This is a genomic window from Actinosynnema sp. NPDC091369 (assembly GCF_044757065.1).
GTDB lineage: Bacteria > Actinomycetota > Actinomycetes > Mycobacteriales > Pseudonocardiaceae > Actinosynnema.
Genome location: NZ_JBIVUG010000005.1, coordinates 170,565 through 228,235, shown reverse-complemented (window position 1 = coordinate 228,235; position 57,671 = coordinate 170,565). Strand labels below are relative to the sequence as shown.

Here is a 57,671-nt window from a genome sequence, read left to right as displayed (position 1 = left end):
TGGTCGCACGGCGACCCGACCCCGTTCCACGTGGTGATCACTCGATCAGCGCCGCCAATACTGCCATTTCGCAACCCGGCGAACACCGCGTTCCGTTGCCCGGTTCTCCGGGCACCGGCCGATTTCCGACGGGCCGCGCGGTTGATTCCGCAATGTCCTCCTTTCCGCGGTTTTCGCGGAATTCGATCACCGTGCCGGTTTCCCCGGTGCGGGGGCGGGGTGGCCGGTTAGGGTCCGGACCCGTGTCGGATGACCGGGCGGACGCGGGCGTCGACCTGCACCTGGACCTCGATCCCGCGCTGACCCGGCGCGGCGGGGTGGAACGCGCGCTGCGGGAGGCGATCCGCGCCGGGCGCCTGGCCCCCGGCGCGCGGCTGCCCGCGACCCGCCGGTTGGCCGTCGAGCTGGGGTTGGCCCGCAACACCGTGGCCGCCGCCTACGACCAGCTGGTGGCCGAGGGCTACCTGACCGCACGCCGGGGCGCGGGCACCCGGGTCGCGCCGCTCCCCCGGCCCGCCGCCCCCGCCGGGCCCGCCGGGCCGGTCGCGCCGACGCCGCGGCACGACCTGACGCCGGGCAGCCCGGACGTGTCGACGTTCCCGACCACGGCCTGGCTGCGGGCCACCCGCCGGGCGCTGAGCGCCGCGCCGGCCACCGTGCACGGGTACGGCGACCCGCGCGGCCGGATCGAGCTGCGGACCGCGCTGACCGAGTACCTCGGGCGCACCCGCGGCGTGCAGGCCGCACCCGAGCGGGTCGTGATCACCTCCGGGTACGTGCAGGCGCTGGCGCTGCTGGCGTCGGTGCTGGACGGGCCGGTGGCGATGGAGGACCCGGGCCTGCCGTTCCACCGCGACGTGGTGGAACGCGCCGGGCGGCGGGTCGTGCCGCTGCCGGTGGACGAGCGCGGCGCGGCGGTCCCGGCGGACGTGGCCGCCGCGGTGGTGACCCCGGCGCACCAGTACCCGACCGGCGTGCCGCTGCACCCCGACCGCCGACGTGCGCTGACGGCGTGGGCGCGGCAGTCGGGCGCGCTGGTCGTGGAGGACGACTACGACGGCGAGTTCCGCTACGACCGGCAGCCGCTGGGCGCCGTGCAGGGCACCGCACCCGACCACGTCGCCTACGCGGGCAGCGCGTCGAAGACGTTGGGCCCGGGGGTGCGGCTGGGGTGGCTGGTGCTGCCGCCGCGCTGGGTGGACCCCGTCGTCGACGCCAAGCTGCACGCCGACCACCACACCGAGGTCGTGGGCCAGCTCGCGTTGGCCGACCTGATCGGCACGCACGCCTACGACCGGCACATCCGGGCCTGCCGGCTGCGCTACCGGCGCCGCCGCGACCTGCTGGTGCGGCGGCTCACCGGCCTCGGCGTGGCCGCGCACGGCGTCTCGGCCGGGCTGCACGTGCTGGTCGAGCACCCCGACGAGGCGGCGGTGGTGGCGCGAGCCGCCGCGCACGGCCTGGCCGTGTCCGGGCTGCGGGAGCACTGGCACGACCCGCGTGACGCGGCGCGGCAGGGCGTGGTGGTGGGGTACGCGACCCCGGCCGAGCACGCCTACCGCGCCGCGCTGAACGCGTTGACCCTGGCCCTTACGGCGTGAGGTCCAGGGCGGCGGAGAAGCTGCCGTCCATGTGGAACGGAGTGGAGGTGTGCTCGTGCGCGATGCGCCACGCCCCGTCCACCCGCCGCAGGCACACCGTGGCGCGGAACCACAGGTCGAACGCCTCCGCGCGACCGCGCGGCACGGCGGACATGCGGTTGAGGCTGTGGCAGAACGCCAGGTCGCCCTCGGCGGTGACGTGCAGGTCGCGGATCTCGTAGTCCACGGCCGAGTCGAACGTCGCGAACCACGCCCGCATCGCCTCGGGATCGCCCACCTCGGGCGCGGTGTGCCGCAGCGGCGGGGCCAGGGTGAAGGTGACCGCGTCGGGCAGGTAGTCGGCGACGAGGCCGTCCGCGTCGCCGGCGCGCATCGCGGCGGCCCGCCGGTGCAGCAGGTCGGTGATGTCGGTGTGCTCGCTCATGGCGGTGATCCTCTCCGGTGGGGCACCCCGGTCGGGCGCCCGTCACGGAGGACGTAGAAGCTGGGCGCCCGTCCTCGACATCCCCGGACCGGTTTTCCCGGAATTCTTCTTCTCGGAGGCTCGTGGTGAAGTACCTGGTCCTGATCTACAGCAACCCGGAGTCCCGCGCGATCTGGGACCGCCTGGCCACCGAGGACCGGGCGGCCGGCCTGGACGCCTACGCGGCGCTGGACGAGGAACTGGCCGCCTCCGGCGAGCTCGTGGTGTCCGAGGCGCTGACCGACCCGGCGCAGACCACCCGCGTCGCCGTGCGCGACGGGCAGGTGCTCACCACCGACGGGCCCTTCGCCGAGGCCAAGGAACTGCTGGCCGGGTTCTACCTGGTCGAGGTCGACACCGCCGACCGGGCGCTGGAGATCGCGGCCCGCGTCCCCGAGGCCGCGCTCGGCCTGGTGGAGGTGCGGCCGGTGCTGTCCTCGCTGGCCGACTTCCCGCTGTGACCGCGATCGGCCCGCTGCTGCGGGAACTCGCGCCGCGCGTGCTGGGCGCGCTGGTGCGCCACCACGGCGGCTTCGACGCCTGCGAGGACGCCGTGCAGGAAGCGCTGCTGGCCGCCGCGACCCGCTGGCCCGCCGACGGCGTCCCCGACAACCCGGCCGGCTGGCTGATCACCGTCGCCTCACGCCGCCGCATCGAGATCCACCGGGCCGACACCGCGCGCCGCCGCCGCGAGGAGGCGGTGGTCGCGCTGACACCCCCCGACACCGAACCCCCGCCCGGCGTGGACGACACCCTCACGCTGCTCACGCTGTGCTGCCACCCCGCGCTGACACCGCCGTCCCAGGTCGCGCTGACCCTGCGCGCCGTCGGCGGCCTGACCACCGCCGAGATCGCGCGGGCGTTCCTCGTCCCCGAAACCACCGTCGCGCAACGCATCAGCCGCGCCAAGCAGCGCGTCAAAGCCACCGGCGCCCGCTTCGCCCTGCCACCCGACACCGAACGCGACGCCCGCTTCGACGCCGTGCGCCACGTGCTGTACCTGGTGTTCACCGAAGGCCACACCGCCAGCTCCGGCGCCGACCTGCACCGCGTCGACCTCTCCGGCGAAGCCGTCCGCCTGACCCGCGAGCTGCTCACCCGCCTGCCCCACGACGGCGAATCCGCCGGGCTGCTGGCCCTGATGCTGCTCACCGACGCCCGCCGCCCCGCCCGCACCCGCGCCGACGGCTCCCTCGTCCCCCTCGCCGAGCAGGACCGCGCCCTGTGGAACACCGACCAGATCACCGAAGGCACCCGGCTGGTCCACGCCGCCCTCACCACCACCGCCATCGGCCCCTACCAGCTCCAAGCCGCCATCGCCGCCCTGCACGCCGAAGCACCCACCGCCGCCGACACCGACTGGAAGCAGGTCCTGGGCCTGTACGACCTGCTGCACACCCTCACCCCCGGCCCGATGGTCGCCCTCAACCGGATCGTCGCCGCCGCCATGGTCCACGGACCCGCCACCGGCCTGGCCCGCCTGGACGACGCCGCCCGCGACCCCGCACTCGCCGGACACCACCGCGTCGACGCCGTGCGCGCCCACCTGCTCGACCTCGCCGGCGACCACGACGCGGCCCGCGCGCACTACGCCCGCGCCGCCCGTGCCACCCTGAGCCTGCCGGAACGCCGCTACCTCGAACACCGCGCCCGACAGGAGTAGCGGCCGCGCCGCCGCGCAACGACAAGCCGCCGTTCGGCGGCTGGCGCACGGGCACCCCGGCCGCTGAGCTGGATCACGCGATGAGTCGGGGGACGACCCATCGAGGGGGAGTTGGCTTGTTCCGACCCGTGCCGGTGCCCGTGCTGCCGCCCAGCACCGCACTGGCCGACCTGGCGACCGCCGGCGAGCACCACGCGTGGCTGGCGGGCACCACCGGCGTGTTCACCAGCCGCCCGACCGCGCCGCTGGTGCTGCGCTGGACCGGCACCACCTGGCAGGTCGAGCCGCTGCCCGAGCTGCCCGCCCCGGCCAGCCTCTCCGGCGTGTCCGCCGCCGCGCCCGACGACGTCTGGGCCGTCGGCAACAGCGACGGCCGCCCCCTCGTCCTGCACTACGACGGCACCACCTGGGACGTCGTGCCCACACCCCGCATCGCCTGGGCCAAAGCCGTCGCCGCGGTCGCCGGCGGCCACGTCCACGTGGTCGGCACCGGCCCCGACACCCTCCACTACGACGGCACCACCTGGCGCCTGCGCACCGCCCTGTCCTCGACCCGCGAAAGCCTCCAGACCATCACCACCGCCGGACCCCACGTCCTGTGGGCCGGCGGCGGAGGACTCGCCGGCGCCGGACCCGCCACCTACGAATACCCCGTCCTCACCCGCTGGGACGGCCACACCTGGACCGAGATCACCGGACCCCGCACCGAACGCGGCCACGTCGCCCGCCTCGCCGCCACCACACCCGACGACATCTGGCTCGGCCACGTCCGCGACACCGACGGCCTGCGCGTGCACCGGTGGGACGGCGAGCAGTGGACCCCCGTCCCCCCACCCGAGGACACCGGCCGCCTCAGCGTCCACGGCGTCGCCGCCGGCTGGACCTGGGGCGTGCGCGCCACCCACCGCTCCTTCGAGACCAGACCCGCCTTCCACCGCTGGACCGGCGAGCACTGGACCCCCGTCGCCCTGCCCGACGACCTCGCCCGCGCCTCCGCCTCCCACGTCGGCCTCGCCACCACCGGCGCCACCACCTGGGCCTACCTCAAAACAGCGGCGGGCGTCCACGTCCTGCGCCACACTGCCCCGTGACCTTCCGCCTCACCGTCCTGGGCACCGCCACGCCCTACCCGCGCCCCGGCAACCCCTGCTCCGGCTACCTGCTGCGCACCGAGCACACCGCCATCTGGGTCGACGCCGGCCCCGGCACCCTCGCCGAACTGCAACGCCACCACCGACCCGACCTCCTCGACGCCGTCTGGATCTCCCACACCCACGCCGACCACGCCGCCGACCTGCTGCCCTACTACTACGCGCTGCTGTTCGCCGACCACCAACCCCGCGCCCCCATCCCCCTCTACGGCCCACCCGGACTCGCCGACCGGCTCGAGACCTTCCTCGCCGGCGCCTCCCCCAACCCCGCCTCCGCCGCCTTCGACGTCCACGAACTGCACGACGGCCACCACACCGACATCGGCGACCTCACCCTCACCAGCCGCGCCGTCGACCACGGCCTGCCCGCCTTCGGCCTGCGCGCCACCCACCACGACACCACCTTCGCCTACTCCGGCGACACCGGACCCTGCCCCGCCCTCGACGACCTCGCCACCGACGCCGACCTGCTCCTGTGCGAAGCCGACGGCGCCGGACCCCACCACTGCACCCCCGAAGACGCCGCCGACGCCGCCCGCCGCGCCCGCCGCCTCCTGCTCACCCACATCGGCCACACCCTCAGCACCGCCGAAGCCGCCGAACGCGCCCAAGCCCCCGTCGCCCGCCCCGGCGAAACCTTCACGATCAGGTGAACTCCACGCGACCGCCGAACGCCCCGCGGCGGCATCACGCCGACCGGGCCGCACCCACCGCCGCCAACCGCCGCCCCAACGCCACCGCCATCCCCGCCGCCACCAACAACGGCCCCACCAACTGCGCCACCGTCGCCACCACCACCGGCGACCCCGGCAACACCAACACCACCAACAACGCCACCGTCCCCGCCACCCACGACCCCGTGATCGCCGACCGCGCACCCAACGCGATCAACGCCGGCTGCAACACCTGCGCCACCATCAACAACAACGTCCCCACCCCCAACGCACCCATCAACACCCACGACAACCCCGCCTCCGCCCCGAAGAACACCCGCACCGCCCACGGACCCAACACCGCCGACCCCACCGCACCCACCACACCGACCACCAACACCCACACCGAGATCCGCCGCAACACCGACCGCACCGCACCCAGATCACCCCGCGTCGCCGCCTCCGTCAACCCCGGCAACAACAACGCCTGCACCGGCGAGAACACGAACAACGGCACCCTCACCAGGATGAACGCCGACGAGAACGCCAACGCCAACCCCGCGTCGTGCGGCAACCGCGCCGTCACCACGATCGGCGCCACGTTCGCCACCGCCTGCACCAACAACCCCGCCATCACCAACAACGCCAAGCTCTCCACCCGCTCCGGCCCCGCCGAACCCCCCGCACCACCGGCCACCGGCGCCGGCCGCGACCGCAACCACACCAACCCCGCCACCACACCCACGACCGTCCCCGACGCGAACGTCATCCCGAACAGCCCCGCACCCGCCACACCCGCCACCGCCAACGCGATCGCACCGAACAAACGAGCGAATCCCTCACCCGCCAAAGTCGCCGCATAACCCGTGAACCGCCGCATTCCACCCAACACACCACGCGCCAGGTAAATAGCCGCCGAAGTCACCACCGCCACCACCACCGCGCCGAACAACGGCCACGACCCTTTCAACGACCGATCCACCAACACCGGCGACACCAACGCCAGCACACCCAACACCACCACCATCAGCACCACACCCTCACGCCCCACCCGACGCACCGCCCCACCAGCGCGTTCACCCCGCGCCAACGCCCGCGACGTCGCATGACTCGCCTGCTGCTCCAACGCCGAGAAGATCCCCGGACCCACGATGTTCACCAACAGGTAGAACGCCGCCACCGCCGCCGCGTCCACCGCCGACAGCGAATGACCCGCGATCGCCACGAACGCGTAACCCGACGCACCGAGAACCAACGTGCCCAACCCCACGACGACAGCAGGGCTCAACCGACGCGGGGGCATGATGTCTGCGCTCACCGCCAACACAGTAGGCTGCCTCGTCGCCACCTCCTGAAAGCCGGTATCCCCGGCGCTCGGGTGGAACCACGAGGGACAGGGCGCAAGGGGAAGGGTCGTGGCAAGGGGATGGGTGTTCCACACCGCAGCCTGATCGTCGGTCGTACGAGGTGACCATGAACGGCATCGACATCATGCTCCCCCACTACGGGGACATCTCGTACCTCAAAACCGCCGTGCGCAGCGTCATCGCACAGGACGACGCCAACTGGCACCTCACCGTCATCGACGACAGCGTCACCGACAACGGCCTGCCCGACTGGTTCGCCTCACTGCGCGACGACCGCATCCACTACCAGCGCAACGAGCGCAACCTCGGCATCAACGCCAACTTCCAGAAGTGCCTCGACCTCGCCGAACGCGACTTCCTCGTCGTCATGGGCTCCGACGACGCCATGCTGCCCAACTACGTCAGCACCATCCGCCGCACCACCCAGCGCTACCCCGACGCCGACGTCGTCCAAGCAGGCGTCGACGTCATCGACAGCACCGGCCAGGTCGTCCGACCCCTCACCGACCGCGTCAAGCGCAGCCTCTACGCCCCCGACACCACCACCCCCAAGGTCATGGCCGGCGAAGACCTCGCCATCAGCCTCCTGCGCGGCAACTGGACCTACTTCCCCTCCCTGTGCTGGCGCCGCGAAGCCCTCAAAGACCTCGGCTTCCGCCAAGGTCTCAGCGTCGTCCTCGACCTCGCCCTCATGCTCGACCTCCTCGAACGCGGCGGACAACTCGTCGTCGTCCCCGACGTCTGCTTCCAGTACCGCCGCCACGACGCCAGCGTGTCCTCCTCCCTGGCCTCCCTCGGCCGGCGCTTCACCGAAGAGCACGACTTCTTCCTCGAAGTCGCCGACCACATGGACGAGATCGGCTGGCACCGCGCCGCCAAAGCCGCCCGCCGCCACCTCTCCTCCCGCCTGCACGCCCTGCTCCTGCTGCCCGGCGCCGTCACCTCACGGCAAACCGCCAGCGCCAAGCTCCTCGCCCGCCACGCATTCGGAACCACCAAACCCGTGAGGAAGTGATCGACGGTGCTGTCGACCGCGCCAGAACAACCGCCGCGGACCAGCCCCGAGCACACCCCGCCGCCGCCCCCCACCGCACAACCCCGCCGAGGTCTGCTCTTCGCCGCCGAAGCCGTCGTGTCCGTGGCCGCCGCAGCGCTGGTGGTGCTCCTCGCCCGCGGCGTCGACGTCAACCCGCTCGACCGGATCGGCCAGATCAGCGGCCTCGCCGCACTCCAACTCCGCTACGCCCTCATCGCCGCGGTCCTGCTCCTGCTCACCGTCGTCGCCGCCCGCGCGCGCTGGGCCACCCACGCACCCCTGACCCGCCGCATCGCCGCCGCCGCGGCCGCCGGCCTGTTCAGCGGACTCGTCGCCGGCGCCGTCCTCATCGCCCTGCGCGGCACCTCCTGGGGCCTCAACGCCAACGGCGGCGACTCAGGCGCCCTCGTCCGCTGGGCCCACACGCTCATCGACACCGGCACCATGCAAGCCGACTACCCACCCGGCTGGGTCCACGCCATCGCCTGGTTCTCCCAGCTCACCGACACCACCCCCGAACACTCCCTCAAAGCGCTGCAGATCCTCGGCACCGCCCTGTTCGGCCCCGTCGCCTACCTCTCCTGGCGACTGCTGCTGTCCCCGGTCTGGGCACTCGGCCTCGGCGTCGTCCCCGGCATGATCCTCATCGACCCCTACAAGCCCTACACCAACCTCATGCTCGTCGTCATGGCCGCCGTCCTGCTCGCCCTGCTGCGCCGCCTGCGCCGCGCCGGCGACACCCCCTGGCGCGGCATCGTCCTGCACGGCATCGGCGCCGGCGCCGCCCTCGGCCTGGTCTTCCTCACCTACTCCGGCTGGTTCGTCTGGTCCGCACCCGGCGTGCTCATCTCCGCCCTCGTGCTGTTCCCCTGGCGCACCGGCCCCCTCAAGGGCCTCGCCCTGATCGCCACCACCGCCGCCGTCTTCGTCGCCGTCTCGTTCCGCCACCTCTTCGGCCTGCTCACCGCCTCCGGCTCGGTCAAGGACCGCTACTTCTACTGGGACACCTGGACCGAACCCACCTACATCGCCATGTGGCGCAGCGACCTGCCCGGCAACACCGGCCCCTGGCCACCACCCGGTGAACTCGGCGGCGTCGGCCTGTTCACCCTCCTCACCCTCGTCGGCCTCGCCGCCGCCATCGCCGTGGCCCGCCGCCGCACCGCCGTCATCCTCCTCACCACCGTCTTCGCCGGCGCCTGGCTGCTGCGCTTCCACTTCGGCGCCCAGATGTACGCCGCCGACGCCGTGCAGCTGTGGCCGCGCAGCACCGCCGAACTGCTCTACTGCCTGCTCCTGCTCACCGGCTTCGCCGCCTACTACGGCGTGCGCCGCTTCGACGGCGTCGACCGCGTCCGCCTCGCGCTCGCCTCACCGTCGACCGGCATCGGCGTCCTCGCCGCCCTGTTCCTGCTCATCGCCTCCGCGGGCTCGTCCCTCGGCGACCGGTACATGCCCCGCACGGACAACTCCCTCGGCTACCTCGCCAGCGCCGCCCAGCTGACCCGGCAGCTCGACGGCACCTGCTCCGCCTACGCCCACACCCTGGGCAAGGGCTGCTTCGAGCAGAACGACTACCGCCTCGGCGAAGCGCTGGCCGAACTGGCCGAAGGCGCACCCAAGCCCGGCGACCTGCCGCACCCGACCCAGGGCGGCTGACCCGCGGCACGGCACGGCGAGGTGGGGGCGGTCGGAGCGATCCGGCCGCCCCCACCGCTGTCCCCACCACCGTGCGAAGATCACCCCGCCGGGTGAAAATCGACTCCGTGCTGAAGCTGACCGCCACGGTGCTCGACGCACCCGACGCCCAAGCCCTCGCCCGCTTCTACCGCGACCTGCTCGGCTGGCCGCTGCGCGACGACGAACCCGGCTGGGCCACCCTCCGCCCCGCCGACGGCAGCGCCGGGCTGTCGTTCCAGACCGAACCGGACTACCAGCGCCCCACCTGGCCCGCCGCGGCCGGCGAGCAGCGGATGATGGCGCACCTGGACATCCTGGTCGACGACCTGGAGACCGCCGGGGCGCACGCCGTCGCGCTGGGCGCGACGCTCGCCGACTTCCAGCCGCAGGAGGGCGTGCGGGTCTACCTCGACCCCGCCGGCCACCCGTTCTGCCTGTTCCTGGAAGGCTGGTGACCGGGCCTCAGGGTGCTTCGATCGCGCTGGTGATGGAGTCCAGCACGCCGGGGAACCGGCGTTCCATCTCGTCGCGCCGCAGCTCGTGCTTGCGGTAGCTGCCCTGCGGCGTCACGCGCAGCACCCCGGCTTCACGGAGCACCTTCAGGTGGTGCGACAGCGTCGACATGCTGACCGGCACGTCGAACTGCCCGCACACGATCCCACCCGATCGTGCGAGCTCGGCGACGATCCGCAGTCGGACCGGGTCGGCGAGCGCGCTCAGGACTGTGGAGAGACGGAGATCTTCCACGTCCGGGTGTTGTAGAGCGCGCACGGTTCCGCATAGTAGCGACCCTGGTCAAGTGGTCTATTAGTCCACACTGAAGATTTCAAGTACGTCGAAGCTGTTAGGGTGGCGCGGTGACCTTGCCGGAGCCGGTGCGCGCGGAGCTCGACCGCGTGCGGCACGCGGCGCTGGTGGACTACGCCGCGCTGGAGCAGGTCCGCCGCCGGTTCGACGTGGAGCAGGCCGACGCCCTGGCGGGCTACCTGCGCGCCGCCCAGTCCCCCAACACCCTGCGCGCCTACCGCTCCGACTGGGTCGCGTGGGCCGCGTGGTGCGAGGCCGAGGGCCGCACGGCGCTGCCCGCGGACCCGGTGGACGTCGCGGTGTACCTGGCGGTGGCGGCCGACACGACGAAACCCGACGGCTCCCCCGCGTTCGGGCCGTCCACGCTGGAGCGCAAGGCGGCGGCGATCGCGGCGGTGCACGCGGCCGGCGGGCTGCCCTCCCCCACGCGGTCGGACGTCGTGCGCCTGACGCTGCGCGGTGTGCGCCGCACCCGGCAGGCCCAGCCGCGGCGCAAGCGGCCGGTGCTGCTGGGCACGCTGGAGGCGTTGCTGGCGGAACTGCCGCCGCCCGGCTGGCCCACCGGGGTGGCGCGGCGACGTGACGCGTTGCTGCTGCTGGTGGGGTTCGCGGGCGCGTTGCGGCGCAGCGAGCTGGCGGCGGTGGCGCTGGAGGACGTCACGGTGGACGTGGACCCGCGCACGCACGAGCCGCTGCTGCTGGTCGAGCTGGGCGTGACGAAGACCGACCAGACCGGCGCGCACCGGCAGCGCGTCGTGCTGCCCCGCGGGGCGCGGCGGCCGACGTGCCCGGTGTGCGCGTTCGCGGACTGGGTGGACGTGCTGACCGCGCCGGACGCGCGGGCGTTGCTGGCCGACGAGGGCGAGCCGGCGGCGACGCACCGCTGCCACTCCTATCGGCCCGACCCCGCGCGCGGGCCGCTGTTCCCGTCGGTGACCAAGCACGGCCGGGTGGCCGGCCGGTCGATGTCGGACCGGGCGGTGTCGGACGTGGTGAAGCGGTACGCGGCGCGGGCGGGGCTGGACCCGGCGCTGTTCGGCGGGCACTCGCTGCGGGCGGGGTTCGCCACGCAGGCGGCGCTGGGCGGCGCGAGCGACCGGGAGATCATGCGGCAGGGCCGCTGGACCAACCCGCGGACCGTGCACCGCTACATCCGCACGGCGAACCCGTTGGAGGACAACGCCGTCACCCGCCTCGGACTGTGATCAAGAGCGCACGGTCGGTTGTTAACTTCTAACACGCCCGGTCCTTCCGGGCGGAACCGAACGGGCTAGCCGGTTGGCGCGCCAGGCCGCTTGCGCGGTTTGTTTCGGCGCTGTTTCCACCGGCCTTGAGCTGGGCTTTTGTCCCTGGGCTCGCCTGGGGCGGGCGGGCTGACCTGCGCCGGTGCCGCGACACCGCCGAACGCCGCGCGCGTCACGGGGCGTTCACCGGCGTGTCGACGCCAATACGATCGTCGGCACGAGGCCGCCCGCCCCGGCCAAGCGCACCGTGGCCCCCGGACTACCCTGCACTGTCCGGGGGCCACGCGCTGCTCACGCGCCGGTGCCGCCGCCCACGACCGCGTCGGAGGACGGCGGTTCCTCGGCCTTCTCCGGCGGCGGCACGAGGGCCGACAGGTCGCCGCCGTTGTCGTTGACGCGCAGCACGAACGGCCGGTGCTCGGTGTACTGGACGACCGACACCGACGCCGGGTCGACCACGATCCGCTGGAAGCCGTCGAGGTGGACGCCGAGCGCGTCGGCCAGCACCGCCTTGATGACGTCACCGTGGCTGCACGCGACCCACACCGCGCGGGGGCCGTGCTCGGCGGTGACGCGGGCGTCGTGGGCCCTGATCGCGGCCACGGCCCGCGACTGGACGGTGGCCAGGCCCTCGCCGCCGGGGAACACCGCGGCGGACGGGTGCTGCTGCACGACCGACCACAGGGGCTCTTTGAGCAGGTCCTTGATCTCGCGCCCGGTCCACTGGCCGTAGTCGACCTCGGCGAGGTCGGGTTCGACGGTCGCGTCCAGGCCGAGCCGGTCGAGCAGCGGCGCGAGGGTCTGCCGGCAGCGTTGCAGCGGCGAGGTGACGACGGCGGCGACCGGAATGCCGGCGAGCCGGTCGACCAGTGCCGCGGCCTGCTCCTCGCCGCGTTCGGACAGTGCCACGCCGGGTTGGCGGCCCGCGAGCACGCCCGCTCCGTTGGCGGTGGAGCGGGCGTGTCGCAGCAAGATCACGGTAGCCACGGGGCCAACCCTATGTCGGGTTGATGAGCCCCATCGACAGCAGCCCCATCAGGACGATGCCGAGCAGCAGCCGGTACCACACGAACGCCGAGTAGCTGTGCTTGGAGACGTAGCGCAGCAGCCACGCGATCGTGGCGTAGCCGACCCCGAACGACACGATCGTGGCGACGATCATCTGCGGCACGGAGGCGGCGTTGGGCTCGGCGCGTTCGAGCACGTCGGGGATGCTGAACAGGCCCGCGCCGAACACGGCGGGCAGGGCCAGCAGGAACGAGTAGCGGGCCGCGGAGGCGCGGTCCAGGCCGAGGAACAGGCCCGCGGTGAGGGTGCCGCCGGAGCGGGACACGCCGGGGATCAGCGCCAGCGCCTGGGCCAGGCCCATGCCGATGGCGTCCTTGAGCTGGAGCTTGTTGCGGATGTGCTGGGCGAACTGGTCGGCCAGGCCGAGCAGCAGGCCGAACACCACCAGCACGGTGGCGGTGATCCACAGGTTGCGCAGCGACGACCGGATCTCGTCCTTGAACAGGTAGCCGAGCACGCTGATCGGGATGGACCCGATGATCACGTACCAGGCCATCCGGTAGTCCTCGGTCTTGCGCGCGGCCTTGCTGAACAGGCCGCGGAACCAGGCACCGATGAAGTTGCCGATGTCCTTGGCGAAGTAGATCAGCACCGCGACCTCGGTGCCGAGCTGGATGACCGCCGTGAACGAGGCGCCCGCGTCGTTGCCGAAGAACAGTGTCGAGACGATCCTGATGTGACCGGACGAGGAAATGGGCAGGAATTCCGTGAGTCCTTGGACGAGTCCGAGGACGATGGCCTGCAACCAGCTCAACTACCCACTCCTGCCAGATCCAGAGCTTCGATCGCCGTGCGGAGCGCGGCGATCCCCTGATCGAGATCTTGCAGCATGGGCGAAAGGGTGAGTGTGGTGACCCCCGCTTCGGCGAACGCGCGCATCCGGTCGGCGACGCGCTCCTTCGGGCCGAGCAGGGCGGTGGCGTCGAGGAAGTCGACCGGCAGGGCCGCCATGGCGCCCTGGTAGTCCTTGGCGAGGTAGCGCTCCTGGACCTCGGCCGCCTCGGCGGCGAAGCCCATGCGGGCGGCGTTGTCGTTGTAGAAGTTCTTCTTCCGGCTGCCCATGCCGCCGACGTACAGCGCGGTGTAGGGGCGGATGACGTCGGCGCACGCGCGCCAGTCGTCGCCGACGACCAGGGGGACGGTGGCGGCGATGTCGAACCCGTCGAGGGTCTTGCCCGCCTTCTCGCGGCCCGCGCGCAGCGACGCCAGCACGTCGCCGGAGTGCTCGGGCGACAGGAACAGGGCCAGCCAGCCGTCGGCGATCTCGCCCGCGAGCTCGACGTTGCGGGGGCCCATGGCGGCGAGGTAGACGGGGATGTGCTCGCGCACCGGGTGCACGGTCAGGGTGAGGGCCTTGCCGGGGCCGTCGGGCAGCGGCAGCGTGTAGTGCTCGCCGGAGTAGCTCAGCCGTTCGCGGCGCAGGGCGGCGCGGACGATGTCGACGTACTCGCGGGTGCGGCCCAGCGGCTTGTCGAACCGCACGCCGTGCCAGCCCTCCGACACCTGCGGGCCGGACACGCCCAGGCCCAGCCGGAACCGGCCGCCGGACAGCGAGTCCAGGGTGGCGGCGGTCATCGCGGTGGCGGCCGGCGTCCGCGCCGGGATCTGCAGGATCGCGCTGCCGACGTCGACGCGCTCGGTCTGCGCGGCCACCCACGCCAGGACCGTCGGCGCGTCGGAGCCGTAGGCTTCGGCGGCCCACACCACCGAGTAGCCCAGTCGGTCGGCTTCCCTGGCCAGTTCGAGGTTCGCGGCGTCGTTGCCCGCGCCCCAGTACCCGAGGTTCAGTCCCAGTCGCACGACCCGGGACCCTACCGGTCGGTAACCTGGTCCGCCAGGGCGGGTGTGCCCCGATCGTGACGGGATTGGGCCTGCACCGCGCGCGTGCCACGACCCGCCGGTAAGTCGATCACCCTTTAGGCTCCCCCGCGTGGAACAGCGATACCTCGGGCGCAGCGGACTGCGGGTCTCCCGGATGGCCCTGGGCACGATGACCTGGGGCCGGGACACCGACGCGGACGAGGCGGCCACCCAGTTGCTGGCCTTCGCCGAGGCCGGCGGCACCCTGGTGGACACCGCCGACGTGTACGTGGAGGGCGAGAGCGAGCGGATCCTGGGCGGCCTGCTGGGCGAGGTCGTGCCCCGCGACGAGCTGGTCGTCGCGACGAAGGCGGTGGCGCGGCGCAACGACGGCCCGTTCGGCGGCGGCGCGTCGCGCGGGGCGCTGCTGCACGCCCTGGACGGGTCGCTGCGCCGGCTGGGCGTGGAGCACATCGACCTGTGGCAGCTGCACGCGTGGGACCCGAACGTGCCGCTGGAGGAGACGCTGTCCGCGCTGGACGCGGCGGTGGCGTCGGGCAAGGTCCGGTACGCGGGCGTGTCGAACTACTCGGGTTGGCAGCTGGGCACGGCGGCGGCGCTGCCGGGCCACACGCCGCTGGTGTCGACGCAGGTGGAGTACTCGCTGCTGGAGCGCGGCGTGGAGCGGGAGGTCGTGCCCGCGGCGCAGCACCACGGGATCGGGCTGCTGCCGTGGGCGCCCTTGGGGCGGGGCGTGCTGACCGGCAAGTACCGCAACGGCACGCCGTCGGACTCGCGGGGCGCGTCGGCGCACTTCGCCGGGTACGTGGAGCAGCACCGCACGGAGCGGGCGGCGCGGATCGTGCAGGCGGTGGCGACGGCGGCGGACGGGCTGGGCACGAACGCGCTGTGCGTGGCGCTGGCGTGGGTGCGCGACCGGCCGGGCGTGGTGGCGCCGGTGGTGGGCGCGCGGGACACGGCCCAGCTGCTGGGGTCGCTGGCGGCGGAGGAGCTGACGCTGCCCCCGGCGATCCGGGCGGCGCTGGACGACGTGAGCGCGGTGGAGTTCGGCTACCCCGAACGGCCGATGGGCTGAGCCGACCGGCCGGTCGGACCTGCGCGCTGCCGGAGAAGGTGTCCGCGCGGTGTTCAGCGCAGGGCGTCGTCCACGAGGCGGAACCAGTCCCGCACGTCGCCGAGCCGGTCCTCCAGCCAGGTGGCGACGTCGGCGGCGAGGTCGAGGGCGCGGGGTGTGCGGACCTGCCCGGCTAGATGCTCGACCAGGGTCTGGATGCGGCGCACGGGCGGCGGGTGGTTGCCCGCGAACGGGAGGGTGAGGCCGAGCTCGTCGGCGAGCCGGTCGGTGACCTCGTGCAGGAACAGCACCAGCAGCACGGCGGCGACCAGGCACGGCTCGTGCGCCTCCAGCTCGCGGTGCCCGAGGTCGTCGAGGCTGCGCAGCATGATCACGGCGGCGATCCGGTCGGCTTCGTGCTCGCGGCGCCAGCCGACGGACTGGGCGTCCAGCGGGCCGACCGGCGTGTCGGGGTCGGTGCGGCGGCGCGCGTGCCGCAGGTGCCCGGCCAGCACGTGCCCGACCTCGTGGGCCAGCACGAACTGGGTGGCGCGCCGCGCCATCAGCGAGACCAGCGCGGCGCGCTGCCCGGACAGCTCCGGCAGCGGCCGGGCCTGGACCGCGCCGTTGCCGTACAGGTGGGCGTTGACGGCCTCGGCCAGCGCGTAGGACGCCTGCTCCGCGCTCAGCAGGGGCGGTGCGCCGTAGTTCGGCAGGGCGCCGGTCATGGTCTTGAGCACGGCCCCGAGCAGGTCCGGCAGCGCGGTGTTGACCAGGACGAGCACGCCGCGGCCGGGCACGGGGACGCTGAGGGCGTCGAGGGTGCCGGTGGGGAACACGCCGGCCAGCACGGGCGTGGGGGTGTCCCAGCCGGCGACGCGGGCCAGGTGCAGCACCTCGGGCTGGAGCGCTTCGAGGGTGCGTTGCTGCCGGTGCAGGTGCGCGGACCGGTACGCGCCGGGCCGTACCCGCACGTCCACCAGCCGCCCGAGCAGGTCGGGCAGCGGTTCGGCGGCCACCTGGGTCCACGTGTGGTAGCGCGCGGCGGTGTCGGCGGGGTGCGCCGGCGGGTCGAGGTGGTCGACCACCCGCCGGTCCCGCAGCAGTTGCACGTGCCGTTCCCGCAGCTCCTCGACCGTCATCGCGACGCCTCCCCGTTCACTGGGGTTAGTCGCCGGACGGGCCCGAGGGGTACGGGTGGCGGCCGACTATCACCTGCCCAGACCAACGACAACACCCGCCCCCTGCGTGACGATGGTGGTTCGGTGATGGATGCTGGGAGGGCTGAACGGGGTCGACTGGGAGGTCCGACGTTGCGCCGACTGGCGGCGGTAGTGCTCACCGGGGTCGCGTTGGTCTCGGGCTGCGCGACCGAGGAGAACCCGGCCGATCCGCTCCAGCTCGCGGCGACGTTGGAGCCCGCGCGGCCCGCGGCGTCGCCGGAGCAGTCGACGGTCCCGGAGGGCCGCGTGGTGCCGCTGGGGCGGGCGACGTCGGTCGCGGTCGCGGGGGGCCGGGTGGCGGTGGCGCTGGCCGATCCGCCGTCGGTGGCCCTCTACCCCATCGACGCGGCGGGTGACCCGGTCGTGGTGGCGTTGCCCGGTCCGGCGGAACGACTGGTGACCGTCGGTGACGCGGTGGAGGCGGTGGTGCCCGCCGGTGTCGTGGTGACCATCCGGCCGGACGGGACCTCGTCGCAGCGCGCGGTGGACGGCGCGCCGGTGGACACCGCGCGGGTGGGCGACCGGACGTTGGTGGCGCAGCGCGACCTGCGGCAGGTGTCGGTGGACGGGCACGTGGTGCGCGGCATCTCCAGCCCGGACCGGCTGGTGGCGGTGGGCGACGCGGCGGTGGTGCTGGACCGGCCGCGCAGCGCGGTGTTCGACCTCGACCCGGCGGCCGACGGCCCGGGAGCGGGGCTGCGGGCGGGCGAGGGCGCGACGAACGCGGTGGCCGACCGGTTCGGCCGGGTGTTCGTGGTGGACACGCGCGGCGGTGAGCTGATGGCGTTCTCGACCGGGCCGCTGATCATGCGGCTGCGCTACCCCGTGCCGGGCGAGCCGTACGGGATGGCGTACGACGAGGCGCGCGACCTGGTGTGGATCACGCTCACCGGGCGCAACGAGGTCGTGGCGTTCGACGTGGCCGGCGCGGAGCCGGTGGAGCGGCACCGGTTCGCCGCGGTCCGCCAGCCGGACTCGGTGGCGGTTGATCCAGGCAGCGGGCGCGTGTTCGTCGCGTCCGGGGACGGCGCAGGGATGCAGGTGATCGGATGATGGGCGAAGGGGTGGTCGACGGGGACTGGGAGTACCGGCCGCTGCGGCTGCCGGCCGGTGTCTCCCGTCGCACGGCGACGACGCAGCTGGCGATCCACGCGGAGTTCTCGGGGTGGGAGCTGTCGCGGACGCTGCTGTTCGGCGACGGTTCGCGCAAGGTGTGGCTGCGCCGCAAGCGGACGGCCGCCGTGATGCCGGGTGTGATCACCTAGGACCGGTCCGTCGCGGTCTTCGCGGGCGTCACCGCTTCGGCGGCGGCGGTGGGTCTCTCGGCCCGGGAGTCCCTGGGGGTCGTCGGCTCGGCCGACCACCACAGGTGTGGTACCACAGGTGTGGTGAAGCGGGCTTCACCTGCGGCTTCGACCCGGAATCCTCCACTGTGGACGGCCTGGTCCGCCTCAGTGGACGACGGCCCAGGTGCGCACGGCCGGGTCGACGAGGACGTCGAGCACCGCGGCCGGCCGCCCGGCCGCGGTGGCGCACGTGTGGTGGTCGCAGCGGTGCTCCACCCCGAAGCCGACGCCGCCCGGCGGGGTGATCCACAGCGTCAGCAGGTACGCGGTGCCCTCGCCGTCATCGATGTGCTCGACCCCGACGACCTGCGCGCGGACCGGCACCGCGGTGGCGCGGAACGCGGCGGTCGCGCGCGCGTCCTCGGCGGCGGTCGCGCCGAGGCTCACCGCGGTGGAGATCACCAGCAGGGACGCGACCACCCACAGCGCGACTTCCCACCAGGTGTCCGAGCGCGCCACCGTGATCGTGCCGCCGACGAGCACGCCGACCGCGACGACGGCCGAGAGGATCCGCTGCGCGCGGGCCGAGCGCGGGCTGACCAGCCGCACCTGCGAGGGGTTCGGCGGTGGGGCGGCCACCTCGCGAGCGTAGGCGACACTCCCCCGACGCCGCGTGCTGTTCCGCGAACCGGGCCGGTCGACGGGGTCAGTCGGCGTCGGTGAGGGCCGCGGTCGGGTCGCGGTGCGGGGTGCCGGTGGGCCACCAGTCGCCGTCGACGGACCGGTAGGGGTACCAGCGGCCGTCGCGGCCGTAGCGGACCTGTCGGTCGTGGACGGTCCAGCGGTTGCGCCACACGGTCGGTTCGGGCAGTTCGCCGCTGTCCCAGGCGGCGCGGGCGCGGGCGGTGTCGGTCTTGCCGGGCGTCCAGGGGTGTTCGAGGACGTCGAGGGCGGTCGCGCCGCCCTGCCGCCACGCGCGCACGGCGTGGGGGTCGGCGTCGAGGCGGTCGCGCAGGGCGGGGTGCGCGGCGGCCATGCGGATGTGGTCGCGGCGGTCGTCGGGCGCGGGCCACCGGCCGGTGGCGAGGACGTCGCGGGCCTTGGCGGCGGCGTCGGCGACGAGCAGCCGCAGCACCTCGACGTCCAGGCCGGGCGCGGGTTCGAACTCGGGCAGGGGGCCGAGCTCGCCGGGCGGCGGGTCGTCGGGCAGGTCGGGGACCGGTCGGGCGTAGGCGGCGGTGGCGAGGACGCCGCCGCCCGCGGGTCGGGCACCGGCGACGACCTCGTCCTGGTCGCGGCCGCGCAGGAGCAGCAGCACCCACGGGTCGGCGTCGAGCAGCCACGACGCCTGGTGGCACAGGGCGGCGGCGTGGCGGCACGGCAGTTCCCAGCCGGGGCAGGTGCACTCGGGGTCGAGGTCGCCGATGCCGGGCAGCAGCGGCACGCCCGCGTCGGCGGCGGCGTCGGCGAGCTCGCGGGGCATCTCGCGGTCCAGCAGCGCGGCGAGGTGGCCCGCCTTGGTGGCGATCTGGCGGAGGAACCGGTTCCACTCGCCGTCGGTGAGCTCGGTGACGCGGACGACGGTGTGGTAGGTGTCCTCGGTGTCGTAGACGGTGGCGGCGAGGCGGCCGGGGCTGACGGTGATGGTGCCGACGAGGCCGGCGTGGGCGTACTTGCGGCCCTGGCGCAGCGGCGCCTGGTCCAGCGAGGTGTCCTCCAGGGCCTGCAACCACGCCTTGCCCCACCAGGAGGTGGCGCGGCGCACGCCCTTGCCGAACGGGGGGAAGCCCTTGACGCGGTCGCTCACGTGCCGCTCCTGAGTTCGACCAGGTTGCCCAGTTCGTCGTCGGACAGTTCGGTGAACGCGGCGTCGCCGCGGGTGAGGACGGCGTCGGCGAGGTCGCGCTTGGCGCGCAGCATCGCCGCGATGCGGTCCTCGATGGTGCCCTCGGCGATGAGGCGGTGCACCTGCACGGGCCGGGTCTGGCCGATGCGGTGCGCGCGGTCGGTGGCCTGGTCCTCCACGGCCGGGTTCCACCAGCGGTCGTAGTGCACGACGTGGTCGGCGCGGGTGAGGTTGAGGCCGGTGCCCGCCGCTTTGAGCGACAGCAGGAACACCGGGCACTCGCCGTCCTGGAAGCGGCGGACCATGTCGTCGCGGGCGGGGACGGGCGTGCCTCCGTGCAGGAGCTGGCTGGTGACGCCGCGCGCGGCGAGGTGGCGTTCGATGAGGCGCGCCATGGCGACGTACTGGGTGAACACGAGCACCGCGCCGCCCTCGGCGAGGATCGTGTCGAGCAGTTCGTCCAGCAGCTCCAGCTTGCCCGACCGGCCGGCGAGCTTGGGCGCGGTCTCCTTGAGGTACTGGGCGGGGTGGTTGCAGACCTGCTTGAGGCCGGTGAGGAGCTTGACGACGCGACCGCGGCGGGCGATGCCGTCGGCCTCGCGGACCTCGGCCATGAGCTCCCGCACGACGGCCTCGTAGAGCGCGGCCTGTTCGCGGGTGAGCGCGACGGGCTGGTCGGTCTCGGTCTTGGGCGGCAGCTCGGGGGCGATGCCGGGGTCGGTCTTGCGGCGGCGCAGCAGGAACGGCCGCACGAGGCGGGCGAACCGCTGCGCGGTCTCGTGGTCGTGGTCGGCCTCGATCGGGCCGGCCCAGCGGGCCTTGAACCGCGCCCGCGTGCCGAGCAGGCCGGGCGTGGTCCAGTCGAGGATCGCCCACAGCTCGGACAGGGTGTTCTCCACCGGGGTGCCGGTGAGGGCGACGCGGGCGCGGGCCGGGATGCGGCGCAGCGCCTTGGCGGTGTCGGAGGCCGGGTTCTTCACGTGCTGCGCCTCGTCGGCGACGACCAGGCCCCAGTCGACGGCGGCGAGCCGGTCGGCGTCCAGGCGCATGGTGCCGTAGGTGGTGAGCACGAAGCCCTCGTGCGCGACGTCGCGGCGCGGGCCGTGGAAGCGGCGGACGGGCACGCCGGGCGCGAAGCGCTCGATCTCGCGCTGCCAGTTGCCCATCAGCGACGCGGGGCACACCACCAGGGTGGGGCCGGGGTCGTGGTGGGGCCCGGCGGTGCTGTTGCGGTGCAGGTGCAGGGCGATGAGGGTGATGGTCTTTCCCAGGCCCATGTCGTCGGCCAGGCAGGCGCCCAGGCCGAGCGAGGTCATCCGGTCCAGCCAGCGCAGGCCGTGCAGCTGGTAGTCGCGCAGGGTCGCCCGCAGCTCGGCGGGCTGGGCGATCGGCGCGCCGTCCAGGTCGGCGAGGCGGGACTTCAGCTCGTCCAGCCAGCCGGTGGCGGCGACCTCGACCTCGACGCCGTCGACGTGGGTGGTGCCGGTCAGGGCCGCGCCGAGCGCGTCGATCGCGGTGACGGGCTTGAGGGCGCGTTCGCGGGCGCGGCGGGCGAGTTCGGGGTCGACCAGGGTCCAGCGGTCGCGCAGCCGCACCACGGGCCGGGTGGCCTCGGCGAGGCGGTCCAGCTCGTCGGGGGTGAGCGGGTCGTCGCCCAGCGCGAGCTGCCAGTTCACGGAGGTGAGCTGGTCGGGGCCGAAGAACGCGGGCCGGTCGGCGGGCCGTTCGCCGATGACGACCTTCGCGGACAGGTCGCGCACCAGGTCCTTGGGCCAGTGCACGTCCACGCCCGCGCCGGCCAGGCGGACCGCGCCGGTGGCCAGCAGGTGCCCGATGTCGGAGTCGAGCAGCGCGACCTCGTCGGGCACGGCCTGGTCGAGCAGCCGCTCCAGCGGCGGCCACGCGCGGGCGGCGCGGCGCAGGGCGATCATGGCGTCGGCCCGGGACCGCTGGTTGGCCGAGGCCCACAGCTCGGCGGCGTCGACCACGCGGGCCGGGTCGGCCAGGCTGTGGACCTGCACGACCGCGCGGAACGGGCCGAAGCCCTCGATCCGCAGGGAGATGCGCACGCCCTGGTCGGCCCAGTCGCGCAGGTGCGGCACCCGCTGGGGCGTCATCGAGGCGAACGCGGGCGCGCCGGCGGCGTGCACGGCCGCCGCGCCGCGCGGCATGGTGTCGGCGACGGCGTCGAGGAAGGCGCGCAGCAGCGGTTCGGCGTCGGGCAGCTCGAGCGGGTCGCGGCCCGGCAGCGGCACCGCGCGGGCGTGCGCGGGCATGGCGTCGGCGAGGTCGCGGACGCGGGCGTGGTCGGCGGCGTCGAGCGGGCCGAGCAGCCACGCGTCGAAGTCGCCGTCGGTGACCGCGGGCCGCACCCGGCCGCGGGCGACGAGCTGGAGCGCCACGACCACGGCCGCGCCCCAGAACGCGGTGGCGGGGTGGGCGTGCGGGGTGCGGCGGGCGCGACTGAGCAGCGGAACGGCCTCGGCCACGGGCAGGCGCAGCGCGGGCACGGTCCGCCGTGCGCCGTCGGGCGTGGCGACGGTGAGCCGGTCGGGGCCGGGGACGCCGTGGGGCTCGGACCGCGTGCCGGTCCGGTCGGGTGTCCGCCGGTCGGGCCCGCTGTCGTCGGCGGAGGGAGGCGGGTCTTCGGCGTAGAAGGCGACGGTGGACGTGCGTGGCGGGTCGGCGGCCTCGAAGACGGCCGCGTACCGCTCCAACCCTGTGTTCAGCGCTCCCCCTCGCTACTCAAGTTTGAGTATAGCCCAACTGCCGGGTGCGCCGGGCGATCCCGGCTCCCCGGCCATGGGGTACGCGCCCGCTTCCAGGCGTTCGACCAGACCGCGCGTCCACTCCGCGCCCGTGGCCGCCGTGTGCTCCCACAGGCCGTACAGCTCCTTGACGTGCGCCGGCTCCCGCCACCGCCCCGCCTGCTCGCGCGCCGCCTCACGCCGGGCCTCCAACGTCGCCAGCCGTTCACCGAGCAGCCCCACGGCCTCCTCGCGGGTCAACGACGGCAGCAGCGCCAACCCCGCCGCCAGCAGGTCCGGCCGCGTCTCCGGCCGCCGCAACGCGTCCCTGAGCAGCTTGCGGTACTCGGCCTCGCCCTTGGCGGTGACCTCGTAGTCCGTGCGGCCCGGCGGCACGAGGTCGTCGACCAGGCAGCCGTCCTTCGTGAGCTGCTTGAGCGCGTGGTAGATCGAGCCCCACTTGACGTTGGCCCACTCCCCGGCACCCCACGACATCAGGTCGTTGCCGATCAGGTAGCCGTGGGCGCGCCCGTAGCCGCGCACCACCCCGAGCACCAGCAGCCGTGTTGCCGACATCGCGTCCTCGTCCAGCGGGATCCGGGTTCCGATCCCCGGTTTCGTCGGTCAGGGTAGATCGCCGAGGATGGGCCGGTGACGCTCGCCAAGATCGACGACGCCGGGCGCCGGGCCCGCCTGGGCGTCCGACACCTGCTGTCCACCCGTGCCGCCGAGGTCGAGGACGTGGTCCACGCGGTCGTGGGCCTGCACGCCACCGACCCCGCCACGGTGTTCCTGTCCGCCTGCGCCCGCCTGCACCGGCCCTCGGTGGCGGCGGTGGAATCCGCGCTCTACGACCGGCGGACCCTGGAACGGCTGCTGTGCATGCGCCGCACGATGTTCGCCGTCACGGCCGCCACCGCACCCGTCGTCCAGGCCGCCGCGGGCGCCGCCGTCGCCGCCCGGGAACGCCGCAAGCTCCTCGACTACCTCGCCGAGGGCGTCGGCTGGGACGCCGACCGGCTCGCCGAGGTCGAGCAAGCCACCCTCGACGCGCTGCGCGCCCGCGGCGAAGCCACCGCCGTCGACCTCACCCGGGACGTCCCCGCCCTGCTCGACCAGGTCGTCGTCGCGGCCGGCAAGCCCTACGAAACCCGCCAGAACGTCTCCAGCCGCATCATCCGCGTGCTCGCCGCCGACGGGTGGATGCGCCGCGGCCGCCCCCTCGGCACCTGGCTGAGCACCCGGTTCCGCTGGGAACCCGCCACCCCCTGGCCCGAGCTCGACCCCGCCCACGCCCGCGCCGAACTCGCCCGCCGCTGGCTCGCCTCCTACGGCCCCGGCACCGAGGCCGACCTGAAGTGGTGGACCGGCTGGAACCTCGGCCACACCCGCCAGGCCCTGGCCGCGGCGGGCGCCGTCGAGGTCGAGCTGTCCACCGGCATCGGCCACGCCCTGCCCGACGACCTCGACCCCGTGCCCGACCCCGAACCGTGGGCCGCGCTGCTGCCCGCACTGGATCCGACCCCGATGGGGTGGCAGGCTCGCGACTGGTACCTGCCCGCCCGGCACCGGCCCCGCCTGTTCGACACCGCGGGCAACGTCGGCCCGACCGTCTGGTGGAACGGCGAGGTCGTCGGCGGGTGGGCCCAGCGCGCCGACGGCGAGGTCGTGTGGCACCTGCTGCGCGACGTCGGCGCGGACGCGGAAGCGGCGATCGCCCGGGAGGCGGACCGGTTGGCGTCCTGGATCGGCGGGGTGCGCGTGATCCCCCGCTTCCGGACCCCGTTGGAGAAGGAGCTGGCGCGATGATCGTGTTGCGGAAGGTGGACGACGCGGCGGTCGAACGACTGCTCGGCCTCGCGGTGGCCGACGCCGACCCGGCCGACGTGATGCCGCCGGGCTGGACGCTCGACCGGCCCGACGAGTTCCGCGAGTTCTACCGGGGCTTCGCCGACGACGCCTACGAGATCGTCCGCGACGACCACACCGTCGGCATGGTCCGGCTCACCGCCAAGGGCGAGACCGGCATGTGGATCGCCCGCTGCGCCCGCGGCCACGGCGTCGGCCTGGCCGCCCTGCGCCGCGTCATCGAGGAAGCGCCCCGGCGCGGGATCACGACCATCGTCGCCGACACCACCACCGGCAACACCGCCGCCCTCGCCGTCCTGCGCAAGGTCGGCGCCACCCTGGAGGTCGACGGCACCCGGGTCTACGCCCGCATCCCGGTGCCCCAGGAGCCCTCACCCGACACCGCCGACCCCCGCGACCTGCTCCTGGACTACCTCGACTTCTACCGCGACGCCGTGCTCCGCAAGATCGACGGCCTGTCCGAGGACGAGCTGCGCACCAGCCGACTGCCCAGCGGCTGGACCCCGCTGGCCATGGTCAAGCACCTCGCCCACGTCGAGCTGCGCTGGCTGCGGTGGTGCTTCCGCGGCGAGGACGTCGAACGACCCCACGGCAACCCCGACGTCGAGAACGCCGAATGGGTCGTCGAGGACGGCGACACCACCGACGGCATCCGCGCCTTCTACCTCGACCAGTGCGCCCGCTCCCGCGCCATCGCCGCCGAGTCCGCCCTCACCGACCGCGCCGCCCGCTGGGACCGGCCCGACGGGCCCCGCGGCACGCTCGCCTGGATCCTGTTCCACCTGCTCCACGAGTACGCCCGCCACCTCGGCCACCTCGACGTCGCCCGCGAGCTGAGCGACGGCGCGACCGGGACCTGACCGGCCCTCCGCTGTCCCCCCGTCGCCACTCGGGACGGGGGGACAGCGGACCCGGACCTACCGCGACCCCACCACCACGGTCGCCGACAACTCCTCGTCCGACACCACCTCCGCGCGCAACCCACCCCGCGCGAACGCCGCCACCGTCCCCGCCGCCTGCCGCGCACCCGTCTCCACCAACAACCGCCCACCCGGCGCCAACCACCGCGCCGCGCCCGCGATCACCCGCCGCTGCACGTCCAGACCGTCCGCCCCACCGTCCAGCGCGACCCGCGGCTCGTGCTCCCGGGCCTCCGGCGGCATCATCCCGATCGCCCCCGTCGGCACGTACGGCGCGTTCGCCACCAGCACGTCCACCCGACCCGCCAACGACACCGGCAACGGCCCGTACAGATCACCCTCGTACACCCGACCCGCACCCACGTTGCGCCGCGCGCACGCCACCGCCGCCGGATCGACGTCCACCGCGTGCAACTCCACCCCCGGCACCCGGTCCACCACCGCGGCGCCCACCGCACCCGACCCGCAGCACAGGTCCACCACCACCGCACCCGGCCGCGCCACCCCCGCCGCCACCCGCACCAGGAACTCCGTGCGACGACGCGGCACGAACACCCCCGGCCCCACCACCACCCGCAACCCGCAGAACTCCGCCCACCCCACCACGTGCTCCAACGGCAACCCGGCCACCCGCCGCGCCGTCAACAGCTCCAACTCCTCCGGACCACGCGCGGCCTCCACCAACAACCGCGCCTCGTCCTCGGCGAACACACACCCGGCCGCGCGCAACCGCGCGACAACATCAAGATCCACGACGACGAACGCCTCTCGCGAGAAACCCGCGGGCGCCCTCACACCGCCACGACGCGGCCGGGAGCGACCCGATGCACACCAGCAGAAATGGGTCCCACCTCCCTAGTCCGCGCCAACCGGCACACCGTACAACACCCCACCTCAAGCACGAGCTCGCGCCACCGCCGCCTCCACACCGTCCAGCAACACCTCCAACCCCGTCACGAAGTTCCGCACCGCGTCCCGCTCCAAGTACGGCACGCACTCGTCCCCGTCCACCGGCGGCGGCTCCTCCGCGCCCAACCACGCCGACAGCGGGAACCGCTCCGCGAAGTCCGGCACCACCTGCTCGAACACCCCCGCCCGCGAGAACCACCACTCCTCGTCGGTCATCCCCGTCTCCCGCGCCGCCCGCCGCGCCTCCGCGATCACCCCCGCCGCGCCGCGCACGAACTGCACCACCGCGCCCACCACCCCCGGCAGCACCGACAACCCCAACCCCGTCGGCCGCAGGATCCGCAGCAACGCCTCCAGCATCGCGAACTCGTTCGGTCCCAGCACCGGCCGCGCCTGCGACACCTGCAACACCCACGGGTGCGCCAGGTAGCACTCCCGCACGTCACCCGCCCACGCCCGCAACGCCGCCCGCCACCCCGCGTCCACCGGGTAGTCCGACGGCAGCTCGCCCAACACCCGGTCGCACATCAGGTCCAACAGCTCCGCCTTGCTCGGCACGTGCGTGTAGAGGGCCATCGCCGAACGACCCAACCGCTCCCCCACCGCCCGCATCGACAACGCCGCCATGCCGTCCCGGTCGGCCACCTCGACCGCCGCGTCCACGATCGCGTCCACCGACAGCCCCGACCCCGACCCGCCACCCGGCGCACGCCACAGCAGCCGCATCGACCGATCCGCGTCACCCTGCCCCGCGAACACCGCCACTTGCCGCCCCTTTACGCTGTAAAGTACCGTGCCCGCGAGCACTTTACGCCATAAGCAAACCAGGGGGAAAGCCGGCGATGGCCGCACCAGCAGACAACCACGACCTCATCCAGGTACGCGGCGCCAGGGAGAACAACCTCGCCGACGTCTCCGTCGACATCCCCAAACGACGCCTCACCGTCTTCACCGGCGTCTCCGGCTCCGGCAAGTCGTCCCTCGTCTTCGGCACCATCGCCGCCGAGTCCCAACGACTCATCAACGAGACCTACACCGCGTTCATCCAGTCCTTCATGCCCACCCTCGGCCGACCCGACGTCGACGCCCTGCGCAACCTCAGCGCCGCCATCATCGTCGACCAGGAGCGCATGGGCGCCAACTCCCGCTCCACCGTCGGCACCGCCACCGACGCCCACGCCATGCTGCGCATCCTCTTCAGCCGCCTCGGCCAACCCCACGTCGGCACCTCCGGCGCCTTCAGCTTCAACCTCCCCGAAGGCATGTGCCCCACCTGCGAAGGTCTCGGCCGCGTCTCCGCCGTCGACGTCGACCACCTCGTCGACCGCACCAAGTCCCTCACCGAAGGCGCCATCACCGTCCCCGGCTTCACCGTCGACAACTGGTACGTCCAGACCTACGTCCAATCCGGCTTCTACGACCCGGACAAGAAGCTCCAGGACTTCACCGACGAGGAATGGGACGCCTTCCTCCACCGCGAAACCACCAAGGTCAAGATCGGCAAGACCAACGTCACCTACGAAGGACTCCTGGTCAAGGTCCAACGCCTCTTCCTCGGCAAGGACCGCGAATCCCTGCAACCCCACATCCGCGCGTTCGTCGACCGCGCCGTCACCTTCACCGAGTGCCCCGCCTGCCACGGCGCCCGGCTCAACGCCGCCGCCCTCTCCTGCAAGATCGACGGCCGCACCATCGCCGACTGCTCCACCATGCAGATCAGCGACCTCGCCGACTGGATCGCCAAGCTCGACGCACCCTCCGTCGGCCCCGTGCTCACCACCCTCAAAGAACTCCTCGACAACCTCGTCGAGATCGGCCTCGGCTACCTCAGCCTCGACCGACCCGCCGCCACCCTGTCCGGCGGCGAGGCCCAGCGCGTCAAGATGGTCCGCCACGTCGGCTCCGCCCTCACCGACGTCACCTACGTCTTCGACGAACCCACCGTCGGCCTGCACCCCCACGACATCCAGCGCATGAACGACCTCCTGCTCCGCCTGCGCGACAAGGGCAACACCGTCCTCGTGGTCGAGCACAAACCCGAGACCATCGCCATCGCCGACCACGTCGTCGACCTCGGCCCCGGCGCCGGCGTCAACGGCGGCCACATCACCTTCACCGGCACCGTCGCCGCACTCCGCGCCTCCGGCACCCTCACCGGCCGCCACCTCGACCACCGCGCGCGACTGCGCGACCAGGTCCGCACGCCCACCGGCCACCTCCCCATCACAGGCGCCTCCCTGCACAACCTCAAGGGCGTCGACGTCGACATCCCCCTCGGCGTCCTCACCGTCGTCACGGGCGTCGCCGGCTCCGGCAAGAGCTCCCTCATCCACGGCTCCCTCGGCCACCACGACGACGTCGTCACCGTCGACCAGTCCCCCATCCGCGGCTCGCGGCGCTCCAACCCCGCCACCTACACCGGCCTGCTCGACCCCATCCGCACCGCCTTCGCCAAGGCCAACGGCGTCAAACCCGCCCTGTTCAGCGCCAACTCCGAAGGCGCCTGCCCGAAGTGCAAGGGCATCGGCCTGGTCTACACCGACCTCGCGATGATGGCCGGCGTCGCCTCCGTCTGCGAGGAGTGCGACGGCAAGCGGGTCACCGCCGAGGTCCTCACCCACACCCTGCGCGGTCGCACCATCAGCGACGTGCTCGCCATGTCCGTCACCGAGGCGCGCGAGTTCTTCACCGAGAAGCAGGCCAAGGCCGTCCTCGACCGCCTGGTGGACGTCGGCCTGGGCTACCTGTCCCTCGGCCAACCCCTCACCACCCTGTCCGGCGGCGAGCGGCAGCGGCTCAAGCTCGCCATCCACATGGCCGAGAAGGCGTCCACCTACATCCTCGACGAGCCCACCACCGGCCTGCACCTCGCCGACGTGGACCAGCTGCTCGGGCTGCTCGACCGCCTCGTGGACGACGGCAACACCGTCATCGTGATCGAGCACCACCAAGCCGTGATGGCGCACGCGGACTGGATCATCGACCTGGGCCCCGGCGCCGGGCACGACGGCGGTCGGGTCGTCTTCACCGGCACCCCCGCCGACCTGGTCGACACCGCCTCCACCCTGACGGCGCAGCACCTCCGCGCCTACGTCGGGCGCTGACCGTCCGGGTTGTTTTTGGGTGCCAGTCCTCCTCCGGTGCCACGTCTGCGCCGGAGGAGGACTGCCTTTAGTCAACACTGAAGTTATTAAGATTTTTGACCAGTGGGGCGAGCGGTCACCTGATCGGTGGCTGCCGTTCGGAATACCGCAGGTCGTTCCCACTGCCGGCCGATTGTCCCGCCCCGGGCGGTCCTCTAACGTTGCCGATCACGTCCGCGCGAACGTGATCGCAGAACCTCCACTCCCCGGCTGACCCACGCCGCTCTCGGGTCTGCCGGAACCCCTGCACGAGGGAGAACCCTGCAATGGGAGACGTTCGCGGATCCAGACGCGCCCTGATCGCCTTAGCCGGCGCCGCGGTGACCGCCGCGGCCCTGGCCACCGGCGCCACGCCCGCCGCAGCCGAAGGCGACATCATCGGCGCCGGCAACCCGACCGCCATCGAGGACAGCTACATCGTCGTCTACGACGAGATGTCCACCCAGAGCGTCGACGCACTCACCGCCGACCTCAGCGCCAAGTACGACGCCAAGGTCGACTTCACCTACCGCCACGCGCTCAAGGGCTTCGCGGGCACGCTGTCCGAACGGGACGCGCGCCGCCTGGCCGCCGAGCCCGGCGTGGCCTACGTCCAGCAGAACGGCGAGGTCAAGGCCACCGGGACGCAGCCGAACCCGCCGTCGTGGGGCCTGGACCGGATCGACCAGCGCGACCTGCCGCTGGACTCGTCCTACACCTACCCGAACGACGGCACCGGCGTCACCGCCTACATCATCGACACCGGCATCCGGACCACGCACACCGACTTCGGTGGCCGGGCCTCCTGGGGCACCAACACCGTCGACACCAACAACACCGACTGCAACGGCCACGGCACGCACGTGGCGGGCACGGTCGGCGGCACGTCCCACGGCGTGGCCAAGGGCGTGCGGCTGATCGCGGTCAAGGTGCTCAACTGCGCCGGCTCCGGCTCGTTCGCGGGCGTCGCGGCGGGCATCGACTGGGTCACCGGCCACCACACCTCCGGCCCGGCCGTGGCGAACATGAGCCTCGGGGGCCAGGGCAGCGACGTCACCGGCGAGACCGCGGTCCGCAACTCGATCGCCGACGGCGTGACCTACGCGATCGCGTCGGGCAACTCCAACGCCGACGCGTGCAACTTCACCCCCGCCCGGGTCGCCGAGGCGATCACGGTGAACGCCTCGACCAACACCGACGCCCGTGCCTCGTTCTCCAACTACGGCACGTGCAGCGACATCTTCGCGCCGGGGCAGAACATCACCTCGGCCTGGAACACCAACGACACCGCGACCAACACCATCAGCGGCACGTCCATGGCGTCCCCGCACGTGGCGGGCGGCGCGGCGGTCCTGCTCGGCGCCACGCCGTCGTTGACGCCCGCGCAGGTCGCCTCCGCGATGATCACCAACTCCACCGCGAACAAGATCACCAGCCCGGGAACGGGTTCGCCGAACCGGCTGCTGTTCGTCAACACCGGCGGCGGCCCCGGCCCCGGCGACCCGGCGATCACCCCACCGGGCAACCAGACCGGCAGCGTCGGCACCGCCACCAGCCTGCAGCTCAAGGCTTCCGGCGGCGCGCCGCCGTACACGTGGTCGGCCACCGGCCTGCCGCCCGGCCTCACCATCGCCGCGGCCACCGGCCTGATCTCGGGCACGCCCACCACGGCGGGCACCTACAGCGTCACGGCGAACGTGACCGACAGCGCGGGCAAGTCCGCGAGCACCTCGTTCACCTGGACCGTCAACCCGCCGGGCGGCTCGTGCGCCGCGCCCGGTGAGAAGGTGGTCAACGGCGGCTTCGAGAGCGGCACCACCGGCTGGTCGAACGCCACCCACACCATCGCGGCGTGGACCGGCGAGGGCGCGCCCCGCACCGGCACGCGCTCGTCGTGGATCAGCGGCTACGGCTACAGCAACACCGAGACGCTGACCCAGACCGTCACCATCCCGGCGGGCTGCGCCAACACCACCCTGTCGCTGTGGCTGAAGATCAGCACCGAGGAGTACGAGCCGGAGGTGTTCGACACCTTCACCGTCTCGGTGGCGGGCACCACGCTGGCGACCTACACCAACCTCAACCCGTCCGGCTACGAGGTGCGCACCTTCAACCTGGGCGCGTACGCGGGCCAGAGCGTCACGCTGAGCTTCACCGGCGCGGAGGACTGGTCCTACCAGACCTCGTTCGTGCTGGACGACGTCTCGGTGAACGCCGCCTGACCCCGTGCGTGGGGGCCGGTCGCGACCGGCCCCCACGCCGTCAGCTCAGCACGCGATGGGCGAGGAGCCGACCGCCACGTCGTCGTACCAGAGGGTGTTCGCGCCGTCGCCGTAGCTCTCCCAACCCAGCCGCAGGTCGGTGACCGCGGGCCGCCAGTTGGTCTTGCGCAGCCACTGCGAGTCGATGTCGGGCGTGGACACGCCGTCGGCGACCAGGCCCTCGACCACCGAGCCGTTGAGCGAGGTGGAGATCCTGCCCGCCGGGTCGACGGTGAACTGGACGCAGTTCCACTGGCCGGTGGGCAGCGGCTTGCTCTTGGACACGCCGGTCGGGCTCTGCTCCGGCAGGGTCGCGTCGTCGGACTCGCGGTTCCACTGCAGCGCCGAGCTCTGGCCGCCCATCCGCAGGTCCTTGCCGCCGTCGGCGGAGTCCTTCATCGCCATGAACGTCACGTGCTGCTGCGGGAGCGCCGTGGTGTGGCGGACGTAGAACCGGCCGTGCACCACGCTCGTGCCGGTGATCGGCGTGCCGAAGAAGATGTGGTTGCAGTAGCCGGACGCGCCGTTGACCCGCACCGACTTCGAGCCGCTGTGCGCAACCGAGTTGTCGATGGCGACCGCGCCCTGGCCGGTGCAGTTGGGCGCGCCGACGGTCCAGCGGCCGCCCGGGGCGGACCCGGTCTGCTGCTCGAAGTCGTCGCAGACCGCCGCCGTGCCGCAGCCGACCGGCGGGTTGCCGGTCGTCGTGGTCGTCGTGGTCGTGGAGGTGGTGGTGGACGTCGTGGACGTCGTCGTCGTGGTGGTAGTGGTGGTCGTGGTCGGGCCGTCGCCACTGCACGAGACGCCGTTGAACGCGAAGTCGGTCGGCACCGCGTTCGTGCCGCTGTAGGTGGCCTGGAAGCCGAACTGGGCGCTCGCGCCCGTGGCCAGCGTTCCGTTCCACGGCATGTTGGACGCCGTCACGACGGCGCCGGACTGCTTCACGTCGGCGCTCCAGCCGGAGCTGACCGACTGGTTGCCGGCGAACGTCCAGGTGAGCTTCCACGAGGTGACCGGAGCGGACTGGTTGGTCACGGTCACGTTGGCGGTGAACCCGGTGGCCCACTGGTTGAGCTTGTAGTCCACGGCGCAGACGGGAGCCGCACCCGCCGTGCTGGCCCCGCCGATCACCACCAACCCGGCTATCGACACCACAGCGGCCACCGCCGCCAGCAGATTTCGCACAACAACCCCTTCGTTGTCGTTTCTGGGAGCGTTCCCAGAAACAGACTGTAACGATTCCGTCACCTCAATGGAATACTCCGCCTGCCGCAACGGTCACCCGGGACGAAGGCGTGCCGGAACCCGATCTCGGCGCGGGGATGGTCAGCCGACCACGGTGGACGACGTGCCCAGCCCTTCGAGCTGCCGCCGGACGCGTTCGGCGTCGTCGTGGCGTCCTTGTTCCCGGTAGAGCTCCCCCGCCTCGCGCCACGCCGCGCACGCCTCGGCGTGCCGCCCGAGTGCGGCGCACGCCCGGCCCTCCAGGTCGCGGACCCCGGCTCCGTGGTACGCGTCGCCGGCGCGGCGGAGCAGTCCGGCGGCTCGTCGGCAGCGGTCGACGGCCCGCTCGTGCTCGCCGGTGAGGTGGTCGACGTAGCCCAGGTTGGCCAGCGCGTGCGCCTCGCCGCCGGCGTTGCCGTGCCGTCGGTGCAGGGCGAGGGCGGCGTGGCAGTGGGCGCGCGCCGCGTCGTGGTCGCCGAGCCGGGCGGTGTGCCAGCCCACCTGGTTCAGCGCGTCGGCCCGCCACACCGGGTGGGCGTCGTGCCCGGTCGCGAGGTCCAGGACCCGTCGCGAGTGCTCCAGGGCTTCCCGGAAGTCGCCGCGCCGCTCCGAAGCCCACGCCAGGTGGAAGCGGATGTGGCCTTGGTGGACCACGTCGTGGTCGCGTTCGGCCAGGTCCAGCGCCCGGTGGAGGTGTTCGGCCGCCTCCGCGTGGTGTCCGAGGTCGGCGTGCGCGACGCCGAGGTGCTGGTGGATGACGCAGCGGACGGCGGCGTCGGGCAGGTGGCCGGCGGACTCCAGTGCCGTCTGCCACACCGCGAGATCGTCGTGCAGGTGTCCCCGCCGGGTGTGGAAGGAGCTCAACGTCCAGGCGATCCGCCACACCGCCTGGTGGTGCCCGCCGGTGGCGGAGGCGTTCTGGGCCGCGAGCAGGTTGGCGTGCTCCGCGTCGAACCAGGCCAGCGCGGCCGGCGCGTCCGGCAGCGGGTGGGGCCGGACACCCGGTTCCGGCGTCCCGGGTCGGACCGGCGGGCGGTGGGGGTGCAGCAGGCGGTCGGCCTCGTGGGCGGTGCGGGTGTAGAAGTCGAGCAGCCGCCGCGTCGCCGCCCACCGCACTTCTCCGGGCAGGTCGGGGGCGAGGGCGGCGGCGCGGGCGCGGACCAGGTCGTGCATCCGGTAGCGGCCAGGGGCGTCCTGGACGATCAACGACGCCTGTTCGAGCCCGCGCAGCAGGGTCCTGGTGTCGTTCGGGGACAGGCCGGTGAGGCACGAGGCGGCGGGGAGGCCGATGTCGGGCCCGGGGGCGGTGCTCAGCAGCGCGAACGCGGCCGCCTGGTCGGCGGTGAGGGCGCGGTGCGACCAGGAGAGCACGGCGGGCAGGCTCGCGGCCGGGTCCCCGTCGTCGAGCCCGTCCGGTCCGCTCTCGCGCAGCTCGGCCGCGAGGGCGGCGAGGGACAGGTGCGGTGGGTGCGGGCGCGGCCCGCGATGATGCCCAGCGCCAGCGGGAACCCGCCGCACGAGCGCACCAGGTCGGCGACCGCGGCGGGCTCCGCCTCGACCCTGGCGGCGTCGAGCCGGGCGGTGAGCAGGCGGCGGGCCTCGGAGTGGTCGAGGACGGGCAGCGCCAGCAGGTGCGCGCCGTGACCGGCGACCAGGCCGGGCAGGCGGTTGCGGCTCGTGACCAGCACGGTGCAGGAGGGGGTGCCCGGCAGCACCGGGGCGACCTGGGCGGTGTCGGCGGCGTTGTCCAGCACCAGCAGCACCCGCTTGTCCGCGACGAGGCTGCGGAACAGGGCGGTTCGGGCGTGCGCGTCGACCGGGACGCGGCCGGGCTCGACGCCGAGTGCGTCGAGGAAGCCGCGCACCGCCGCGGCCGGGTCCAGGGGCGGTCCGTCGGGGCTGAACCCGCGCAGGTCGACGAACAGCTGTCCGTCCGGGAAGCGGTGGGCGTTGCGGTGCGCCCAGTGCAGTGCGAGCCAGGTCTTGCCGATGCCACCCGGACCGGCGATGGCCGCCACGACCGCGGTCGTGGCGTCACCGGCGGCGGTGGTCAGCGTGGCGAGTTCGACCGCGCGGCCGGTGAAGTGCGGTGGCGCGGCCGGCAGTTGCCGGGGCGCCGGGCGCGGGACGGCCGGCGCGGGTCCGCTCGCGGTGAGCGCCGCGTCGGCGGTGAGGATGCTCTCGTGCAGCGCGCGCAGCTCCGGGCCGGGGTCGGCGCCCAGTTCGTCGGCCAGCCGAGTCCGCACCGCGTGGTAGTGCGCCAGGGCGTCGGCCTGCCGGCCGCACCGGTACAGCGCCACGAGGTACTGCGCGGCGACCCGTTCGTCGAGGGGGTCCTGCCGGGCGCGGGCGGCCACGACGGGCAGCACGTCGGTGTGCCGGCCGGCCCGGAGCGCCAGTTCGGCGTGGTCCAGCTCGGCGGCCCGGCGTCGCTGCTCCAGCGACTCCCTGACGGAGTTGATCCAGGGCGTGTCCAGCCCGGCGAACGGCTCACCGCGCCACAACGCCAGCGCCTGTTCCACCACCGCCGACCCCGCCGCCGGGTCGGCCGTGCTCCGGGCGCGGGCGAGCAGGCGCCCGAACCGGTGCAGGTCCACCGCGTCCGGGTCGACCCGGAGCTCCCACCCGCCCGACCGGCGCACGATGGTCACGTCCCGCAGCTCGGACAACGCCCGGCGCAGCCGGGACAAGTAGGCGTACAGGGTCTCGCGGCCCTTGGCGGGCACCCGCTCGCCCCAGGCCCGGTCGAGCAGGTGATCGGCGCCGACCACCCGGTTGGCGTCGACCGCCAGCGCCACCAGGACGCACTGCTGCCGGGCGTGCCCGACCTCGACCCGCCGAGCACCGGCCCGTGCTTCGACCGCGCCCAGCAGCCGCAACTCCCCCACGACCGCGTCCCCCTCGTCAGCGGCGGATCCCTCCCGTTCCACCGATAGCAGGACCACCTGCGGTTTTCAGGATCTTCGCAAGGTTCGTACCCGGACGGCCCACCACCGTGGCACGCATGAGACCCAAGATCCTGGCCGTGCTCGCGGCGACGTTCGCCGCGGTGCTGATCGCGCCGTCACCCGCTTCCGCCCACTCGACCGACGACTGGGTGAAGGTGAACGAACCCGACGTGAGCGGGTGGAAGCACCGCGTCGCGAGGAGCACCGCCGGCGGCGTGCTCCAAGTCACCGATATCCACTGGGACGACTACCGCGTGGTCGTCTCCGGTGGCGTGTGGGACCTGAAGACCGACGGGTACTGCGGAGCGATCGAGATCCGCTACGAGATCGCCGACTCCGCCGGGAACTGGTCCGGTCACTGGCACCACCGGCCGCTCTCCCCCGCGGTCGACTGCAGCACCGACACCCTGTCCAGTCACAGCTACGAGTGGAAGTCCCGCTATCCCACCCGTGGCCTGGGAGCACGCGCCTGCCACGCCGGTTCCGACGGCGCGATCATCCACTGCGAGTCGACCTGGCACTGAGCACGGTCACCGTGCCGCGACCGCCGTCCACCCGGAGGCGGTCGCCGGTGGTGATGCGGGTGGTGGCGTTGCCGCAGCCCACGACGGCCGGGATGCCCAGTTCGCGGGCGACGATGGCGGCGTGCGACAGCGGCGCGCCGACGTCGGTGACCACGGCGGCGGCGCGGGGGAACAACGGGGTCCAGCCGATGTTCGTCACCGTGGTCACCAGGATCTCGCCCGGCGCCAGGTCCTGCCCGTCGGCGACGTCGTGGAGCACCCGCGCCACGCCTTCCACCACGCCCGCCGCGCCCGGAAGCCGGAGACGTCGTCGCCGAGGGGTGCGGCGGAGGCGTCGTGCACGTCCAGGCGGCGGTTCGGGTCGGCGGCCCACGCCTCGGGGGCGAACCGGCCGCGGATCACCGTCGGGTACGGCGGCAGCGCGCGGTAGCGGTCGTAGGCGGCGCGGTGGGCCGGGACCGCGGCCAGCGGGGTCTCGTCGCCCCCGAGGACGCGCAAGGTCTCCTCGATCGGCAGGAAGAACACCGCGTCGCCGTGCCCGGTGACCTCGCCCGCCCGCACCAGGAACGCCCGCAGCACGGCGAAGGTCCGCGCGAACTCCGAGCGCGCCCGTTCCCGTTCACGGGCGAGCGCGGCGAGCTCGTCCACCTCACGGCGCAGCCGCGCGACCTTGCCCGGGTGGGCGGCGCGCAGCCGCTCCCACGCCGCGTCGCGCACGGCCGCCTGCCTGGCCAGCAGCTCCTCCGGGTCGACGCCTCCGTCGTCCGGGCGGGGCCACACCGGGTCCTCGGCCGGGCGCGGCGCGGACACCTCGAACTCGTCGGCGAACCGGTGCCCGTACTGCCGGGCGTACGCCTCGCGCGTGATCTCGCCGCGCTTGAGCCGCGCCAGGCCGAGCACCGGGCCCAGGCTCTCCAACTCCCCCGCCGCGCCGTGCGCGCCGGTCAGCAGCGCGGTCGTGTCGTCCTCCCCCACCAGCGCCACGAGCTTGCGGCGCAGCTTGACCGACGACAGGGAACCGGTGCGCGCGCCCGAGTCGAACACCTTGGCGTCCACGTGCAGGACGTCGGCCACGTCGGACTCCCACAGGGCGAGCAGGTCGGCGGGCGTGCCGGCGGCGCGGAACGCGGCGCACAGCCGTTCGGCCCGGTCGGGCGCGGACGCCAGCAGACCGTCGATCTTCGCCCGGAACTCCCGCCCCTGCCGCAGGAACGGCAGCGCCGCGCCGATCGCCGCGCGCAGCACGGCCAAGCGGGACAACGGCAGCGGCGGTACCCGCACGCCCGGCGGGATGCGGCCGAAGTACAGCTCGACCGTCCGCCGCATGAACCCGCCACGGGCCAACCCGAGGGCCTGGCCGACGGCCAGCGCGGCGCTGAGGTTGAGGTAGAACCGGCCGCCGATGTTGCCCGACGTCGGGTGCCCGGCGATCGGCGGCGCTGCGAGCACCCGGGCGAACGACCAGGTCGCGGGCGTCATCACGCTGGGCACGGCCTCGCGCAGGTTCGCGCACGTCCACAGGTAGTCGCCGCGCAGGGTGTCGTTCCAGACCTCGGCCGGCGCGGTGATCGGCCGGGCTTGGAGCACCGCGACCCGGCCGTTGGCCACGGCCCACTCGACGTCCACCGGCACGCCGTACAGGTCCTGGATTCGCGCGCCCACGGAGGCCAGCTCCCGCACCTGCCCGTCGGTCAGCAGCGAGCCGGCCGTCCGGCGCACCCGGCCGTCCGCCGCCACCACGTACTCGTCGGGCGTGACCGTGCCGCCGACCAGGGCCTCCCCCAGCCCGGGCGCGGCGTTGACCACGGTCTCCGTCCGCTCGCCGGTGACGGGGTTCGCGGTGAACAGCACCCCGGCCACGTCGGCGGGCACCATCTCCTGCACGACCACGGCGAGCGCGACGTCGGTGATGCCGTGCCGGGCGCGGTAGGCGACGGCGCGGGCCGTCCACAGCGAGGCCCAGCAGCGCTTGACCGCGTCGAGCACGGCATCACCGGACACGTCGAGGAACGTGTCGTGCTGGCCCGCGAACGACAGGTCCGGCAGGTCTTCGGCGGTCGCCGAAGACCGCACGGCCACCGGGCCGGGCGGGAGGGCCGCGCGGATGGCGTCGGCGATGTCGTCGGGCACGTCCCGGGCCTCGAACGCGGCGAGGACCGCCGCCTCGTCGCCCAGGCCGTCCGGGTCGAGCCCCTCGGTGAACCGGCGGTATGCGTAGGTGGTCAGGTGGAACCCGGCCGGCACGGGCAGGCCCGCGGCGGCGAGCCTGGCCAGCGACGCGCCCTTCCCGCCGACCGTCTCCAGGTCGGCGCCGGGATCGGCGAGCGGCAGCACCAGCGCGGAGGTCCCCATGGGCCGATCCTGGCACCGGCGACTACGGCACGTGGTGCGAACGCCTCGACCGGGCGGCCAGGGCGAGGGTGAGCCCCAGCGCGACCGCGGCCACCCCGGCGGCGACGACGAGCGCGGCGACGTGGCCCGCCGACGTGAACGCCAGGCCGATGACCGCGACGCCGAAGCCGCCCGCCAGCTCACGGCTCGCGGTGACGGTGGCCGAGGCGACGCCGGCGGCCCCCTCGTCCGCGGTGTCCAGCACCGCCGCGGTCAGCGGGGTGGTCAGCGCCGAGCCGAAACCGACCACCACCAGGCACGCCGCCAGCGCCGGCGGGGTGGCCCACGGCATGGCCGCCAGCCCGGACGTCACCGCGCCCAGCCCGCACGCGGCCGTCCGCCACGGGCCGAGCCGGGCGACCAGGGCGGGCACGACCGGCGCGCCCGCGATCACGGCCAGCGCGGCGGGCACGAAGAACAGCCCGGTGCCCAGCGGGGTGAAGTGCTCGGCGCGGTGCAGGTGCAGGGGCAGCACGAACAGCACGCCGCTGACCGCCAGCCCCCACAACGCCTGCGCCACCGTGCCGCCGACGAACACCGGCCTCGCCAACCCGGCGGGGAACAGCGGGTGCGCGGCCGTCCGCTCCACCGACACGAACAGCAGGCACGCCGCACCCGACAACGCGGCCAACGCCGCCACCGGGCCGTCACCGCCGACGCTCAGCACGGTCGCGGTCACCGTGAAGACGGCCGCCGTCAACGCGGCCGTGGACCGGATCGGCACCGGTGTCGGCCGCGTGGTCCGCCGCGCCGGCAGGGACCAGGCCAGGACGGCCGCCGCGACCGACAGCGGCACGTTGCCGAGGAAGATCCACCGCCAGTGCGCCGCCTCGCTCAGCAGGCCGCCCAGCGCGGGCCCGACCGCGAGCGCCACGGCCAGCGCGCCCGTCCACGCCGCGATCCCCGTCCGGCGTCCCGCGGCGTCGAGGTGGGTGCGCAGCACGGCCAGCCCGGTCGGCACGATCGCCGCCGCCGCCGCGCCCTGCGCCGCCCGCCACAGCGCCAGCTCCCCGCCGTCGTGGGACGTGCCGCAGCCCAGTGACGCGGCGGCGAAGCCGAGCAGCCCGGTCACCAGCACCCGCCGGTGCCCGAACCGGTCGCCCGCCGCGCCCGCCGCCGGCATCAGGCTCGCGAAGACCAGCGTGTAGCCGACCACCGCCCACTGCAGGCCGTTCGTGGACAGGGCGAGGTCGCGGCCGATGGTCGGCAGCGCCACCATCAGGATGCTGTTGTCCAGCGCGGTGACGAACGCGGCGAAGCACGCCACCAGCACCGCCGCGCGGTTCACGTGAGCGCGGACATCAGCATCGGCCAGGACGCCCGCAGCTCGCGTTGCCAGTACTTCCAGGTGTGCGTGCCGCCGCCGTAGGCGTTGACCGTGATCGGGATGCCCAGCGTCCGCATCCGGGCCACGAAGTCCGGCGAGGTGGTGCCGACGATCGTCTCGAACGGGTCGTAGGACCACCAGTCGGTGTCCAGCGCGCCCCTGAACCCGTTGCCGTAGGACATGTAGAGCTGGAGACCGCGCAGGTTCGCGGCGAGCTGCTTGGGGTTGTGCGCCGACCAGACCGCGGGCACCAGCGACTCTCGACCCCACGGCCCGTACGGGTCGAGACCTTCGCGCACAACGGTCGTGTAGATGAACTGGGGGACGCCGACGAACTGCGTCGACAGCAGACCGCTGTAGGAGGCGGCGGCCCGGAACAGGCCGGGGTGCTTGGCCGCGTACCCGAACGCGCCCGTGCCGCCGGCCGACAGCCCGGCGACGGCGCGGGCCGTGCCGCCCCGGTAGTTCCGCTCGATCAGCTGCGGCAGCTCGCCGGTGTGGAAGCTCTCCCACCGGGGCGTGCCGCCGCGGCCGCCGTTCCACCAGTCGGTGTACCAGCCGGCGCGCCCGCCGTCGGGCATGACGACCAGGACGTCGTGGGTGGCGCTGAGCTCTTCGACGTCGGTCTCCCGGGTCCAGGAGGTGTAGTCGTCGCCGACGCCTTGGAGCAGGTAGAGGACGGGCCACGTCCGGGGCGCGGTCGGCGACCAGCCCGGCGGGGTGAGGACGCGGACGGGCACCTGCCCGCCGATCGCGGGCGAGGACACGGTCAGGTCGACGGTGCGCCCGTCGAGCCACCTCTCCCCCACCACCTGCGCCCCGTCGTCGGCCGTGACGGGTGTGGCTCGCGCGGGCACGACCATCAGGGCGACCGCGGACAGGACGAGCAGCATCACGCGCAACATCACTTCTCCCTGGGGTGGTCAGGAGACGGGGAGTTCACCGGCGAGGTAGCGGTCGCGGCAGGCCGAGCGGGAGAGCTTGCCGCTGGACGTCCTCGGCACCGAGCCCGGTTCGACGATCACGACGTCCCGCACCCTCACGTCGTAGCGCCGGGACACCGCGGCCCGTACGCGCGCTCGCACGCGTGCCTGGTCGACGGACTCGCGGGGCACCTTCGCGGCGCGTTCGGCGACCACGACCATCGCCTCACCGCCGTCGGACGGCACGGCGAAGGCGGCTACGTGGCCCGGTCGGACCACGTCGTCCGCCCCGGTCGCGGCGGCCTCCACGTCCTGCGGGTAGTGGTTGCGGCCGTCGATGACGATCAGGTCCTTGATCCGGCCCACCACGTACAGCCCGCCCTCGTGCAGGACGCCCAGGTCGCCGGTGCGCAGCCACGGTCCGGCAGGCAGGCCCGGGGCGTCGAGCCGGGCGCCGAACCCGCCCTCGCGGGAGCCGGAATCCGGGCCGGACCAGTAGCCCGGCGAGACGTTCTCCCCGCACACCCAGATCTCCCCGACCCGGTCCCCCGCCACCGGCGCGCCGGTCACCGGGTCCACGATCGCGAGGTGCTGGTCGACCGCCCCGCCGCAGCCGACCAGCACGCTCGCCCGCTCCGGGTCCTCCGCGGTCACCACGCGTCCTCGGGCCAACGCGGCACGGTCGAACCCGGTGGTCGTGGGCCGTGACGCGGCGGTCACGAACACCGTCGCCTCGGCCAGGCCGTACGACGGGCGCTGGGCGTCCGGCCGCAGCCCGCACGGCTCGAAGGCGTCCTGGAACCGCGCCACCGTCGCCGCGCGCACCGGCTCCGAGCCGTTGATCAGCGCGACGACCCCGCTCAGGTCCAGCCCGGACCGGTCGGCCGCCGACACCCGCCGCACGCACAGGTCGTAGGCGAAGTCGGGCCCGGCGCTGATCACGTTCCGCCGCCCGCTCATGGCCCGCAACCAGCGCGAAGGCCGGTACAGGAACGCCGACGGGTCCATCAGCACCGCCTCGGCGCCGGTCATCAGCGCCACGCCCACGCCGAGCACCAGCCCCATGTCGTGGAACAGCGGCAACCAGCTCACCGGCGACGGATCCACGTCGGCCAGCCCGTACGCGGTGAGGGCCTGGCGCACGTTGACCCGGAAGTTCCGGTCGGTGACGACCACACCGGCCGGGGTGCGCGTCGAGCCGGACGTGTACTGGAGGTAGGCCGGACCGCCGAGCCGCGGCGCGGGAGGGTCGGCGGACGGCGGCACGCTGCCGACCACCACCACGTCCGGTCCCGGGTCGACGGGGGCCGAGGTGAGGGTGAGCTTCGGCGCGCAGTCGCGCAGGATGCCGTCGAGGCGTTCCCGGTGCCCGTCGCCGGTGATCGGGAACAGCGGCACGGCGAGCACGTCGGCGTACAGGCAGGCGACGAACGCCACCACGTAGTCCAGGCCCTGCGGCAGCAGGAGCAGCGCGCGGTCACCCGGGGCGCACCGGCGGCGCAGCTCCGCCGCCAGCCCGCGGGCCCGTGCGTCCAGCTCGCCCCACGTGATCGACACCGGCACACCGCGCGGGTCCGCCTCGTGGTCGAGGAACGTGAAGGCGGCGTGGCCGGGCCGTTCGCGTGCCCAGCGCAGCACGGCGTCCACGACCGTGCCGGCAGTGGTCGCGGTGACCGTCATGAGCACCCTCTCCTCTGCGCGATGACACAATTCCGAAATGGGTTTTGTGCGGTTGTCACAACTTTCGCCGAAGTGATTTCCGGCACGTCGGCCGCAGAAGCTACCGGCGAGTACGAGAACTGTCAACGACTACTCCACGCGCTTATCCTTAACCCGATCGGCGTATTGTTCACAGACGTTCACCCAGGCCACGATCGGTCGCACTCCGCAGCCACTCGGACCGCGGACTTTTTGTCCCAGGTCTCGCGAATTCGTCGAGACTGTGTGCGGGAATCGCATGAAAGGTGACCCATGACCGGCCTCGGCATGCCCGCGGAAGCGGAACTCCGCGCGTGGTTGGCGCACCGAGTCGCGGAACTCGCCGACCTGCCCGGGGGCGAGGTGGACGTCGACCAGCCCCTGGCCGAACTCGGGCTGTCCTCGCGCGACGCCGTGGTGCTCGCGGGCGCGTTGGGCGAGTTCCTGGACGTGCCGCTGCCCGCGACGGTGTTCTACCAGCACCCGACGATCGCCCACCTGGCCCGCCACCTCGCCGGCCCCGCCCCCACGTCGCAGCCCGCACCGACCGGCCCCGCGGCCGAGGGCGTCGCCGTGGTCGGCGTGGGCTGCCGGCTGCCCGGCGGCGTCGACGGACCCGACCGGCTGTGGGACTTCCTGCGCCGCGGCGGTGACGCGGTCGCGCCCGCGCCGCCCGACCGGTGGCCCGGCCTGCCCGACGGCACACCCCGGTTCGGCGGTTTCCTGGCCGACATCAAGGGCTTCGACGCCGAGTTCTTCGGCATCGCGCCGCACGAGGCCGCGCTGATGGACCCGCAGCAACGGCTCGTGCTGGAGGTGTCGTGGGAGGCGCTGCACCACGCGGGCATCGCGCCGGACACCCTGCGCGACACCCGGACCGGCGTGTTCGTCGGCATCTCGACCGGCGAGTACGGCGCGGCGGGGGCGGCCGACCTGGGACGGGTGGAGCCGTGGACGGCGACCGGCGGCGCGTTGAGCATCGCCGCGAACCGGCTGTCCTACCTGCTCGACCTGCGCGGGCCGAGCCTGGCGGTGGACACGGCGTGCTCGTCGTCGCTGGTGGCGGTGCACCACGCCTGCCAGAGCCTGCGCGCGGGCGAGACCGACGCCGCCGTGGTCGCCGGGGTGAACCTCCTGCTCGGACCCGCCGTCACGCTCACCTTCCACCGGGCGGGCCTGCTGTCGGCCGACGGGCGGTGCAAGCCGTTCGACGCCTCCGCCGACGGCATCGCCCGCGCCGAGGGCTGCGCGGCGGTCGTGCTCAAGCGGCTGTCCGACGCGCGCCGGGACGGCGACCGGGTGCTGGCGGTGATCCGGGGCAGCGGCGTGAACTCGGACGGCCGCTCGAACGGCCTGATGGCGCCCAACCCGCGAGCACAGGCCGACCTGCTGCGCCGGGTGTACGCGGACGCGGGCGTCGACCCGGCGCGGGTGGACTACGTCGAGGCCCACGGCACCGGGACGCTGCTCGGCGACCCCATCGAGGCGGGCGCGCTGCGCGAGGTGCTGGGCCGGGACGGCGGTCCGCTGCTGCTCGGGTCGGCGAAGTCGAACTTCGGCCACGCCGAATCGGCGGCCGGGCTGGTCGGGCTGGTCAAGGTGGTGCTGGCGGTGCGGCACGGCGAGCTGCCGCCGAGCCTGCACTTCCGCGCGCCCAACCCGCACATCGACTTCACCGGCCTGCGCGTGGTGACCGGACCGACGCCGTGGCCTCGCTACTCGGGCCGCATCACGGCCGGGGTGTCGTCGTTCGGGTTCGGCGGCACGAACGCGCACGTCGTGCTGGAGGAGCCACCCGCACCGGAGCCGGTGGACCGCCCCGGCGGCCCGGCGTTCTTGGCGGTGTCGGGCACCTCCGAGGGGCGCGTGCGGCGGCACGCCGGGGACCTCGCGCGGTGGCTGTCGTCCACGCACGCCGACCTGCACGAGGTCGGCGCGACCCTGGCCCGGCGCCGCGGGCGCGAGTCGCACGCGGCGGTGGTGACGGGGCCCGACCGGGCCGCCGTGGTCGCCGGGCTGCACGCGCTGGCGTCCGGTGAGCGCCCGGTGAGCAGGGCGGTCAAGCGGGACGGCGCGGTGTGGGTGTTCTCCGGGTACGGCTCGGGCTGGGCGGGCATGGGACGTCGGCTGCTCGCCGAGGAACCGGTGTTCGCGGCGGCGGTGGACGAGGTGGACCGGCTGATCGCGCCGCACTCGGTGCGAGCCCTGCTGGAGACGCCGTCGGACACCCTCGGCGACGGCCAGATCGCCCTGTTCGGCGTGCAGATCGCCCTGGCCCGGCTGTGGGAGTCGCACGGGCTGCGCCCGGCGGCGGTGCTCGGGCAGTCCGCGGGCGAGGTCGCCGCGGCGGTCGTGGGCGGCGCGTTGTCCCTGGCCGACGCCGCGCTGGTGATCACCACCCGGGCCCGGCTGCTGGACGTGGTCGACGCGTCCGGCGACGGTGGCATGGCGGCGGTCGAGCTGCCCGCCGACGAGGTGGACGACCCGGCGCTGTCGGTGGCGGTGCACGCCGCGCCACGCCGCTGCACGGTGTCCGGCCCGGCGGACCGGCTGGCCGCGCTGGTCGCCCGGGTCGAGGCCGACGGCGGCTTGGCGCGGGTCCTGCCGCTGCGCACCAGCGGCCACTCCCCCGCCGTCGAGCCGGTGCTGGACGAGCTGACGGCGGCGCTGCGGGACGTCACCGGGCGGCGCGGCGACGTGCCGCTGTACGGGACGGTGCTGGCCGACCCGCGGCACGCGCCGCCGTTCACGGCCGACTACTGGGCCGCGCACATGCGCCGGCCGGTCCGGTTCACCCAGGCGGTGAGCGCCGCGATCGAGGACGGCTTCACGGCGTTCCTGGAGGTCTCGCCGCACCCCGTGGCGCTGCCCGCGATCGCCGAGCACGCGCCGGACCTCGTGCTGGTCGGCTCGCTGCGCCGCGACACCGACGACGTGGCCACGTTCCACGACAACCTCGCGTCGCTGCACCTGCACGGCCTGGTGCCGGCCCACGGCGTCACCGACGTGCCGACCGCGCCCTGGGAGCACCGCCCGCACTGGACCGCTCCCCCGTCCCGTCGGGCCGGCCACCCGCTGCTCGGCGACCACGTGGAGCTGCCCGACGGCACGCACGCGTGGCAGGCCGACGTGGGCCTGGCCGCGCTGCCGTGGCTGGGCGAGCACCGGGTGCAGGACACCGCCGTGCTGCCCGGGGCGGCCTACGTGGAGATGGCGCTGGCCGCCGCGGCGCAGGTGGTGGCCGGTCCCCTGACCGTGCGGGACGTCGTGTTCGAGTCGCTGCTCGCGTTGACCGACGAGGTGCCGGTGAGCACCACGTTCCGGGACGGGCGGGTGGAGGTGCACGCCAAGACCGCCGACGGCTGGGTCCGGCACGCCACCGCGACCGTCGTCCCCGGCGAGGCGCCCGGCACGCCGCCGCCGGTCCGCGGCGGACTGCGGCCCGTCGGCCTCTACGACCGGCTCGCCGACGCGGGCATGAACTACGGCCCGGTGTTCCGGGGCGTCCGGTCCGCCCGCGCCGCGGCGGGCGCGGCCAGCTGCCGGGTCGACCGGCCCGACGGCCCGGACCGCGCGCTGCGCCTGCCGCCGACGCTGCTCGACTCGTGCCTGCACGCCCTCGCCGCCGCCGCGCTCGACCTCGCCGCCGGCGGGCCGTACCTGCCGGTCGGCATCGGGGCCGTGCGGCTGCACGGCGACCCGCGGCGGGCCGACCGGTGCGAGGCGGTGGTCCGGGAGACCGGCGGCGAGCTGACCGGGTCGGTGTGGCTGTACGACGACGCCGGCACGCTGCTGGTCGAGGTGGCGGACGTGCGGGTGCGGCCCGCCTCGGTGGCGTTGTCCGGGTTGGCGCTGGAGACCCGGTGGGAGCGCCACGACCTGCCCGCCGTAGACCTTGCGCCCCGCACCTGGCTGCTGCTGTCGGACGACCGCGACCTCGCCGACGCCCTGATCGACGCCGGGCAGCACGTGACCACCGACCCCGCCGCCCCGGCCGACGGCATCGTGTTCGGCCCCCGCGGCCTGGAGGAGGATTTGGTCCGGCTGTCGGCGTTAACACACGACCCGCGACGCCTGTGGATCGTCACCCGGAACGCGGCCTGCGTGCTGGACGGCGAGGCGGGCGTGCCGGACCAGGCCGCGTTGCGCGGCGCGGTGCGGGTGCTGGCGTTCGAACGGCCCCGGTCGCGCGCCACGGCCGTGGACGTGGACGACGTCGCGGCGCTGCCCCGCGAACTCCTCGCCGACCAGGCGGACGACGAGGTGGCCTGGCGTGGTGGGGTGCGGTACGCGGCGCGGTTGCGCCGGGCGGAGGTCGACGTGCCCGCGACCGGGTCCGCGGTCGACTCGGGCGCGTACGTGATCACCGGCGGGCTGGGCGCGCTGGGCCTGGTCATGGCCCGGTGGTTGGCCGAGCGGGGCGCCGGGCGGATCGTGCTGTGCGGTCGGCGCGGCCCGTCGGCGGACGCGCGGGCCGAGGTGGCGAAGTTGCGGGCGCTCGGCGCGGACGTGGTCGTGGTGACCGGTGACGTCGCCGAACCCGGCGTGGCCGACCACGCGGTCGCGGCGGCGGTGGACGGCGGGGTGCGGCTGTGCGGTGTCGTGCACGCGGCGGGCGTGCTGGCCGACGCGCCGTTCGACCGGCTCGACCCGGCCGACGTGCGGCGCGTGCTGCGGCCCAAGGTCGACGGCGCGCTGCGGCTGCACGAGGCCACCTCCGGCTGCCGGCCGGACTGGTTCGTGGTGTTCTCCTCGGCGGCGGCGCTGCTCGGCTCACCCGGTCAGGCCGCGTACGCGGCGGCCAACGCGTGGCTGGACGGGTTCGCCCGCCGGCGGCGCGCGGCGGGGCTGCCCGCGACGACCATCGAGTTCGGCGCGTGGAGCCGGGTGGGGTTGGCCAAGGACAACGACAACCCGCTGCTGCGTCCCCTCTCACCGGCCGAGGGCGTGCAGGCGGTGGAGGCGCTGCTGCTGTCCGACCGGGTCGCGACCGGTGTGGTGCGGTTCGACCGGCGGCGGGTGGTGGAGCTGTTCCCCCAGCTCGCGCGGCGGCCGTTCTTCGAGTCGTTCCTCCAGCCGCCGTCGGACGCGCCGGAGGCGGACCGGCTGAGCGCGATCGTGGCGCGGGTGATGGGCGGCGTGCCCGACCCGTCGCAGCCGCTGACCTCGCTCGGGCTGGACTCGTTGATGGCGATGCGGTTGCGCAACGCGGTCGAGCACGACCTGGGCGTGCAGCTGCCGGTGCCGTTGCTGCTGCGGGGTGCGAGCCTGCGTGACGTGGAGCGGCACCTCGCCGGCCGCGACCCCGGGGCCCCGACCCGGGTCGAGCCGCGCGACCCGACCGAGCGGTGGCTGTCCGGCCTGTGGGCCGAGGTGCTGGGGCGGCGGGACTTCGGCGTCCACGACGACTTCTTCGCGCTCGGCGGCTCGCGCGAGCGGCTGCTGGCGGCGGTCCGTCGCCGGGTCGCGGCGGACGGGTCGCTGTTCGCCGTGCCGACCGTCGAGGCGATGGCCGAACGGCTGCGCGCGGCGTTCGAGGACGCGGGCGGACCGCTGCGGGTGCTGCGCGCGGGCGGGTCGCGGCGACCGCTGCACCTGTTCCACCCGGCGGGCGGGCCGACCAGCGTGTACGAGCCGCTGGTGGGGTTGCTGGAGGACCGGCCCTGCTACGGCTACGAGCGGATCGACGACGTGCCGGACATCCCGGCCAAGGCGGCGCGGTACGCGGAGCTGGTGCGGTCGGTGCAGCCCTCCGGGCCGTACGTGCTGGGCGGCTGGTCGTTCGGCGGGTGCCTGGCGCACGAGGTGGCGTGCCTGCTGCGGGACGCGGGCGCCGAGGTCGAGCTGGTGGTGATGATCGACACGGTCCGGCCGCTGCCCGCGCCCGACGTGACGCCGGCCGAGCTGGTGCGGCACCGGTTCGCGCGCTACGCCCGGCACGTCGAGGAGGTCTACGGCAGGCGGGTCGAGCTGCCGTGGGAGTCGTTGTCCGGGATGGACGACGAGGGGCAGATCGACGCGGTGCTGGCCGCCGTCGCCGACCTGGGCATCAGCCCCGGCGCGCTGCGCCACCAGCGCACGTCCTACCTGGACGCGCGGGCGGCCGAGCGGTTCACGCCGCGGCACTACCCGGGCCGGGTCGTGTTCTACCGGGCGACCGACCGGGAGACGCTGACCACCGTGCTGGACCCGCGCTACCTGCGCCGGCAGGACGACGACGACCTCGGGTGGGCCGACGCGTGCGGCTCGCTGGAGGTCGTGCCGGTGCCCGGCGACCACCTGTCCATGGTGGACCTGCCGCACGTGGCCGTGGTGGCGCGCCACCTGTCGTCGGTGCTGGGCGCATGAGACCGGTCGGATGGTCAGCCGTTCGCGGCGGCGTCCCCTCGCGGCGGCTGCGCTTTCGGGCGTCGGGCAGGTGATGGGCGCGGACCGCGACGCCGATCATCGGGGTTCCCCGGCGCGCGGGGTGAGGGCGTCGCCCCCGCGCGCCGGGGAGGTTCACAGGCCGTTGGTGAACAGCAGGCGGTTGACCGTGCCGCCGGTCGCGCCGCCGCTGACCACGTCCGGCGTGGCCGAGGAGTTCAGCCAGTTGTGCACGGTGGCGGACGACTGGTCGCCGAACCGCTGCTTGTAGAGCGCGGCCACGCCCGCGACGTGCGGCGTCGCCATGGACGTGCCGCTCATCGCGCCCGAGCCGCCGGTGCGGAGGGTCGAGATGATCGAGCTGCCGGGCGCGTAGACGTCGACGCACGCCCCCGTGCTGGAGAACGACGACCGGGCGTCGGTGTTGGTCGAGGACGCCACCACGCTGGCCGTCTCCACCTTGCGCGGCAGGCGGTCGCAGGAGTTGCCGCCGGTGTTGCCCGCCGAGGTGGCCAGGAAGACGCCCGCGGCGATCATGTTGCGGATGGCGGTCTCCAGGCTGGCCGACGCGGTGAAGTTCCACGACGTGTTGGCGACGGCCGGCTTGGTGTGGTTGGCGGTGACCCAGTTGATCGCGTTGAGCGCCGACGTGGTGGTGGCGCTGCCGGAGCAGTTCATCATCTTCACGCCGTGCAGCCGCACGCCCTTGGCGATGCCGTAGGTGTTCGAGCCGATCGTGCCCGCGACGTGCGTGCCGTGGCCGTGGCAGTCGGTGTTGTTGGTGTCGATGCCGTTGTAGTCGAACGTGGCCCGGCCGCCGTAGTCGGCGTGACCCGGCGTGATGCCGGTGTCGATGATGTAGGCGTGCACGCCCGCACCGGTGTAGTTGTAGGTGAAGCTGTTCGACAGCGGCAGGGTGCGCTGGTCGACCCGGTCTACGCCCCACGACGGCGGGTTGGCCTGGGTGGCGTCGAGCGCGTCGGTGACCAGCACGTCCTGCTCGATGGTGGCCACCGCCGGGTCGCGGCTGAGCTTGCGCACCTGGGCCGGGGTCAGCTTGGCGGCGAAGCCGTGCAGCGCCACGTCCCAGACGTGGGTCGGCGTGACGCCGGCCGTGGCGGCCACGCTCGCGCCGCTGCGGGCGGTGGCGTTGAGCGAGACGATGTAGGAGTCCTTGATCGGGTGGACGGTCGCGGAGGCCGTCGCGGTGATCACGTCGGCCTGGTGCAGGGGTTCGGCCGAGGCGGCGGCGGTGGTGAGGCCGACGGCGGTGGTCGCGGCGGCCAGGACGGCGAGTGTTCGGTGAACAGGACGCACGGGTTGGCTCCTTCGGGTGAACCCGGGCGAGCGCGCCCCGACGCAGGGTTGACGAGGCGGACGGTCGCTCGCACGAGGTCCAGACCAGCAGCCTGACCAGCGGTTATGCCATGGTCAACGGTGGTCGGCCGAACGGCCGCCCGCCCCGTCACCCTCGGTGGACATAACGGACAACTGGTAATGCCCGCGTCGCTCGACCGGGCGCTTGCCCGCCGCCGACCGGGCCAGTGCCAGCCGGGTCAGCGCCACCCCGGCCAGGACGACGGCCATGCCCGCGACGATCCGGGGCGTCAGCGGCTCGCCGAGCACCAGCGCCCCGAGCCCGACCGAGACGACCGGCAGCAGGTACCCGACCGTGGCGGCACTGGTCGGGCCCTCGTCCTCGATGATCCGGTAGTTGAGGATGAACGTGAAGCCGGTGCCGAAGACGCCCAGCACCACCACGGCGACGACGGCCGTGACGTTGGGCGTGGCGGGCGTGTGGTCGAACGGGACCATCAGGGTGCTCAGCGCGGTGGCGGCGAGGAGCTGCGCCGCCGACACCGCGACCGGACCGCCGTGGCCGACGAGCTTGCGCCCCATGTAGGCGAACGCGACCGCGTAGCTGGCCGCCGCGCCGAGCAGGGCGAGCGCGCCCAGGCTGACCACGCTCGCCTCCTCCCACGGGGCGAAGATCAGCGTCACGCCGGCGAAGCCGACGACCAGGCCGAGCACCCGGACTGGCGTAACCGGACCGTCCGTGCCCAGGGCGAACCCGATGATCAGGGAGAACAGCGGGGTGGTCGCGTTGAGCACGCCCGCCACGCCGGAGTCGACGGTCTGCTGGCCCACGGCGAACAGCAGGAACGGCAGGGCGTTGCAGAAGAACGCGGCGACCGCGAGCCGCCCCCACAGCCGGCGCGGCAGCTTCTGACCGTTCAGGCGCGCCATCACCAGCAGCGTCACCGCCCCGAGGGCGCAGCGGACCACCGTGATCTGCGTCGGCGACAGTCCGGTCAGGGCCAGTTCGATCCACAGGAACACCGAGCCCCACAGCAGGGCCAGCGCACCCATCCGCATCACGCCGCGTCCGATCATGGGACCACCGTCCCCCACGACCGACTTCAAGAAAAGTGAAACCTCATGACGACGCGTTAAGTAACGCTACAAGGTTCGGACCTGGATGCAGCACCCCCGCGAGAGTCCCACATCCAGGTCCCGTGAGTCCTACGTCCAGGACCCCTGAGTTCAACGCTCAGCGCGTGTGGACTAGCAGCGAGTCGACCCCGTGCACGATGGACGCGGTCCGGAACGCGGGCCGCGCGTCGGCGAGCCGGAGGTCCGGGAACCGGCGCAGCAACGCCGGGTACGCGGCCCGCAGCTCCATCCGGGCCAGCTCGGCGCCGACACACCGGTGCGCGCCGTGGCCGAACGCCAGGTGCGACGACGCCGGGCGGCCCGCGTCGAAGTCGGACGCCTCCTCGCGGTTGGCCGCCGACAGCGACACCACGACCACGTCGCCTTCCTCGATCTGCTGCTCACCGACCCGCAACGCGTGCCGGGCGAACCGCGGGAACGCCACCTGCACCACGCTCAGGTGCCGCAGCAGCTCCTCCACCAGCGGCGCGGCGGCCGCGTCGTCGTCACGCATCGCCGCACGCGCGGCGTCGTCCTTCAGCAGCACGATCGCGCCCAGCGCGAGCATCGACGCGGTCGTGTCGAACCCGCCGGTCAGCACGCCGTCGGCCAACCCGGCCAGCTCCACGTCGCTCACGTCGTCGCCGTGCTGGCGGATGATCGAGCCGATCAGCCCGTCCCCCGGCGACCGGCGCTCGCGGCGCACGATCTCCTCCATGTAGGACAGCGACTCCGAGATGGCGCCCAACGCCTGCCCCGCGCCGCCGAACAGGTCGAACCGCGCCGCCGCGAGCTCCTGGAACCGGTCGCGGTCCTCGTAGGGCACGCCGAGCAGCTCGCAGATCGTCAGCGACGGGATCGGCAGCGCGAACTCCTGGACCAGGTCGACCGGCCCGGTCGCGGCCTCCATGGCGTCGAGCCGCTCGGTGACGATCGCGTCGATGCGCGGCACGAGCCGCGACAGCCGGCGCATGGTGAACTCCGGCGTGAGCAGCTTGCGCAGCCGGGTGTGGTCGGGCGGGTCGGCGAAGCCGAGGCCGCCGGGCGACTGCTCCAGCCGACCGACCGCCGCGCCCAGCCGCGCGTAGTCGTTGCTGAACGCGCCTGTGTCGGAAAGCACCTTCTTCGCTTCGTCCTGACCCGTGACCAACCAGACCCGCAAGCCGAACGGCACCGGGATCCGGTGGACGGCGCCGGCCTCCCGCATCCGCTCCAGCTCGGCGACCGGCACCACCCCGTCCCGCTTCAGCGGGACCAGCGCACGGTCCGGGAGCAGCGCGAACGCCCGCGAACCGATCTTGCCCAGCACCCACCGCGTCGCCGAACGCCGTGCGACCCACGCCACCAAGCCGTCGCGCACGGACGCCAGAGTCGTCATCGAACACCCCTCTTCCCCAGATCGAATCGCCCGACGGTAACCGTACGTAGGGGTGAGCAGCATCGCGCCAGAGGCGGATTGACACGCCGAGGTCGGTGACAGACGATCGGCAATCGCGCGCGAAACGGGGGAAGCCGGTCGAAATCCGGCGCTGACCCGCAACGGTAGGTCCCGGCCGGGACGAGCCCGAACACCCGTCGCTGCGTGCCACGCTCCCGACACCGTCGAGGTCAACGGGTCGGAGCCCGGGGGAAGTCGCTCACGGCTGTCCGGGGTCCGCCCGCGCCTCGCGCCCCCGGAAAGGTCGATCATGTCGTTGAGACGGACCGCCGCCGTCATCGCCGCCGCGGCGGTCGCCGCCCTCGTGGCGGCACCCGCCGCCCAGAGCCAGGCGCGGGCGGTGCCGACGACCGACGCGGGCGACGCGGCCGCGGGCTGGCTGGCCCGGCAGCTCGTCGACGGCGACCACTTCGAGAACGTGCTCGACGGCGTCGCCTACCCCGACCAGGGCCTCACCCTCGACGCGCTGTTCGCGTTCACCGCGGCGGGCGTCGCGTCCGACAGCGCCGACCAGGCCGCCGCCTGGCTCGCCGAGCCCGCCGTCCTCGCCAACTACCTCAACTTCGGCGACCCCGCCGACGCCTTCGCGGGGGCGCACGCGAAGCTGGCGCTGGCCGTCCAGGTGCGCGGCCAGGACCCGACGGCGTTCGGCGGCGTCGACCTGATCGCCGGGCTCACCGCGTTGCAGGCGCCGAACGGCCGGTTCCGCGACAAGTCCCGGCACGGCGACTACTCCAACGGCTTCACCCAGGCGTTCGCGGTCCTCGCGCTGGACCGGTGGAAGGGCGCACCGCGGGCCGCGGTGGACTACCTGGCCGGCGCGCAGTGCCCGGACGGCGGGTTCCCGCTGATCCTCGAGGCGACGCCGTGCGTGTCGCACGTGGACGCCACCGCGATGGGCGTGCAGGCGCTGCTCGCGGTGGACAGGACCGCCCCGGCGGGCAAGGCGCTCGACTGGCTGCACAACGTCCAGCAGGCGAGCGGCGGTTTCCTCGACGAGAAGGCGACCGGCGAGGGCAACGCCAACAGCACGGGTCTCGCCGCGCAGGCGTTGCGCGCCGGCGGGCGGACCGCCGACGCCGACGAGGCGACCGCGTTCCTGCGGTCGTTGCAGGTCGGCTGCTCGGCCCCGGAGGCCGCGCGCGGCGCGATCGCGTTCGACCGGACCGGGTTCACGCAGGCCGCGTCGCTGCGGGCGAGCGCGCAGGGCGTGCTCGGCCTGGTCGGGGTTAACTTCGCGGACCTGACGGCCCAGGGCGGCCGGTCGGGCGCGCCGGTGCTCGACTGCCCGGTCACCAGCACGTCGCCGACCACGTCCACTTCGGTCACCACGACGACGAGCACCACCGACCCGGCGGCCACGTCCGGCACCACCGCGACGAGCACCACGTCGGCAGCGGCGGTGGTGGCCGTGGGGAGCAACCGCGCCCCGCTCGCCCGCACCGGCGCCGAGGTCGGCCCGATGCTGTGGCTCGGCGCATTGCTGCTGGTCGGCGGTGTGCTCGCGGTCGCGCTGGCACGCCGGCGGGTCGCGGAGGCGCGGAAGTGACGGCCCGGGTCCGCGGCACGGCGTCGGCCGCGCCCGTCCTGCCGTGACGGGCCGGTTGCGGCGGGTCCTGGCGGCGTGCGCCGTCGCGGGGCTCGCGCTGACGTGCGCGCCGCCGACCGCGCAGGCCGCGGACTGCGCGGGCGTGACGGTGGTCGTGGACTTCCGCTCGCTGGGCGGCGGCGTGCAGACCGGGTGCGCCCCGGGCGACCCGGCGACGGGGACGGCCGCGCTGACCGCCGCCGGGTTCGGCTACACGTTCGCGTCCCGGCAACCGGGGTTCGTGTGCCGGATCAACGGCAAGCCGAGCAGCGACCCGTGCGTCACCACCTCACCGACCACGGCGTACTGGGGGTACTGGCACGGCCGACCCGGCGGGTCGTGGGTCTACAGCAACACCAGCGCGAGCGCCTACGACCCGGCGCCGGGCAGCGTGGAGGGCTGGTCGTTCGGGGCGGGTGAGCAGCCGGGCATCGCGCCGCCCGCACCCGCGCCGCAGCCGACCCCGCCGGCGCCGCAGCCACCCGCGCCCGGACGACCGGCGCAGCCCGCACCACCGCCCGGACAGACTCCGGCCCAGCAACAACCGGTGCCGCAGTCGGAAGCCCCCACGGCGACCACAACGGAGACGACGAGCGCGCCGCCGACTTCGTCCGTTCCCACGACAACGACGACGACGATCAGCTCCACGCCCGGTTCGGCGGCACCGACGAGCGCGGTGGCCGTGGAGCCGACGGCGGGCACGTCGTCGTCCGGGGGCACGGTCGGCCTCGTCATCGGGATCGTGGTGATCGCCGCGTTGGCGGGTCTCGGCGTGTGGACCGCGCGGCGGCGCGCCCAGGCGGCGGAGTGAGGCCGCACCCCGGCGCGTGGTGGCTGTGGGCGCTCGGCCTGGCCGTCATCGCCGGCCGCACCACGAACCCGGTGCTGCTGGCGCTGGTGATCGCGGTCGCCGGGTACGTGGCCGTGTCCTGCCGCGAGGACACGCCGTGGGCCGGCGCGTACGGGGTGTTCCTCAAGTTCGCGTTGGTGGTGCTGGCGATCCGGGTGGTGCTGCACGTGCTGCTCGGCGGGGTGAGCGGACCGACGGTGCTGGTCACGTTGCCGGAGATCCCGCTGCCGGAGTGGGCGAAGGGCATCCGGCTCGGCGGGCCGGTCAGCGCCGAGGGGCTCGCTTTCGCGCTGTACCAGGGACTCCAGCTGGCGACGTTGCTGTGCTGCGTGGGCGCGGCGAACGCGCTGGCCAACGCCAAGCGGCTGCTGCGGTCGCTGCCGGCCGCGTTGTACGAGGTGAGCGTGGCGGTCGTGGTGGCGTTGACGGTCGCGCCGCAACTGGTGGCCAGTGCGCGCTCGGTGCGGCGGGCCCGGGCCCTGCGGGGTGACGTGGTGCGGGGCGTGAAGGCGGTCCGGGTGCTGATGGTGCCGGTGCTGGAGGACGCGTTCGAGCGGTCGCTGGTGCTGGCCGCGGCGATGGACTCGCGCGGGTACGGCCGGACGGCCGGGCTGCCGAAGCGGACCCGGGTGGTGACCGGCGCGCTCGTGCTCGGCGGGCTGCTGGGGCTGTGCGTCGGCGCGTACGGGCTGCTGGGCGGCGGCGCGCCCACGACGCCGATGCTCGTGGTGGGCGCGGTGCTGGCGGTCGCGGGTCTGTGGAGCGGGTCGCGGCGGGTGCGGCGCAGCCGGTACCGGCCCGACCGGTGGGGGCCGCGCGAGCTGCTGATCGTCGCGTCCGGGGTGGTCGCGGCGCTCGCGACCGTCCTCGCGCCGTTCGACCTGGGCGGCTCGGCGTTGACGCCCGGCACGGTCCCGCTGACCGCGCCCGAACTGCCGCTGCTGCCCGCGGTCGGCCTGCTGTGCGCGCTCGCGCCCGTCGTCATCGCCAGGAACAGGGTGAACACGTGATCCGGTTCGAGAACGTCTCCGTCACCTACCGCGACGCGGACGCGCCCGCGTTGGCCGGGGTGGACCTGCACGTGCCCGAGGGTGAGCTGTGCCTGGTGGTCGGGCGGACGGGGTCGGGCAAGTCGACGTTGCTGCGCGCGATCAACGGCCTGGTGCCGCACTTCACCGGCGGCACGCTGACCGGGCGGGTGCTGCTGGCCGGGCGGGACACCCGCACGCACCCGCCGCGCGAGCTGGCCGACGTCGTGGGCGTGGTCGGGCAGGACCCGCAGGCCGGGTTCGTGACGGACTCGGTCGAGGAGGAGCTGGCGTACTCGATGGAGTCGCTGGCGCTGCCGAACCCGGTGATGCGCAAGCGGGTCGAGGAGACGCTGGACCTGCTCGGCCTGGCCGAGCTGCGGCACCGGCCGCTGGCGACGTTGTCCGGCGGGCAGCAGCAGCGCGTGGCGGTCGGCGCGGCCCTCACCGCGCACCCGCGCGTGCTGGTGCTGGACGAGCCGACGTCGGCGTTGGACCCGGGCGCGGCGGAGGACGTGCTGGCCGCGCTGCACCGGTTGGTGCACGACCTGGGCATGACGGTGGTGATCGCCGAGCACCGGCTGGAACGGGTCGCGCAGTACGCGGACCGCGTGGTGTGGTTGCCCGGCGGCGGGGTGCCGCCGGTCGCGGGCGCGCCGGGACCGGTGCTGGCGGACGCGCCGGTCGCGCCGCCCGTGGTGCGGTTGGGCCAGGTGGCGGGGTGGGAGCCGGTGCCGGTGTCCATCCGGGACGCGCGGCGGCTGGCCGGTCCGCTGCGCGACCGCCTCGCGTCGCCGCCGGTCACCGCTCCGGCGCCCGCGGCGGAGGTGGTGCGGGTGCGCGACGTGCGGGTCCGCTACTCCACCGTGGACGCGGTGCGCGGTGTGTCGTTGAGCGTGGGCGCGGGCGAGCGGGTGGCCGTGATGGGGCGCAACGGGTCGGGCAAGTCGAGCCTGCTGTGGGCGGTGCAGGGCACCGGTAAGCGGTCCGGCGGCGAGGTCGCGGTGGACGGCGTGGACCCGGCGACGCTCAAGCCGGGGCCGCGGCGGCAGGCGGTCGGTCTCGTGCCGCAGCAGCCCGGTGACCTGCTGTACCTGCACACGGTCGGCGGCGAGTGCGCGCAGGCCGACCGCGAGTCGGGC

The 57,671-nt window shown here is 74.1% G+C and carries 46 protein-coding genes and 1 riboswitch (1 of these 47 only partly in view); of the genes, 22 read left to right on the top strand and 24 right to left on the bottom strand.

The window, feature by feature from the left end:
* The first annotated feature begins 242 nt into the window (after positions 1 to 242).
* On the top strand, positions 243 to 1,601 hold the full coding sequence (gene pdxR / locus ACIQMJ_RS20920) for a MocR-like pyridoxine biosynthesis transcription factor PdxR (protein WP_499762663.1): 1,359 nt from the start codon (positions 243 to 245) through the stop codon (positions 1,599 to 1,601).
* Here the strand turns inward: pdxR and ACIQMJ_RS20915 are convergent.
* The gene (locus tag ACIQMJ_RS20915; protein WP_499762662.1) at positions 1,591 to 2,025 is read right to left on the bottom strand and encodes a YybH family protein; all 435 of its coding nucleotides are present in this window, start codon (positions 2,023 to 2,025) and stop codon (positions 1,591 to 1,593) included. The two genes, pdxR and ACIQMJ_RS20915, sit on opposite strands and share 11 nt — an antisense overlap.
* Before the next feature lie 125 nt (positions 2,026 to 2,150).
* On the opposite strand from ACIQMJ_RS20915, the gene ACIQMJ_RS20910 reads away from it, so the two are divergent.
* The 4 genes from ACIQMJ_RS20910 (at position 2,151) to ACIQMJ_RS20895 (ending at position 5,531) form a co-directional block, all read left to right on the top strand.
* Positions 2,151 to 2,525: a YciI family protein gene (locus ACIQMJ_RS20910; RefSeq protein ID WP_499762661.1), complete on the top strand. Its 375-nt coding sequence runs from the start codon at positions 2,151 to 2,153 to the stop codon at positions 2,523 to 2,525.
* On the top strand, positions 2,522 to 3,727 hold the full coding sequence (locus tag ACIQMJ_RS20905) for an RNA polymerase sigma factor (protein ID WP_499762660.1): 1,206 nt from the start codon (positions 2,522 to 2,524) through the stop codon (positions 3,725 to 3,727). Before ACIQMJ_RS20910 ends, ACIQMJ_RS20905 begins: the two co-directional genes overlap by 4 nt.
* Before the next feature lie 116 nt (positions 3,728 to 3,843).
* Positions 3,844 to 4,818, top strand: coding sequence for a hypothetical protein (locus ACIQMJ_RS20900; RefSeq protein WP_499762659.1), 975 nt, complete (start codon positions 3,844 to 3,846; stop codon positions 4,816 to 4,818).
* Complete coding sequence (locus tag ACIQMJ_RS20895; protein ID WP_499762658.1) at positions 4,815 to 5,531, top strand: MBL fold metallo-hydrolase; 717 nt, start codon at positions 4,815 to 4,817, stop codon at positions 5,529 to 5,531. The genes ACIQMJ_RS20900 and ACIQMJ_RS20895 overlap by 4 nt, the downstream gene beginning before the upstream one ends.
* Positions 5,532 to 5,565: 34 nt before the next feature.
* Here the strand turns inward: ACIQMJ_RS20895 and ACIQMJ_RS20890 are convergent, their stop codons facing one another.
* Complete coding sequence (locus ACIQMJ_RS20890; RefSeq protein ID WP_499762657.1) at positions 5,566 to 6,849, bottom strand: polysaccharide biosynthesis protein; 1,284 nt, start codon at positions 6,847 to 6,849, stop codon at positions 5,566 to 5,568.
* Between the two features lie 155 nt (positions 6,850 to 7,004).
* Between ACIQMJ_RS20890 and ACIQMJ_RS20885 the strand changes: the two genes are divergently transcribed.
* The 3 genes from ACIQMJ_RS20885 (at position 7,005) to ACIQMJ_RS20875 (ending at position 10,069) form a co-directional block, all read left to right on the top strand.
* Positions 7,005 to 7,913, top strand: a complete 909-nt coding sequence (locus ACIQMJ_RS20885; protein WP_499762656.1) for a glycosyltransferase family 2 protein — start codon at positions 7,005 to 7,007, stop codon at positions 7,911 to 7,913.
* 6 nt (positions 7,914 to 7,919) lie between these two features.
* Positions 7,920 to 9,593 carry a hypothetical protein gene (locus ACIQMJ_RS20880; protein WP_499762655.1) on the top strand — a complete coding sequence of 558 codons (1,674 nt, stop codon included), beginning with the start codon at positions 7,920 to 7,922 and terminating at the stop codon, positions 9,591 to 9,593.
* A gap of 110 nt (positions 9,594 to 9,703) precedes the next feature.
* Positions 9,704 to 10,069, top strand: coding sequence for a VOC family protein (locus tag ACIQMJ_RS20875; RefSeq protein WP_499763062.1), 366 nt, complete (start codon positions 9,704 to 9,706; stop codon positions 10,067 to 10,069).
* A 7-nt stretch (positions 10,070 to 10,076) separates the two neighbouring features.
* Here the strand turns inward: ACIQMJ_RS20875 and ACIQMJ_RS20870 are convergent, their stop codons facing one another.
* Positions 10,077 to 10,361 (bottom strand): ArsR/SmtB family transcription factor, encoded by a 285-nt coding sequence (locus ACIQMJ_RS20870; RefSeq protein ID WP_499762654.1) that lies wholly within the window; start codon positions 10,359 to 10,361, stop codon positions 10,077 to 10,079.
* A gap of 110 nt (positions 10,362 to 10,471) precedes the next feature.
* Here ACIQMJ_RS20870 and ACIQMJ_RS20865 point away from each other — a divergent pair, with 110 nt between their 5' ends.
* Positions 10,472 to 11,626: a site-specific integrase gene (locus ACIQMJ_RS20865; RefSeq protein ID WP_499762653.1), complete on the top strand. Its 1,155-nt coding sequence runs from the start codon at positions 10,472 to 10,474 to the stop codon at positions 11,624 to 11,626.
* A gap of 330 nt (positions 11,627 to 11,956) precedes the next feature.
* Here ACIQMJ_RS20865 and ACIQMJ_RS20860 read toward each other — a convergent pair whose 3' ends face one another.
* From ACIQMJ_RS20860 to ACIQMJ_RS20850, 3 genes are read right to left on the bottom strand one after another with little or no spacing between them, the layout of a single operon-like run.
* Complete coding sequence (locus ACIQMJ_RS20860) at positions 11,957 to 12,652, bottom strand: histidine phosphatase family protein (protein WP_499762652.1); 696 nt, start codon at positions 12,650 to 12,652, stop codon at positions 11,957 to 11,959.
* Between the two features lie 10 nt (positions 12,653 to 12,662).
* Positions 12,663 to 13,487, bottom strand: a complete 825-nt coding sequence (locus ACIQMJ_RS20855) for an undecaprenyl-diphosphate phosphatase (RefSeq protein WP_499762651.1) — start codon at positions 13,485 to 13,487, stop codon at positions 12,663 to 12,665.
* Complete coding sequence (locus tag ACIQMJ_RS20850) at positions 13,484 to 14,533, bottom strand: LLM class F420-dependent oxidoreductase (protein WP_499762650.1); 1,050 nt, start codon at positions 14,531 to 14,533, stop codon at positions 13,484 to 13,486. Before ACIQMJ_RS20850 ends, ACIQMJ_RS20855 begins: the two co-directional genes overlap by 4 nt.
* A gap of 130 nt (positions 14,534 to 14,663) precedes the next feature.
* Between ACIQMJ_RS20850 and ACIQMJ_RS20845 the strand changes: the two genes are divergently transcribed.
* A complete protein-coding gene (locus tag ACIQMJ_RS20845; protein ID WP_499762649.1) occupies positions 14,664 to 15,629 on the top strand; it encodes an aldo/keto reductase in 966 nt (321 codons plus the stop codon).
* 53 nt (positions 15,630 to 15,682) lie between these two features.
* Here ACIQMJ_RS20845 and ACIQMJ_RS20840 read toward each other — a convergent pair whose 3' ends face one another.
* Positions 15,683 to 16,750: a phage exclusion protein Lit family protein gene (locus tag ACIQMJ_RS20840; RefSeq protein ID WP_499762648.1), complete on the bottom strand. Its 1,068-nt coding sequence runs from the start codon at positions 16,748 to 16,750 to the stop codon at positions 15,683 to 15,685.
* A 171-nt stretch (positions 16,751 to 16,921) separates the two neighbouring features.
* On the opposite strand from ACIQMJ_RS20840, the gene ACIQMJ_RS20835 reads away from it, so the two are divergent.
* Both ACIQMJ_RS20835 and ACIQMJ_RS20830 read left to right on the top strand, forming a co-directional pair.
* Positions 16,922 to 17,884 (top strand): YncE family protein, encoded by a 963-nt coding sequence (locus ACIQMJ_RS20835; RefSeq protein ID WP_499762647.1) that lies wholly within the window; start codon positions 16,922 to 16,924, stop codon positions 17,882 to 17,884.
* Positions 17,884 to 18,096, top strand: a complete 213-nt coding sequence (locus tag ACIQMJ_RS20830) for a DUF5703 family protein (RefSeq protein WP_499762646.1) — start codon at positions 17,884 to 17,886, stop codon at positions 18,094 to 18,096. The genes ACIQMJ_RS20835 and ACIQMJ_RS20830 overlap by 1 nt, the downstream gene beginning before the upstream one ends.
* Positions 18,097 to 18,282: 186 nt before the next feature.
* Here ACIQMJ_RS20830 and ACIQMJ_RS20825 read toward each other — a convergent pair whose 3' ends face one another.
* From ACIQMJ_RS20825 to ACIQMJ_RS20810, 4 genes are all read right to left on the bottom strand, one after another.
* Positions 18,283 to 18,756, bottom strand: coding sequence for a hypothetical protein (locus ACIQMJ_RS20825; RefSeq protein ID WP_499762645.1), 474 nt, complete (start codon positions 18,754 to 18,756; stop codon positions 18,283 to 18,285).
* A 67-nt stretch (positions 18,757 to 18,823) separates the two neighbouring features.
* Positions 18,824 to 19,924, bottom strand: a complete 1,101-nt coding sequence (locus ACIQMJ_RS20820; RefSeq protein WP_499762644.1) for an SWIM zinc finger family protein — start codon at positions 19,922 to 19,924, stop codon at positions 18,824 to 18,826.
* Entirely contained in the window at positions 19,921 to 22,680 is a 2,760-nt protein-coding gene (locus ACIQMJ_RS20815; protein WP_499762643.1) for an SCO1167/SCO6262 family helicase, read from the bottom strand. The genes ACIQMJ_RS20820 and ACIQMJ_RS20815 overlap by 4 nt, the downstream gene beginning before the upstream one ends.
* A gap of 24 nt (positions 22,681 to 22,704) precedes the next feature.
* The gene (locus tag ACIQMJ_RS20810) at positions 22,705 to 23,286 is read right to left on the bottom strand and encodes a PadR family transcriptional regulator (RefSeq protein ID WP_499762642.1); all 582 of its coding nucleotides are present in this window, start codon (positions 23,284 to 23,286) and stop codon (positions 22,705 to 22,707) included.
* A gap of 75 nt (positions 23,287 to 23,361) precedes the next feature.
* Here ACIQMJ_RS20810 and ACIQMJ_RS20805 point away from each other — a divergent pair, with 75 nt between their 5' ends.
* A complete protein-coding gene (locus ACIQMJ_RS20805) occupies positions 23,362 to 24,519 on the top strand; it encodes a winged helix DNA-binding domain-containing protein (protein WP_499762641.1) in 1,158 nt (385 codons plus the stop codon).
* Positions 24,516 to 25,439, top strand: coding sequence for a GNAT family N-acetyltransferase (locus tag ACIQMJ_RS20800; RefSeq protein ID WP_499762640.1), 924 nt, complete (start codon positions 24,516 to 24,518; stop codon positions 25,437 to 25,439). The genes ACIQMJ_RS20805 and ACIQMJ_RS20800 overlap by 4 nt, the downstream gene beginning before the upstream one ends.
* A gap of 57 nt (positions 25,440 to 25,496) precedes the next feature.
* Here the strand turns inward: ACIQMJ_RS20800 and ACIQMJ_RS20795 are convergent, their stop codons facing one another.
* On the bottom strand, positions 25,497 to 26,252 hold the full coding sequence (locus ACIQMJ_RS20795; protein WP_499762639.1) for a putative protein N(5)-glutamine methyltransferase: 756 nt from the start codon (positions 26,250 to 26,252) through the stop codon (positions 25,497 to 25,499).
* 141 nt (positions 26,253 to 26,393) lie between these two features.
* On the bottom strand, positions 26,394 to 27,173 hold the full coding sequence (locus ACIQMJ_RS20790) for a TetR/AcrR family transcriptional regulator (RefSeq protein WP_499762638.1): 780 nt from the start codon (positions 27,171 to 27,173) through the stop codon (positions 26,394 to 26,396).
* Between the two features lie 77 nt (positions 27,174 to 27,250).
* On the opposite strand from ACIQMJ_RS20790, the gene ACIQMJ_RS20785 reads away from it, so the two are divergent.
* Positions 27,251 to 29,512 (top strand): ATP-binding cassette domain-containing protein, encoded by a 2,262-nt coding sequence (locus tag ACIQMJ_RS20785; RefSeq protein ID WP_499762637.1) that lies wholly within the window; start codon positions 27,251 to 27,253, stop codon positions 29,510 to 29,512.
* A 359-nt stretch (positions 29,513 to 29,871) separates the two neighbouring features.
* On the top strand, positions 29,872 to 31,752 hold the full coding sequence (locus ACIQMJ_RS20780; RefSeq protein WP_499762636.1) for a S8 family peptidase: 1,881 nt from the start codon (positions 29,872 to 29,874) through the stop codon (positions 31,750 to 31,752).
* A gap of 45 nt (positions 31,753 to 31,797) precedes the next feature.
* Here the strand turns inward: ACIQMJ_RS20780 and ACIQMJ_RS20775 are convergent, their stop codons facing one another.
* The 3 genes from ACIQMJ_RS20775 to ACIQMJ_RS20765 form a co-directional block, all read right to left on the bottom strand.
* On the bottom strand, positions 31,798 to 32,976 hold the full coding sequence (locus ACIQMJ_RS20775) for a cellulose-binding domain-containing protein (protein WP_499762635.1): 1,179 nt from the start codon (positions 32,974 to 32,976) through the stop codon (positions 31,798 to 31,800).
* Between the two features lie 141 nt (positions 32,977 to 33,117).
* Positions 33,118 to 34,386: a tetratricopeptide repeat protein gene (locus ACIQMJ_RS20770; protein ID WP_499762634.1), complete on the bottom strand. Its 1,269-nt coding sequence runs from the start codon at positions 34,384 to 34,386 to the stop codon at positions 33,118 to 33,120.
* Positions 34,326 to 35,903: an AfsR/SARP family transcriptional regulator gene (locus ACIQMJ_RS20765; protein ID WP_499762633.1), complete on the bottom strand. Its 1,578-nt coding sequence runs from the start codon at positions 35,901 to 35,903 to the stop codon at positions 34,326 to 34,328. Before ACIQMJ_RS20765 ends, ACIQMJ_RS20770 begins: the two co-directional genes overlap by 61 nt.
* A gap of 116 nt (positions 35,904 to 36,019) precedes the next feature.
* On the opposite strand from ACIQMJ_RS20765, the gene ACIQMJ_RS20760 reads away from it, so the two are divergent.
* Positions 36,020 to 36,487, top strand: coding sequence for a hypothetical protein (locus ACIQMJ_RS20760; RefSeq protein WP_499762632.1), 468 nt, complete (start codon positions 36,020 to 36,022; stop codon positions 36,485 to 36,487).
* Here the strand turns inward: ACIQMJ_RS20760 and ACIQMJ_RS20755 are convergent.
* From ACIQMJ_RS20755 to ACIQMJ_RS20735, 5 genes are read right to left on the bottom strand one after another with little or no spacing between them, the layout of a single operon-like run.
* The gene (locus ACIQMJ_RS20755) at positions 36,459 to 36,755 is read right to left on the bottom strand and encodes a PEP-utilizing enzyme (RefSeq protein ID WP_499762631.1); all 297 of its coding nucleotides are present in this window, start codon (positions 36,753 to 36,755) and stop codon (positions 36,459 to 36,461) included. The genes ACIQMJ_RS20760 and ACIQMJ_RS20755 overlap by 29 nt on opposite strands.
* Complete coding sequence (locus ACIQMJ_RS20750) at positions 36,692 to 38,839, bottom strand: PEP/pyruvate-binding domain-containing protein (RefSeq protein WP_499762630.1); 2,148 nt, start codon at positions 38,837 to 38,839, stop codon at positions 36,692 to 36,694. The genes ACIQMJ_RS20755 and ACIQMJ_RS20750 overlap by 64 nt, the downstream gene beginning before the upstream one ends.
* 22 nt (positions 38,840 to 38,861) lie before the next feature.
* Positions 38,862 to 40,166: an MFS transporter gene (locus ACIQMJ_RS20745; RefSeq protein WP_499762629.1), complete on the bottom strand. Its 1,305-nt coding sequence runs from the start codon at positions 40,164 to 40,166 to the stop codon at positions 38,862 to 38,864.
* Positions 40,163 to 41,110 (bottom strand): alpha/beta hydrolase, encoded by a 948-nt coding sequence (locus tag ACIQMJ_RS20740; protein ID WP_499762628.1) that lies wholly within the window; start codon positions 41,108 to 41,110, stop codon positions 40,163 to 40,165. Before ACIQMJ_RS20740 ends, ACIQMJ_RS20745 begins: the two co-directional genes overlap by 4 nt.
* 18 nt (positions 41,111 to 41,128) lie before the next feature.
* Positions 41,129 to 42,808 carry a fatty acyl-AMP ligase gene (locus ACIQMJ_RS20735; RefSeq protein ID WP_499762627.1) on the bottom strand — a complete coding sequence of 560 codons (1,680 nt, stop codon included), beginning with the start codon at positions 42,806 to 42,808 and terminating at the stop codon, positions 41,129 to 41,131.
* A 291-nt stretch (positions 42,809 to 43,099) separates the two neighbouring features.
* Between ACIQMJ_RS20735 and ACIQMJ_RS20730 the strand changes: the two genes are divergently transcribed.
* Positions 43,100 to 49,174, top strand: coding sequence for an SDR family NAD(P)-dependent oxidoreductase (locus ACIQMJ_RS20730; protein WP_499762626.1), 6,075 nt, complete (start codon positions 43,100 to 43,102; stop codon positions 49,172 to 49,174).
* Positions 49,175 to 49,327: 153 nt separating this feature from the next.
* On the opposite strand, the gene ACIQMJ_RS20725 is transcribed toward ACIQMJ_RS20730, so the two are convergent.
* The 3 genes from ACIQMJ_RS20725 to ACIQMJ_RS20715 all read right to left on the bottom strand — a co-directional run bounded on the left by ACIQMJ_RS20725 (position 49,328) and on the right by ACIQMJ_RS20715 (position 53,003).
* Complete coding sequence (locus tag ACIQMJ_RS20725) at positions 49,328 to 50,509, bottom strand: S8 family peptidase (protein WP_499762625.1); 1,182 nt, start codon at positions 50,507 to 50,509, stop codon at positions 49,328 to 49,330.
* 114 nt (positions 50,510 to 50,623) lie between these two features.
* Positions 50,624 to 51,586, bottom strand: coding sequence for a DMT family transporter (locus ACIQMJ_RS20720; protein ID WP_499762624.1), 963 nt, complete (start codon positions 51,584 to 51,586; stop codon positions 50,624 to 50,626).
* Between the two features lie 157 nt (positions 51,587 to 51,743).
* Positions 51,744 to 53,003 (bottom strand): cytochrome P450, encoded by a 1,260-nt coding sequence (locus ACIQMJ_RS20715; protein ID WP_499762623.1) that lies wholly within the window; start codon positions 53,001 to 53,003, stop codon positions 51,744 to 51,746.
* 93 nt (positions 53,004 to 53,096) lie between these two features.
* Positions 53,097 to 53,219, top strand: a riboswitch (cobalamin riboswitch).
* Between the two features lie 94 nt (positions 53,220 to 53,313).
* Here ACIQMJ_RS20715 and ACIQMJ_RS20710 point away from each other — a divergent pair.
* The 4 genes in view from ACIQMJ_RS20710 to ACIQMJ_RS20695 are tightly spaced (at most 43 nt apart) and all read left to right on the top strand, a layout consistent with a single transcriptional unit that may run on beyond the window.
* A complete protein-coding gene (locus ACIQMJ_RS20710; RefSeq protein WP_499762622.1) occupies positions 53,314 to 54,612 on the top strand; it encodes a prenyltransferase/squalene oxidase repeat-containing protein in 1,299 nt (432 codons plus the stop codon).
* A 43-nt stretch (positions 54,613 to 54,655) separates the two neighbouring features.
* The gene (locus ACIQMJ_RS20705) at positions 54,656 to 55,462 is read left to right on the top strand and encodes a hypothetical protein (RefSeq protein WP_499762621.1); all 807 of its coding nucleotides are present in this window, start codon (positions 54,656 to 54,658) and stop codon (positions 55,460 to 55,462) included.
* Positions 55,459 to 56,511 (top strand): CbiQ family ECF transporter T component, encoded by a 1,053-nt coding sequence (locus ACIQMJ_RS20700; RefSeq protein WP_499762620.1) that lies wholly within the window; start codon positions 55,459 to 55,461, stop codon positions 56,509 to 56,511. Before ACIQMJ_RS20705 ends, ACIQMJ_RS20700 begins: the two co-directional genes overlap by 4 nt.
* Positions 56,508 to 57,671 carry the 5' portion of an ABC transporter ATP-binding protein gene (locus tag ACIQMJ_RS20695; protein ID WP_499762619.1) on the top strand. The gene runs 438 nt beyond the window's last position, so 1,164 of the gene's 1,602 nt are visible here — the first part of the coding sequence; the start codon lies at positions 56,508 to 56,510; the stop codon falls past the right edge of the window. Before ACIQMJ_RS20700 ends, ACIQMJ_RS20695 begins: the two co-directional genes overlap by 4 nt.

Bases quoted from the DNA above. Each gene is read 5' to 3' on its own strand.
- ACIQMJ_RS20885 (WP_499762656.1), top strand. From the start codon at position 7,005: ATGAACGGCATCGACATCATGCTCCCCCACTACGGGGACATCTCGTAC.
- ACIQMJ_RS20840 (WP_499762648.1), bottom strand. From the start codon at position 16,750: ATGACGGTCGAGGAGCTGCGGGAACGGCACGTGCAACTGCTGCGGGAC.
- ACIQMJ_RS20710 (WP_499762622.1), top strand. From the start codon at position 53,314: ATGTCGTTGAGACGGACCGCCGCCGTCATCGCCGCCGCGGCGGTCGCC.
- ACIQMJ_RS20785 (WP_499762637.1), top strand. From the start codon at position 27,251: ATGGCCGCACCAGCAGACAACCACGACCTCATCCAGGTACGCGGCGCC.
- ACIQMJ_RS20715 (WP_499762623.1), bottom strand. From the start codon at position 53,003: ATGACGACTCTGGCGTCCGTGCGCGACGGCTTGGTGGCGTGGGTCGCA.
- ACIQMJ_RS20800 (WP_499762640.1), top strand. From the start codon at position 24,516: ATGATCGTGTTGCGGAAGGTGGACGACGCGGCGGTCGAACGACTGCTC.
- ACIQMJ_RS20760 (WP_499762632.1), top strand. From the start codon at position 36,020: ATGAGACCCAAGATCCTGGCCGTGCTCGCGGCGACGTTCGCCGCGGTG.
- ACIQMJ_RS20740 (WP_499762628.1), bottom strand. From the start codon at position 41,110: ATGTTGCGCGTGATGCTGCTCGTCCTGTCCGCGGTCGCCCTGATGGTC.
- ACIQMJ_RS20830 (WP_499762646.1), top strand. From the start codon at position 17,884: ATGGGCGAAGGGGTGGTCGACGGGGACTGGGAGTACCGGCCGCTGCGG.
- ACIQMJ_RS20915 (WP_499762662.1), bottom strand. From the start codon at position 2,025: ATGAGCGAGCACACCGACATCACCGACCTGCTGCACCGGCGGGCCGCC.
- ACIQMJ_RS20810 (WP_499762642.1), bottom strand. From the start codon at position 23,286: ATGTCGGCAACACGGCTGCTGGTGCTCGGGGTGGTGCGCGGCTACGGG.
- ACIQMJ_RS20750 (WP_499762630.1), bottom strand. From the start codon at position 38,839: ATGGGGACCTCCGCGCTGGTGCTGCCGCTCGCCGATCCCGGCGCCGAC.
- ACIQMJ_RS20730 (WP_499762626.1), top strand. From the start codon at position 43,100: ATGACCGGCCTCGGCATGCCCGCGGAAGCGGAACTCCGCGCGTGGTTG.
- ACIQMJ_RS20735 (WP_499762627.1), bottom strand. From the start codon at position 42,808: ATGACGGTCACCGCGACCACTGCCGGCACGGTCGTGGACGCCGTGCTG.
- ACIQMJ_RS20720 (WP_499762624.1), bottom strand. From the start codon at position 51,586: ATGATCGGACGCGGCGTGATGCGGATGGGTGCGCTGGCCCTGCTGTGG.